Below are 54,763 nucleotides of genomic sequence, written 5' to 3'. Positions count from 1 at the left end.
GGGCGACATCAACACGAAATCGGGTGTTGACCTTCCAGTCACTGGAAAGCGCAGAAGTGCTCCAACAGCACTCGCCAAGGAGCCGACGATGAACGTCCACGCGACAGGAAGCGCCGAGATCGCTTCCAACCTGACACCGAAACTCGCCACTGTCTCGCTACCGGTCGTCGGGATGACCTGTGCGTCCTGCGTCGGGCGAGCCGAGAAGGCCTTGAACCGCGTTGAAGGCGTGGGAATGGCGACGGTCAATCTCGCCACCGAGCGTGCCGATGTAACCTTGGTCCAGCCCGTCGATCCGGCCAGTCTGGTCCGGGCGATCGAAGACGCAGGCTACGAGGTTCCAGGCCGCGCGATCACGCTCGCCATCAATGGCATGACCTGCGCGTCCTGTGTGGCGCGTGTGGAAAAGGCGCTGCTCGCAGTTCCGGGCGTCGCATCCGCGACCGTAAATCTGGCGACCGAACGTGCTTCGCTTTCGACTTCCGGAACTGTCACGGATCGCGATCTCGTCGCTGCAGTCGCCTCTGCGGGGTATGAGGCGCGGACGGTAAGCGAAAACGATGATGACGAGGCGCATGCGTCCCGCAAGCAGGCGGAGCAAGCTGCCCTGGGTCGCGACGTCGCCATCGCGGCCATCCTGACGCTGCCGGTGTTCGTGTTGGAGATGGGCTCGCACCTGATCCCGGCGGCTCGTGACCTCATCATGACCACCGTCGGCATGCGGGAGAGCTGGCATCTGCAGTTCGTTCTGACGACAGTGGTGCTGTTCTGGCCAGGCCTGCGGTTTTACCGGATCGGCCTGCCGGCGCTCAGCAAGGGCGCGCCAGACATGAATTCGCTCGTCGCCGTCGGCACGCTGGCCGCCTGGACCTACTCGGTTGTGGCGACATTCGCGCCGCAGCTTTTGCCGGCTGGAACGGTGAACGTCTATTTCGAGGCGGCCGCCGTCATTGTCACGCTGATCCTTCTCGGTCGCTACCTGGAGGCTCGGGCCAAGGGCAGGACCTCGGAAGCGATCAAGCGCCTGGTCGGTCTCCAGCCGAAGACGGCCCGCGTCCGCCGCGGTGACCGGGTTGTCGAGGTGGCGCTTGGCGACGTCGTGACAGGCGACCTTGTCGATGTCCGACCCGGGGAGCGGATCGCCGTGGACGGCGAGGTCGTCGAGGGCGCGTCCTTCGTCGACGAAGCCATGATCACCGGAGAGCCGGTGCCGGTCGAGAAGCGGGCTGGCGCGACCGTGGTGGGTGGAACCGTCAACCAGACCGGCGCACTCACCTTCCGCGCAACCGCGGTCGGCGCCGACACGATGCTCGCGCAGATCATCCGTATGGTCGAGGAGGCTCAGGGCTCCAAGCTTCCCATCCAGGCGCTCGTTGATCGCGTGACGCTGTGGTTCGTGCCTGCCGTCATGGCGGCGGCCGCGCTCGCTTTCCTTGTCTGGGCGATCTTCGGCCCGGAGCCTGCGATCACCTTCGCGCTCGTCAATGCGGTTGCCGTGCTGATCATCGCGTGCCCTTGCGCGATGGGCCTCGCGACACCCACGTCGATCATGGTCGGAACCGGGCGCGGCGCGGAGTTGGGCGTGCTGTTCCGCAAGGGCGAAGCGCTGCAGTCGCTCAAGGACGCCCGCGTGGTCGCGCTCGACAAGACCGGAACATTGACCGAAGGCAAGCCCACTCTGACCGACCTTGAGACGACCGGTGGTCATGCCCGCAACAACGTTCTGGCACTGGTCGCCTCCGTCGAGGTGAAATCGGAGCATCCGATCGCGCGCGCCATCGTCGAAGCCGCCGAGGCAGACGGGTTGAAGCTGTCCGATCTGACCCGGTTCGAGAGCGTGACGGGTTATGGCGTCAGCGCCGATGTCGGCGGACGCCGCGTCGAGGTCGGTGCCGACCGGTTCATGGAGAAGCTCGGGCTCGATGTCGGTGCATTCGCGACAATCGCCGCGCGACTGGCCGACGAGGGCAAGTCGCCGCTCTATGCCGCTGTCGAGGGCGAGCTCGTCGCAATCATCGCCGTCGCCGATCCCATGAAGCCGTCCACGCCGGAGGCCATCCGGGCCCTGCACGATCTCGGATTGAAGGTGGTGATGATCACCGGCGACAACCGGCGGACGGCGGACCCCATCGCACGACAGCTCGGGATCGACGAGGTCGTGGCCGAGGTGCTGCCGGACGGCAAGGTGGAGGCCGTCACGGCGCTGAAGCGCCAGCATGGCGGGCTCGCCTATGTCGGGGACGGCATCAACGACGCGCCCGCATTGGCCGAGGCGGATGTTGGCATCGCCATCGGTACCGGAACGGACATCGCCATCGAGGCCGCCGATGTCGTCCTCATGTCGGGCAGCCTCAAGGGAGTTCCCAATGCGATCGCGCTGTCAAAGGCGACGATCCGGAACATCCGGCAGAACCTGTTCTGGGCCTTCGCCTACAACACCGCGCTCATCCCGGCTGCAGCCGGGGCGCTCTATCCCGCCTTCGGATGGCTCCTGTCTCCGGTCCTGGCGGCGGGTGCCATGGCGATGTCGAGCGTGTTCGTGTTGGGCAATGCACTGAGGCTGAAGCGCTTCCGTGCTCCGATGGCTGCCGTCAGCCGATGATGAGGAACTGAGAAATACTGCCGCATGGAAATAGCCCGGTGCGTGAGGTAAAGCTTCGGGGACAGATGCCATGAAGCACCGGGAAAATCGCAGGGCCCGGAAACCGAGCGCGAGGCTTACGAGGTGTTCCTGATCCGGCGTGACGGATCGACCGAAGTTTTCTCCAGCTATGACGCAGCCTGAGTTCCGAGCAGCCATTCGATAGCCGTCAGGGGCGAGTGCAAGCGCGCGCCTGATCCCGCATGACCGTAGTCGGCGATCATCTCGGCGACGACCGACCCGCTCTGGAAGCAGCTCGAGTTCCTCCGCTGCCCGCGTCTGGACCTCCCCGGCTGTACTCGGCGACCGGCGGGCACGGCCCAGCCAGCATTCCGTCAGAACTTACCGTCGCGCAGCCGGTCAGCAAACTTGCCCGCGATCGCGAGGGCGGCGAGCCGCCGCTTCCCGCATCCGGCGTTGGACAGGCCGCCAGAAGCCGCCCCGCCTGCACCGCCCCCCAGACACCAGAGCGCGCTCACAATGTGGCCAGCGCGTTGGCGCCGCTAAAGAGAGGTAGGTCCGTGGCTCTGGAGCGCGGCGGCTAGCAAATCGACCGCCAGCGCATTGACGGCCGATGCGCAGTCCAACCCAAACCGGGAACATCGGCCGCGCAAGCTTTGCCCAGATCAGGAGGCGCCTTGGCGCATATGCACTATCATCCTGGCATCGTTCTTGCGAGGTGGCTCTTGGCCGAGCACAAGGTTTAACTCAGTAACCGGAGCCCTCTCTGCTGCCGCCCCGCTTATGGCCCGTCGTTCAAAAAAGCTCTGCCAGCCGCCGAGCAGCGGCGAACGGACGTGACCTCTCGCCGGAAGCTATGGAAGACGGCCCAACCATCATTGCTCCTGAAGGCTCGACCTTCTACCTGCAGGCCTATGGCACGGACATGAACCTCACCGAGATGCTTCGCCAAGCTCAAGCCGCTGCGGCAGAACCCGGCCCGGACAGTCGACGCCCTCGTCAAAGCCATCGGCCGTCTCCTCGACCGTTTCACCTTCAACGCATGCGCTAACTTCTTTAACGCAGCAAGATAACAACGCTCAATGTGAAGACGCTCTAAGCTGGAACTCTAAGGTCGAATTCCACAATGAGACCATCGTGGTCACTCAACGGGCCTCGTTCAGTTTCTGCGGCAATACCAATCGTCTTGGCTGCAACGAACGGGCGTGTGGAGGCAATATGACAAACGCTCGGTCGGCTCAGCCCGGAAACAACGCCCGATGTGTGGACGGTGAGATCGGCTAGTGCCGTCTCGAGCAGCGATACCGCCTCGGCTGGCGCTCGTCGATTGGGAACGGCCTGGTTGAAGTCCCCGAGCATGATGAGCGGCAAGGAACTGGCCGAAGGTGGTGCCAATGCCTTCAGATAGGCAATGTGGTCCTCCCACGGTCGCCGATCACGCCGACCGGTGCTTACATGCGCCGCATACCATGGCACACAGACACCGATAACGCGCACAGCCCCTAAACTGGTAGCGGTTGTGGCGGCGACGAAACGGCCTCCCGGCATGCCGCGACTAGCGGTGCGTTCTATATCTCGCCATCCATTGCGACTCCACAACGTGACTTTGGAGCGGCCGGGCACAATCGGGTATCCATAGTTGGTCTCGCTGCGGGCTACATGCCATTCGCCCTCCAGAAGCTCGCCTTGACATTCTGGGATGCAGACGATCTCGGCGCCGGAAGCCAGGATGCGCTGCGAAATGGCTTTCCCTTGCCAGCTTCGTGAGCTGTGCCAGGCAGCATTCCAGCAGGCAACTATCATCGAGCTGCACCCTCTCGTCTTCTACCGCAGGACTGTCGGTGGGAGAGTATGATGGCGGCTCGAGTCTGCTGCAAGTCAACGAAGTCGGTCGTGAGGGCATTTCACATGCCAAGGCGTGATTACTGCAACTATCCCTGACGGTCTAGTGGTCCCCTTTCCGCTTGGTAACCTGCGCCAAGCCGATGCAGGAGTCCATTATTGTCTGCCCTAATCTCAGGCTGGTCCAAGGGAGGCTGCATCCCATTGTGGCGATGGACGTACCGCTTTTCGGCGGGAAGCCTGCTCACAGCCGGAGGCTTTACCGCCTCGCAGGCGGGTCGATCATTCATTCCTTGCCGCCTGTCGATGCCACCGATGCCGAAAAGCCGCGTTGGAAGCCGGTGAGGATGACCATCGGGATCAGCGAGATGAACAATGCCGCCGCGAAAATTAGCGCGTAATTGACGTCGTACTGCGTCGAAAACTGCGCGATGGCAACGGCAGCGACCTTATAGTCGGGGGCAGGCGCGATGAGCAGCGGCCAGAGATAGGCCTGCCATTGGAAGACGAACAGAATGAGCGCGGCGCTGATGAGTGCCGGAACGGAAAGCGGCAGGTAGATCCGCCAGAAGACGCCGAACCAGCCCATACCGTCGATCATGGCCGCCTCGCGGAGCTCTTTTGGTATGCCGAGGAAGAACTGGCGGAGGAGGAAAACGGCGAGGCCGTTACCGATGCCCGGAAGGACGAGCCCGGTATAGGTGTTCTGCAGGTTGAGGTTGCGCATCGTCTGATACAGCGGCACCGCAATCGCATCGAACGGAATGAGGAAGCTCACGACCATTACGATGAAAACGATATTGCGGCCGGGGAAGTCGATTATTGCCAAGGCAAAAGCGGCCGCGGAGCATATCGCCAAACCGACGAGTATCGTGACGGTGGTCACTATGATCGAGTTCATTATTGCCAGGCGGAACGGTCCACTCCACAACTCGACGACGTGCTCGAGCGTGAAATTGAGCGGGAGTAGCGTGCCCCAGCTCAGTGGTGAGAGATAGCGGAAGATGTCGTTCTCGGGGCGCAGGGCGCTGACGGCCACCCACCAGAGGGGAAGAGCGAAAAGGATCGCGCAGAGGACCGTCAGGCTGGTGCGGACCATGGTAGCGTTGTTGTTCATATGCCCTTGTCCTCCGGGGAACGCATCATGCGGAACTGGACGAGCACCACTGCCAGCACGGCGGTGACCAGAACGACCGTCGCCGCCATCGCGCTGCTGCGGTCACCGGATACGAAAGCGCGGGTATAGATCTCGTTCATGATCAGGTTCGTCGAGCCCTGCGGGCCGCCGCTGGTCAGAATCTGCACTGGAGCAAAGACCAAGAAGTTCGCCACAGTGTTGGCGACAAGAACAAACGTGAGCGGGCGCCGCAACTGCGGAAGCGTTACGTACCAGAACTGCTGAAAGCGGTTTGCGCCATCGATGCGAACCGCCTCGTAGAGCGACTTCGGAATGTCCTGCAGTCCTGCCAGGATGAACGTCATCCAGTACCCGACGCCGATCCAACTCACGATGACAATGATCGATCCCATAGCTTGCTCGGCCGACGTCAGAAAGCGCATCGGTTCAAGGCCCATCGCAATCAAGACGGCATTCACAGGACCATCAGGACGGAAGGCTACTCCCCAAACAACAGCCGAGACGCTCTGTGGGATTGCGACGGGCAAGAGGATGATCGCTCGCCACAACCCCACGAACGGGATTGCTGCGTTGACCAGCAACGCCAGAGCCAGCGCAATCACGATCTGTAGTGGCGCAACCACTACAAGGAAAACCAGGGTCACCTGCAGGCTGCGCAGAAAGACTGGATCACTGAAAATGTACGCATAGTTCTCGAGGCTATAGGTCGTTTCGCCCGGCGCCAGGAGCGACTCGTGCAGGGCAGAGGTCGCGGGCCAGATCCGCAGAAAGATTACGGCGATGATGGCCGGCGCCAGAAAGGCCGCTGCCACCAGCAACTTGTTCCGCTGTTGCATTATGAGCTCCAAGGCCGATCGGAGCCGGGCCTCGTAGGCCCAGCTCCCCTGCTATAGCTAAGCCTATCGAATACGCGCGAGCTGGGACCGCAACTGGTCCTCGGCCGCCTGTAGGGTCGGCTCGACCTCGGCTCCGTTCCGGAGATCGGAGAACACCCGGTTCATCACCGTCTCGAAGGCAACGAAACCAACTGTGCGAGGACGGCCGACTGCGGTGTTCTGGAGCTCATGGGTGATGATATCGATCGCAGGGCCGACTTTGGGCGTAAGCTCGGCGATCTTTTCGCGCCACTGCTCATAGGCCTCTGCATTGACCGGTGGCAATGGGTTGGATTCCGTCGTCGCGAGCGCACCTTCGGGCGTGAGCGTGGCGAATTCGACAAAACGTCGCGCTGCCTCCGGGTTGGCGGCATGCGGGCTGATCGCGAGCGCCCAGGAACCTGTAGCCGTGACAGGTTCTCCACCTTCAAAATAGGGAACGTAGGTCACGCCGTAGTTCAATCCCTCGGCCTCTTCGAAGCGCCCGAAGGTCCATGGACCTCCATAGAAGAACGCCACCTGCCCGTTGATGAAGAGATCATTGGTCTGGTTCGGGCTGACGCCGCGTGGGGCAATTCCGTCCTCATAGAGATCGCGATACCAGGCGGAAGTTTGAACCCAACCCTCGTTTGTCAGGTCTGGCTGCAGCAGCCCCTCACCCGTGAGACCGGGGCCTGCTCCGGCGGACTCATAGAGCGCCTGGAGCTGATAATATCGATCCACCTGCTGGAAGGTGAATCCCCACTCGGCACCAGCATCCTGCGCCTGCTTTGCGAGATCGAGCAGTTCTTCCCAGGTCAGACGGTCGTCCGGCGAAGTCGGGGTGGGCTCGGCAATGCCGGCCTGCTCCAGAAGGTCGCGGTTGTAAAAGAGCAGCTGCGTCGAGGTCCACATAGGGAAGGCGTGGATCTTACCTTCCCAGCTCACCTGCTCCTGATCCACGGGATTGGGAACCGCTGCCTCGATACGCTCGCGATTGGCTTCTTCGTCGGGGAGGTAGCCTCGCGATGCGAAGGCTGGGACGCGGGGTGTATCGGCTGCGAAGACGTCGATACTCGAATCCCCCTGTCCGACCCGGGACTCAATCGCCGCGTTCAGATCTTCGAACGGAACCTGCTGATAGCGAATGTCGATGTCGGGATTTGCAGCTTCAAAGGCCTCAATTACCGGGGCGTAAACGAAGTCTGCAGCCTCAGCCAAAAAATTGACGACAGTTTGGGCTTGTGCAGTTGTTGTTACCGCCATTGGCATTGCCAAAGCCAACGCAATGACTGACGCGCTGCGTCTGAATGTCTTCAGGTACACGGTTCTCTCCTCCGAGTTCTCCTCTCGCGCATTTCTGCACGCGCTTGCAGCCTACGACCCATATTTTGGCTCGTCAATCGACTTAGGGCCTCCAGTAGACTCGCGCTCTACAAGTGTGGGCGGAATGAGTACCCGCCTTCTCATCCTGCCCCGCTCTACGACGGCAGCCTCGATTTCCTCCACGGCAGAGCGAACCATCCCCGGTATGTTCTGGTCTACCGAGGTCAGGCGGTAGGTAGCCCACGCCGCGGCGTCGGAATTGTCGAAGCCTGCAACCATCAAGTCCCCAGGGACATCAAGGCCGAAATCCTTTCGTGCGACGTCCACTGTCGCGAGCGCCATAAGATCGTTCGCGCAGAAAATGGCATCAGGGCGAACGCTGGAGGAGAGCAATTCCCGAGCAGCGCGGACGCCCCCGTCATGGGAGTAGTTGCCGACTGCGCTTGAATGCAGTGTCGCGCCAAGCTCAGAGAGTCCCGCACGAAAGCCGCGCTCGCGATCCCGACTGCTGGAGGTGTCCGGTTCCCCGGCCATGTAGGCAATCCGTCGACGACCCTTCTTGACGAACAGCTTGCCGATTGCAGCTGAGGCGAGCTCGTTGTCGCAAGTCACAGAAACGATATTGTCTACTTCGAGATAGCGGTTGATCGCTATTACCGGAGTATCCCCTCGGGCGCAGCGTACCGACATTTTCGAGGACAGGCTGGTGTTGGTTAGAACCAGGGCATCCACACGATAGGAGAGCAGCTGGGAGATACGTTCGTCATTGCTGGTTTCATCGGCAATGAATGTCACTGCAGCCATGCCCGCTCTTTGAATTTCTTCAATCAGGCGCTGCAGGAGAGTTGCGTAGAATGGGTTGTCGAGGTGGGTGGTAATTACTCCGACAAGGAACGTGCGGCTGGTGGTCAAGCTGCGCGCAAGCATGTCCGGGCGATAGCCAAGAAGGTCCGCTGCGCGCTCAACCTTGGCGCGCGTGTCTCTGGAGACATAAGCTCCTGGTGTAAAGGCGCGCGACACGGCTGAGCGGGAGACGCCTGCGAGACGGGCTACATCGTTGGCGGTGATCCTTCCGCTCCCACTCTGCTCAGTCATGCCCTATCTCCACACTTGACGCATTAATCCTCCCCCCTAATACTGCACTCGTGTGCAGAAAGTGAAGGCGGGCTAAACCGCACTCGCCGCCGCAAGGCAGTAGCGGCCTTCTGCAGAGGTAGGAAGGGTGGAAAATGGCCAGTGTCGAACTTTTGAACGTGCGCAAGTCTTACGGGCCAGTCGCCGTTATCCATGACCTTGATCTAACTGTCGCGGACGGCGAGTTTCTTGCGCTCGTCGGGCCGTCGGGCTGCGGAAAATCCACTCTATTGCGCATGATTGCCGGGTTGGAAGACATCACCGGCGGCGAAGTGCGGATCGACGACAAAACGGTCAATACGGTCGATCCTAAAGGGCGCAATGTTGCGATGGTGTTCCAGAACTATGCGCTCTACCCACACATGACGGTGCGTGACAATATTTCGCTCAATCTGCGCCTGTCTCGCCTCCCGCGCGCGGAGATCGAAGCTCGGGTCCGAACCGCAGCGGAGCTTCTGGACATCGGCAGTCTGCTTGATCGACGCCCTTCGCAGCTCTCGGGTGGACAACGGCAGCGTGTTGCCATGGGCCGAGCCATTGTGCGTAACCCTGCGGTGTTTCTTTTCGATGAGCCGCTTTCGAACCTCGACGCCAAGCTTCGCGTGCAGATGCGTACTGAGATCAAGGCTTTTCATACCAAGGTGGCGACGACATCCATCTATGTCACGCACGACCAGATCGAGGCCATGACGCTCGCCGATCGCATCGTTGTTATGAATGCCGGGCGCATCGAGCAGGTGGGCACGCCGATCGAACTCTATCAGTCGCCCAGCAATATTTTCGTCGCCGGGTTCATCGGTTCGCCCGCAATGAACATCCTGCAGGGCGAGTTACTGTCAACGGATGGAGGACTTGCGGTAAGCGCGATCGGCAGCCAACTCACTACTCTCGCTGCTGCCGCCGGCGCTGCAGGGCAGCATGTGAAGGTCGGCATCCGACCAGAACATCTCACTCTTGCTGGCCCGGGCGAAGTCAATCGAGTGAGTGCCACAATCGCGCATGTGGAGCCGACCGGCGCCCAGACTCACCTTCTGGTCGATGCGGCAGGACAGATGCTGACCGTGGTCCTGAACGATATTGCGAGTGTTAAGCGTGGGGACGCTGTCGAACTCTCTGTACGACCTGACCGAATCTACCTGTTCGACGACGCGACTGGCCAAAGGCTGGGCGCGCTCTGACGGTGATGTGGAAGCTAATTTCCCGGCACGCTTCGCTGCCGGCAGTTCTTCAAGGAGGAGAGACCCATGGCACTTAGCGCCGCAGACCGTCTGAGAATGCTTGAGCCGCCGACCGGCAAGGTACGCGTGGTGATGGATACCGACACATTCAACGAGATCGATGATCAGTTCGCGATCGTACAGATGATGCTGTCGAGCGACCGGCTAGACGTCGAGGCGATCTATGCCGCGCCCTTCCACAACAAGCGCTCAGACGGCCCGGGCGACGGCATGGAGCGCAGCTATGACGAGATCCTGCAGTTGCTCTCGCGCATGGACATTGCTCATGAAGGGCTCGTACACCGCGGCGTGACCGAATATGTGGGTCCCTCAAAGCAGGCGCGGCCTGCTGCGGCCGTGGATGACCTTATCGAGCGCGCCCGCAACTCATCAATCGAGGATCCGCTCTACGTCATAGCGATCGGTGCCATTTCGAACGTTGCCTCGGCGTTGATCAAGGCTCCCGAGATTGCCGACACGATGGTGGTAGTATGGCTCGGGGGGCACGCGCTGGAATGGCCGCACGCGGTCGAATTCAACCTGAAGCAGGATGTCGGTGGGGCACAAGTCCTGTTCGACAGCGGCGTGCCGCTCGTTCTGGTGCCCTGCATGGGTGTGACGTCACACCTTCACAGCACCGTGCCGGAGATTGAAAAATATGTCGAGGTGCACGGGGAGATCGGCAAGTTTTTGGCCATGCGCTACAAGGGATACTCCGAAGATCACGTCGGGTGGTCCAAGCAAATCTGGGATATGGCAGCCGTTGGCTGGCTTCTTGATGCGGACTGGACTCCAAGCGTTATCGTCGCCACTCCGATCCTGACCGATCAGATCACCTGGAGCGTGGACGCTTCGCGCCATTCCATGCGCTACGTGACCTACGTGGACCGGGACCCGATCATAAAGGATTTCTTCCACAAGCTGGCCGCTTTTGCCTCTTGAAGCGCCCTACTCGCGGTGATCGTCCTCGCCGCGAGTTTCCATCTTTGAGTACACTGGCGCCGGGTCCTAGGCAGGCTAGCCGCTGCCCGGTAATCTCCGTAATGGTGGGTATCGCGACCGGCGCCGAGATGCCCCTGTGCCTCCCGGACGCCGCCTCCAACATCGCGCTTTCGCCACGAGTTCACCTCCTTGAGGTGTGGGCTGGTGTGCGGCAGGTAACGTTCAAACCAGGGCCTCAGGCAGAAGCAGGGGTATGGGGACAAGGTCACAGTTCAGCAAAGGGGTTGCGGTCCTGCGGAAGGGGATCCCACGGCCGCCGGCCCAGCGTCGTCATGGCGGAGACGCGGCTGCGCGAGGATGGGGACAGCCCAAGCTCGGTCATGAACTTGTGCATGAGCTCGAGGTTCTTGTTGGCAATCGCGAGCCAGGGGTTGGGCTGGACGTAGCCGGCGGGCGTCCTCAGCAGCGCCGGGGTGGTCTTGAGCTGCCTTTCCGCCTCGGCCCAGCGGCCATAGGCCTGGCAATAGGCGGCAAGGGCGCTCCGGTCGAGTTCGCTCAGCACGCCCAGCCCGTGAAGCTGCCGGGCCAGCCGCTTCCATTCCGCTTTCGCCGTCGGCGAGAGATGGGCCGGACAGGTGGGGATCCCCGGCTGAGGCCTTGGCTCACGATGATTGAGCGGCCGGTGTCCGGGATTGCCCTCGATCAGCTTCAGCGCCGTGGGCTTTGGCTTGCGACCGCGCATGGCTCAGAAGGCCTGCAGGCGCTCGAACAGGCGGCGCAGCATGTAGGAGCGGGCCAGCGAGCCCAGCATGAAGAACGCGGCAATCGCGCTGTCCTCGGCAAGGGTGGTCTCGATGCCGAAGAGCGGATAGGCAAGCTGCTGGATCAGCAGCGCCAGGACGTACCCGACCAGGAGATTGACGACCGCCTCCAGCATCGAGCGGGCGCGGCTCTGAGCGACGCGCTTCGTCATGATGCCGCCCCCTGCCCGTCCGCGGCGACAAGGCTCGCGAACGCCATGCCATCCTCCCGGGTGGCGGTGCCGCCGGTCTGCTCCTGCCAGCGCCGGATGATGACGTCGCAATAGGCCGGGTCCAGCTCCACCAATGCCGCCAACCGCCCCGTTGCCTCGGCAGCCATCAGGGTCGTGCCCGAGCCGCCGAAGGGATCGAGGATCCTGTCCCGGGTCTTGGAGGAGTTGCGGATCGCCCGCTCCACCAGGGCGATCGGCTTCATCGTCGGGTGCAGGTCGTTGCGCACCGGCTTTGCCAACGACCACACATCCCCCTGGTCTCGTGCACCGCACCAGTAATGGTCGGTGCCCCTGGGCCAGCCATAGAGGATGGGCTCGTACTGGCGCTGATAGTCGGTGCGGCCAAGCGTGAAGCTGGTCTTGGACCAGATGACGAAGGTCGACCAGTGCCCCCCTGCCCCCTCGAAGGCGTGCTTGAGCGTGCCGATCTCGGAGGAGCTCATGCAGATGTAGATGGCGCCCTTGGTCACCTCCAGCATGGCCCCGCAGGCGGCTCCGAGGAACCGGGCAAACGCCGATCCCAGGGCGTCATTGGCAATCGGCCGGTGGCCATCGGGGGTGTAATCCACGTTGTAGGGCGGGTCGGTGAAGACCATGTCCGCCAGCCCGCCACCCAGCGCCTGGACGAGGTCCTCCCGCCGCNGTAGATGGCGCCCTTGGTCACCTCCAGCATGGCCCCGCAGGCGGCTCCGAGGAACCGGGCAAACGCCGATCCCAGGGCGTCATTGGCAATCGGCCGGTGGCCATCGGGGGTGTAATCCACGTTGTAGGGCGGGTCGGTGAAGACCATGTCCGCCAGCCCGCCACCCAGCGCCTGGACGAGGTCCTCCCGCCGCGTGGCATCGCCGCAGAGGAGCCGGTGTTCGCCGAGGCACCACAGATCCCCCGATCGCGTCACGGGACGGGCTGGCGGCGCCGGAGCTTCATCGGGGAAGGCGTCGCCCTCGTCCTGAGAGTTGAGCGCGAGCAGGCGGTCGATCTCGATGGCATCGAACCCGGCCAGCTCAAGATCGATCCCCATGGCGCCGAGATCGGCGACTTCGGCAGCCAGCATGGCATCGTCCCAGCCGGCATTGAGCGCGAGCTGGTTGTCGGCGAGCACGTAGGCGCGCCGCTGCGCCGGGTTCATCGCCGCAAGCTCGATGACCGGGACGCTCGTCATCTCGAGCTTGCGTGCGGCCAGCAGCCGGCCATGACCGGCGATGACACCGTTGTCGCCATCGACGAGGATGGGGTTGGTCCAGCCGAACTCCCGGATCGAAGCCGCAATCTGTGCGACCTGACGATCGGTGTGGGTGCGGGCGTTGCGGGCGTAGGGGATGAGGCTGGCGACGTCGCGATAGCNGTTCATCGCCGCAAGCTCGATGACCGGGACGCTCGTCATCTCGAGCTTGCGTGCGGCCAGCAGCCGGCCATGACCGGCGATGACACCGTTGTCGCCATCGACGAGGATGGGGTTGGTCCAGCCGAACTCCCGGATCGAAGCCGCAATCTGTGCGACCTGACGATCGGTGTGGGTGCGGGCGTTGCGGGCGTAGGGGATGAGGCTGGCGACGTCGCGATAGCTGATGGCCAGGTCTCTGAGCACTGCGGAGTTGGTCGCATGATCGGGCCCTTCAGGATGCTCGCCAGCGATTGCCAGGGCTTTGGATTGTTTGAGTTCTGCTGCCTGCGCCACTGCCGGTGACCCCCATGCCAATTTCGCGGGTGTTAAAGATGGACGGCCCCACCGGTCAGGGATCGGATCGTCAGAGACTTTCCACCTCCCCCCCCCCCCGCCTTCAGGCCATGGTCCATTCTACGCCGGCAGCTATGGCTATGGGAATCCTGACATTTTCCGACATTCATACGCTTGAGTGCGCAACTGCCGACACGTACTGGACCGGCCGCAAACTCCTTTGCCTTCTGCCGGAATGACGCAGCTTGGCTCAACCGGATCGATGTTGTCCTCAAGTCATGTCAGGGCGCCGCCGAGCCGCCCCCGACGCGCCCTGCAGCGGATGCAACAGATGCTACGTGAGAATCGGTTTGTTGCTCACGCGCGCGCGTAGCAGCTTATGGTTTTCTCGCGTCACATCTGTTGCATCTGTCGCCGGGACGGCCTCCTCGCCTTTGACAGTTCCGGTTCTCCCGGGTTCAACTGAATCGGGTTCCGACGGGAGGGGCGACACCCATGGGTCACAACACGCTTGGCGTCCTACCGCGGACCAGGCATTGGCGAGAGGTTGTCCGGCTTCTTGATGCCGGTGCTGCCGACAGCGATGTCGTTGGTGCCAGCGCGCGCGCGGCCGAAAAAGAAATGCTGGCTGCGGCAAACGATCCGGTGTTCGTCGAGGTCGTGCGTCTACTCCTCAACATTCCGGTGGCGGCGCGATCCGACGACTTCGGACAAGCGCTTCGAGACGTCGGCCTGGCCGTGGGCGACAGGCCGGAGCTTCTTGATCTGGTGATGGCGGTTGAAGAACGGCTCGATGCGGTGCGGCGCGAAACGCGAGTGCGGTCCGATTTCGGTGAGATCGCTGCCCGGGCGCTTACCCGAACACTTTCTGTCTCGATTGGCGATGCGCTGCCGGCCCTGTTCGGGTCCACCCCCGACGATGTCCAGGCAGTGGTTCGGAAGATGTCCTGGGCGAAGGGCATATCCGGGTTCACCAGAGAATATTTCGGGACGCTGGTTTCCGGAACGCTGTCCTACTGGCTCGACCGGACTCTTGCGCTTCAGACGGGCCACGACCGACGCTTTCCGACCGCTGCGGCGCGCAATGCTTTTGACGCTGAACTCGGCCGATATTCGGCCGAAGCGACCCGCATCATCAAGGAGTTCTCCAGCGGCTGGTATGGCAAGACGCTGAACCGCGAGGGAGGATTCGGAGCGAAGGAAGCAGCGACGTTCGGCGCGGTCGCCCTGAAGAAGACGGTGTCCGACCTCCGCACGAGGAGCACCGCAGATGAGTGAAGCCCTTGTGCAGGTCGACGGTCGCGATCGCCCCTTGGCCATCCGCATCAACGGCCGGCACCCTACCTTCAGGTTGGCAACTGACGCCCTGGAGACGAAAGTCATTCGTGAACTCGATCCCGTCATTCTCGACCTGATGGAGATCGCCTCGACAGTCTTTGCGGCAGATGGCGCTGTTCCCCGGGGGGGACCCACGCGGCCCAATTTGGGCCAGGACTGGTATCGGCAGTTCGATTTCGAAATACCGGTCCGGCATCCTGAGCTCTGGCAACGCGATGACGTGGTGGCGGCACTGCGCGATGCGGTAGAGACCCTGACCGAGGACAGCGTCAGCTTCCGGTTCATCCAGGCAGCGCCCGACGTGATGCGGCAGCAATACCTCGATTACGACCCGACAGGTGTGGCCTTCGAGGCCGATGAGGTAATCCTCTTTTCGGGCGGGCTTGATTCCTTTGCCGGCGCCCTTGAGCTTCTTGCCACGACGTCGTCGCGAGTGGTTCTCGTCACTCATCGCTCAGCCCAGAAGGCAATCCCGCGCCAGATCGAGCTTGGTCAGTACCTGGTCGATCAGTTCCCTCATCGCGTGCTGCATGTTCATGTCCTTGCACGACGTGTCGATCAGGAGGCGCGAGACTCGACACAGCGGTCCCGCACCCTCCTCTTCTCTGCTTTGGGTCAGGCGGTCGCGTGCGCGTTCGGAGCTGAGCGTGTGAGCTTTTTTGAGAATGGCATCGTCAGCCATAATCTGCCGTTGAGCCCGCAGATCGTTGGCACCATGGCGACAAGGACGACGCATCCCCTTGCGCTCACAAACATCAATCGTCTCATGCAGCTGGCCCTGCCTGCCGCCGTGCCTATCTCCAACAGGTTCCAGTGGCTGACCAAGACCGAGGTGGTCTCCAAGATCGACGAGAACGGGGGTGCCAGCCAGATTGCACGATCTGTCAGCTGCACGAGCATTCGCGAGCAGAACACCCTCCACACCCATTGCGGGGCTTGCACACAATGCTTCGACCGCCGGTTCGCGATCCTGAAAGCGAACCTCGCGGATTACGATCCCGAAGAAACCTACGCCACGGACGTGCTGTTCGGCGAACGGGGCAATGACCGCTCAATGACGATGGCGGTCGAGTGGACACGGCACACCCTTGGGCTGGGCGATCTTGAAGAGCAGGGATTCATGGAGCGCTTCGGCCATGAGGTCAGCCGGATATTGCGCGGACATCCGGATCTGCCCCCCAGAGCCGCGCTCGATCTTTCCCTCAGGCTGCATCAGCGCCAGGGAAAGGTTGTGCGGGACGTGCTCGAGACTGTGCTTCGGGAGCGTTCGGCCGAGCTCGTGGCTCAGCGTCTGCCCGCGACGTGCCTCGTGCGGCTTCACCTTGGGTCCGGAGAGGAGCTGGTGGGAAGGGTGCCGCGCTATGCGCCCGACGAAGAGAGAAGAGCATCGTCCACCGGGATGGAAGCCGTTGAAGAGGTCGACGAAGAAGTGGACGCGGATGCCCCGCTGCGGTTGCAATTCTTCATGCAGGGGCAGCGTCACGTCGTGGAGGTGGCGGGCCTGACGACCGTGATGGGGGCGCCAGCTCGGGTCCCGCACGCCCTGAGGTCCGTGTACGACGAAGACAAACGCAACGGCGTCCGCCCGGAGGACCATCGCTACAGCATCGGAACGACACTTCCCCACCTGGCCGACATGGACAAGAGCACGATCCGAAAACTGGTCGCACGCTGTCGCAAGCAGCTTGCAGAAGGTTACACGGAGCTGCACGGGGTGCCGCCCCCGGCACACCTGCTCATCCAGACCCGGCCCTCGAGCGGATACCGCCTCGACCCCACCATCGTCGTCGTCGAGCCGAATCGGCCAGTCTGAGGCAGGCCGATCAACAGGGCGCGGAAACCCGGGCCCGCGCCCCTCGTGTCACGTCAAGTCTGGGGATGTCACGTCGGCACCCCTTGATCTCGGCGATTCTCGGGGTTCCTAAGCCCTCCGTGTCACGTCTGACGCGCCGCCGTGTCACGCGAACAGCCGCCACAGCCGACGTCGGGGGCTTAGGCTTTGGGCATGGCAAACGACCTGCACGACCACCTAAACTCAGCCGATCCCGGGCGCTTGATCCGCGAACGCGAACTGGCCAAGCGCTGGGCAATATCCCCGCGAACGCTGCAGCGCTGGCGCGGCAAAAATTCCGGGCCGGCCTACATCCTGATTGGCGGGACGGTCCGCTACCGCATGGCCGATGTCCTTGTCTTCGAGCAGGAGATGCGACGCGGTGGTGCGCAATGAACGCGTCTGCGACTTCCACCTCCGGCCAACTGATCGAGTTGCAGCCCATCCGCGCCCACTGCGAGGTTCTGTTCGGCGGCCTTCAGGGCCTTGTTCCAGTCCGGCTTCTCGCCGAAGCCGGAACGCCCGACCAGAAACCACGCCTCGAATTCGTGGAGACCTCGGTGATCGCTGATCGCCTATTCCGGCTCTTTCCCGAAGCGGACCAGCAGCAGCGTGGCGTCTTCGTCGTCCCCGGGACCGTCACCTCCCCCGGGTCAGCCAAAGCAAGAGACATCAAGCAGACCCGCGTCGTGCTGGTCGATCTCGACAACGGCGACATCCTTGCACAACGCGCCCACCTCGTTCAGCACCTGGGCCTGCCATCACTTGAAGTCGCCTCAGGCGGGACTACTGCGGAGGGTCAGGACAAGCTGCACCTCTATTGGCGGCTGGCCGAACCGGCGATCGATGAGAACGTCCTGCATGTGGCCGCCCTGCGCGGTGTGCTTGCCGACAAGGTGGCAGGCGATCCGTCATTCCGCAGCGCCCATCAGCCGATACGAGTCGCCGGCACCATCCACGGCAAGAGCGGTCGGCGCGCCAGCGTACGGATTCTCGCCCAAGGCCCGCGGCATTACGAACTGGGTCAGCTGGCCGCGGCCATCGCGAACATGCCGGTCATGCCAGGAGTTCCGCGCCTGAAGAGCGAAAGGCGGCGAGGCGCGGCCGGACTTTCCCCTCGGCAGCTAGCCACGAAGAGGATAGCCGCCGGTGGCCAGGATAGCGAGACGCGCTTCACCACCTTGTCCAAGGTGATCGGACACTGGCTGCGCAACGCGCGTCACGGGGTGTGCACCATGGAGGCGGCGTGGACCGCCGTCGAGGACCATAACGCCGCCATGATCGTTCCACCGTGGGACACGGATCGTCTCCAGCGAGAGTTCGAGGCGTTGCTAACCAAGGACATCGCCGAGAAGGGCCCGATGCCTGCTTCGTCTGCGCAGGAGGAGTTGGGCGGCGATCCCTCACCGCCCGCGCCCGCGCTCAGCGACGATGCCATTGCTGCAGATTTCGCCGCTCGCCACAGCCAGCACTGGAAACACGTCCCCGCCTGGGGGACCTGGTATCAGTGGCGCGGCAATGTCTGGGAGCGCGACGAAACCGGCATGGTGCGCGAGCTGGTGCGCCAGGTCTGTCGGGCAGCGGCGCGACAGGCAAGTAACCCCGCCGAAGGCCGGCACGTCGCCAGCGACAAGAAGATGTCGGCCGTGCTGCGCATTGCGGCCGCCGATCCGCGTATCGCTGTATCCTCATCAAGATGGGATGCGCATCCGATGTTGCTGAACACCCCGGCGGGTGTAGTCGACCTCAAGACAGGCCAGGTCAGTTCTCACGACCCCGGTCTGCAGATTAGCCAGATGACGACGGCATCGCCTGGCAGTGAATGTCCGCGCTGGACCTTGTTCCTGCAGGAAATCAGCAATGGTGACGTTGACCTGCAAGCCTACCTCGCACGATTGGCTGGCTATTGCCTCACGGGATCGACGAGAGAACAGGCGTTCGCTTTTCTCCATGGCCATGGCGCCAACGGCAAGTCCGTCCTTCTGCAGACATTGGCGTCGGTCATGGGCAGCTATGCCGCCACCGCCACCCTCGACACATTCATGGCATCTCGTGGCGAGCGGCACCTGACCGAACTCGCCGGGCTGCGTGCGGCAAGGCTCGTCCTAGTGCCCGAAACCGAGGCGGGGCGGAGTTGGGCCGAGGCCCGCATCAAGGCTATCACCGGAGGCGAAAAACTACGCGCGAACTTCATGCGCCAGGACCACTTCGAGTTCACCCCGCAGTTCAAACTACTCGTCGCCGGCAATCACCGACCCGCGCTCAATGCGGTCGGCGAGGCGATGCGGCGCCGCCTCCACCTCGTTCCGTTTTCGGCAACGATCCCCCCCGAGCGGCGCGACCCGCGGCTCTCGGAGAAACTCCTTGCCGAACGCGACGGAATCCTGGGCTGGATGCTAGAGGGGTGTGCTGCCTGGCAGCGCGAGGGTCTTGCTCCACCGCCCTGCGTCAGAGCCGCTGCAGAGGAGTACTTCCAGGCAGAGGATCTGGTCGGGCAGTGGATCCATGAGTTCTGCATCTGCGACACTGATCGCAAGGCGCTGGCCGCACAGCTTTTCGAATCCTGGAAGTCATGGGCTGAAGCTAGGGGCTTCCCGCCCGGGTCACAGAAATCTCTCGGGGAAGCACTTCGCGCCCGGGGGTTCACGCCAACCAGCGTCCGCCGCGCGCGGGGATGGTCAGGCATAGGTCTCCGAACCGCTCCGCTGACGGCGGAGGCGCGAACATGAACCCGCTGCATCCCCGCCACCTGAAGCCTCATGAGCGGCGTGCCGAACTCTGCGCGATCCTCGCCCGCGGCTTGCTCCGGCTACGGCACGCCCAGTCAAGCGAACACTTGCCGCATGATGGAGATAGTTCGCTACGCTACCTGCCCGACCAGAGCGGTCATGCAACTCCAACTCATCGGAGAATGGCATGACGACCCCCGAGCCAATCCCCGCGCGCCTGGCCGCGCTCAAGACTGCTGCCACGGCTGACCTGAAGCAGCAGTGGCGCGATCTGTTCGACAGCGAGCCGCCGCCGTTCAACCGGCGCTACCTCGAAAGCCGCCTCGCCTATCGCATCCAGGAACTGGCTTATGGCGGACTGAAGCCAGAGACGATCCGAAAGCTCGAACGGCTCGGCGAGGAACTGGATGGCGGCGACAGGACGAAGCGCGGCCTCCGAATGGATCGTGACCGCCCCATCACCGGCACACGGTTGCTGCGGGAATGGCAGGGGGTCGAACAGATCGTCACGGTCACCGCAGACGGCTTCGAATGGCAGGGCCGGCCCTACAGATCGCTCTCGGCGATCGCCCGCGCTATCACCGGCACGCGGTGGAACGGCTGGACCTTCTTCGGGCTCAGGAACCACAGGGGGCGGACATGACGAAGCTCCCGGAGAAGTCGAAACTCGTCCGCAAGCTGCGGTGCGCGGTCTACACCCGCAAATCCTCGGAGGACGGGCTGGAGCAGGAGTTCAACTCGCTCCACGCCCAACGCGAGGCCTGCGAGGCCTATATCGCCAGCCAGCGCTCCGAGGGCTGGGTGCTGGTCCGGGACCATTATGACGACGGCGGCATCTCGGGCGGGACGCTGGAACGCCCCGGGCTGAAGCGACTGCTCGAGGACATCGAGGACGGGCTCGTTGACGTTGTCGTCGTCTACAAGATCGACCGCCTCAGCCGCTCCCTCGCCGACTTCGCCAAGCTGGTGGAGGTGTTCGACCGGAACAGCGTGACCTTCGTCTCGGTGACGCAATCGTTCAACACCACCACCTCGATGGGCCGACTGACGCTGAACATCCTGCTCTCGTTCGCCCAGTTCGAACGCGAGGTGACCGCCGAGCGCATCCGCGACAAAGTCGCCGCCTCTCGCAAGAAGGGCATGTGGATGGGCGGGGTGCCGCCATACGGATACCGGGTCGAGAACCGCAAGCTGGTGGTCAACGAGGAAGCCGCCGCGCATGTTCGCTGGATCTTCGCCCGGTTCCTCGAGATCGGATCCTGCACGGAACTGGCGCGGGAGGTGGGGACGCGCGGCATCCGCACGCCGCGCGGCAACCGGATCGACAAGAAGTACCTCTACCGCATGCTGAGCAACCGCGCCTATATCGGCGAGGCGGTCCACAAGGGCGAGAGCTATCCCGGCGAACACGACGCGATCATCGACCGCGAGGTTTGGGACAAGGTCCACGCCATCCTCCAGGAGAGCCCGCGCAAGCGCGCCGCCCGCACCCGAGCCGACACGCCCGCGCTGCTGAAGGGGCTGCTCTTCGGACCCGATGGCGCGGCGTTCTCCCCGACCCACACCCGCAAGGGCGGCAGGCTCTACCGCTACTATGTCAGCCAGACCGTGCTCAAGCATGGCGCCGGGTCTTGCCCGGTGGGTCGCGTGCCCGCCGGCGAGATCGAGGCCGCAGTCATCGACCAGCTGCGCGCCGTGTTCCGCCAGCCGGAGATCGTGGCCGGGACGTGGAAGGCAGCACGTATCCAGGACGAGGAGATCACAGAGGCCGACGCACGGACAGCCCTGCAGCAGCTCGAACCGCTATGGGATGAACTCTTCCCCGCCGAGCAGGCGCGGATCGTTCAGCTGCTGGTCGAACGCGTCGACATCGGCATCGATGGCCTGAGCGTCCGACTGCGCATGAATGGTCTCGACGGCCTCGCGCGCGAGATGCAGGCAGACGCGCTGGAGAAAGCCGCATGAGCCGGACGCAACACGATCCCGATACCGTCACCGTCCACGTCCCGTTCCGCATCGTGAAGCGCGGCGGGCGCAAGCAGATGCAGCTGCCTGAGGGCGCATCTCGACCACGCAAGGCCAACAGCACGCTGATCAAGGCCCTGGCGCGAGCCTTCCGCTGGAAACGGATGCTGGAGACGGGCGAGTTCGCCACCATCGCCGAGCTGGCCGAGCGCGAGGGCATCGCGTCCTCCTACATGACCCGTGTCCTGCGCCTCACCCTGCTCGCGCCAGCAACCATCGAGGCGGTCCTCGACGGGAGGCAAGCGGCCGATCTGACGCTGGGGCGGCTGTTGGAGCCGTTTCCCGAGATCTGGTGGGAGCAGCCCGGCTACGGGGCGGCCGGAGCTCGACCTGATGACCACAGCAGCTGATCGCCCTGAGCCCTCGCCACCACGATCACGTCTGCGGGGAGCAGGCAATGACCTCGCTACGGCGGCCTCGCGCCCCGTCCCGGTCATTGACCTGGTAACCGCAGCGGACCAAAAGCGGACATTGGCGAGGCAGGGCGTGTAGGCACCTTTGCGCCCCCATTCTAGCCGTTTGAAGACTCTGTAAGGGCACCTAGGAGCGGACATTGCCGCCTGCCGAGCAAACAACTGGATAGAGGTGGACAGGACCGGCACGTCTGGCAACGCATAGGAACCTAGCGCTCATCCGGGCCTTACCACCATCACGTCGCAGTCCACCTTGCTCATGATCTCCTCTGCCGTACTGCCCAGGATCGCGCTCAGCAATCCGGTTCGCCCTTCCGAGCCCACCACTACGAGATCTACCCTCCAGTCGGAAACATAGTGGCCCAGGTTGCGGGCGACCTGTCCCATTTCGGCGATGACATTGATCTCATCGGCAGCCTCTCCGAGAACGGACTTTACCCACTTCTGTGCGTTCGCTGTTTCGCTGGCGCGAAGATCGCGTTCCACATTGTCGAGATTGTCCAGTTTATCGGCATAGGGCACGTCGAAGCCGTAAAAGATGCTGACATTGGCCTGTCTGAAAGCGCCCGCAGCAAACATCATCGCGTGACGGGACACGTCCGTCAGGTCACTGGCGACGACTATATTCCGATAGGGACCCGCGACGCGACGCTTCACGGCGAGGACTGGGGCTTGGGAATGCTTGGCGATTTCAGTGACCATACGGCCGATCTTGTCAGCCCCGTAGGTTTCGTCATGAGCAATGCCGGTAATGATCAGATCGGAGCCGGCCTGCTGAGCGGATTCCGTTACCAGTGTATACGGAGCGCTGTTTTTGACGACCAGAGAGCCACGGACATTCGACCAGCCGGGAAACTCGGTTTCGAGCTTCCGTCGGGCGATTGCAACAGGATCTGGCGACCGCCGCCACGTCGGACCTTGCACCCAGAAGGCGTATTGAGTGTCCTCGACCGCGTGGACCAGTTGCACCTCCGCATCCCATTGCTGGGCCAAAGCAATGGTGCGATCGAACGCACGGTCACTGCGCGCGCTGAGATCGGTTGCAAGGGTGATCTTTCGCGGTAGGGAGAACTCGGTCATCAAGCAATCCTTGGTCGTTGAATGGCGGCGCGTCGTCCGCCGTGGGGAAGCCCTGCCCCCCACGGCAGTGTTCCGTTAGTCGGCGCGGTCCTGCAGCTCCTCCGGAACAGTTTCCAGCGTCAGCGGCACCGTGTGAGCGGCGTAGCTGGCAAACGTTTCCCGTTCCAGGCTTTCGGTCAGGAGCCGCCTGTGGTAAGGGGCGTCGAAGATGCCCATCCATTCATCGATGCTGTTGTCCTGCTGGAGGAAGTAGCGGTCCCCCCCATGACATGAGAGGCAGTCCCGGAGATAGAGTTCCTTACCGTCGGCTGGTAGGCCGGCAAGCATCGATGCCACGTCGGAACCGGCCGGCTCGGCGGGCAGGTTGAGAGAAAGATAATCGGCCAGCGCTGCCAATGCTTCGGAGGGTTCAATGCCCTGGAGTTCGGCCTGCCAGGCCTGGGCATCGAGGTCTTTTGCGACCACCGCCTCGAGAGTGGCTGTGTCGCCCTCGACCCACTGGGCAAGGTTTTCCTTGGGTCCAGGCGGAAGCGCCGCCGCCGGGTTTGCCTGGGCTGGCGCAATAACAAGCATCACCGACACAACGAGTGCTGAGAAGCGGCCAAATCCAAACCACCGGTGCGTGGCGTGTCCGTTGCAGGTCATCGGGTATCCTCCATCTTGGCTGGGCGAGTGCGCTGTCGTTTCATTCCAAGCGTGCCATGCTAATCGTATATTGGGCCTAAAGGATTGACCTGTGTCAAATCTTCGAGATACCCACGATACTAATGTGAGGGTCAAATCCGGCGATTGCGACGAATGGGAGATGGATGAAAGTCAGGGTAAGAGGCGGGTTCAACCCCTGGTTCGGTCCGGCGCCTTCATATGACGGCGAAACCGGGCTCGTGCCCCGGACCATCGCCATCCTGGGAGATGACACGCCGGGCATCCGAGCGGTTTTCGAGCAGGAGGAAGGTGCAATGGTCGCGGCCGGTGACCCGCTGTTCACCGACCGTCGCCGGCCCGAACTGCGTCATGTCGCCCCGGCCGCGGGCATCATCACCGAGATAAGCCGTGGACCGCGCCGGAGTTTGGACCGGCTGGTCATCACCCTGGACATCGACAGCAAGGCTCCTCGAACCTTCATGGTCCCCGACCGGCTGGACCGGAATGCACTGGTCGCGCTGATGATCGAGGCGGGACTGTGGATCGGTCTTAGGACCCGTCCTTTCGGACGCATTCCCGCGCCTGCGGACCAGCCTGAGGCGCTGTTCATCACCGCCATCGACACCCGCCCGTTGGCGCCCGATCCATCCGCCGTGATCACGCCACGCCGCCTCTGGTTCGGGCGCGGTCTGTCCGCCCTGCGCCTCCTGACGTCGGGCAAGACCTATCTCTGTCATGGTGAGGGGGCGGTGATGCCATCGGTGGATGGCGTGGTTCCGGCACGCTTTGCCGGCCCCCACCCGGCGGGACTTGCTGGCACGCATATTCATCATCTCCACCCCGTCGGTGCGCGGGGCACCGTATGGCATCTCGGCTACGAGGAGGTGATCGCGCTGGGGCACCTGCTTGAAACCGGCATCATCTGGCAGCGCCGGGTGGTCGGCCTGGCAGGCGACGGGGTCAGGCAAGCGGTACTGCTCGAAACCGTGCCCGGCGCCGATCTGCATGAGCTATTTTCCGGCCGCCTGGTGGAGGCGCCGGTTCGGCTGCTGTCGGGCTCCCCCGTCGATGGGCGGGTCGGGCGCTATCTGGCGCGCGGCCACCAGCAGGCTTCAGCCTTGCGCCATGCGCCGGTGCCCGAGCGCTCGACAGGGCTCCGTCACGCTGCCGACTGGCTCATGCGGGGAAGCGGCGCCGTGATCCCCAATCGATTGCAGGAAAGCGCGGCGCCACCCTTCCTCCTTCCAGTGCCGTTTCTGCGCGCCATCAGCGTCGGCGACACCGAAACCGCCCGCCGGCTGGGGGCACTGGAACTGATCGAGGAAGACCTGGCACTGCTGGCTTACGCAGACGGCGGCAAGGCCGATTTCGGTCGCATGCTCCGCAATGTCCTCGATGCCCTGGAGGCGGAGCGATGATGCCGTCGCGCCTGACGCCGCTTGCCACCCATCCGCTGCTGCGCGGGCAATTGCCCGTGCTGGCGGGGCTGGCGCTCCCCCTGTTGTGGAGTGTCTGGGGGGACGGCCCCGCTGTGTTGGGCAGGGTCGCACTGGTCGGCGCCATCGTGCTGGCCTGGCAGGTGGTGTTCACCCGCATTCGCCGTCAGGGATTTGGCCTCGAAGGCATCTCTGCTGCCATCATCATCGCCCTGCTGGTACCGGCAACGGCGCCGGTGTGGCAACTGGTTCTCGGCACGACGTTCGGCGTGGTCATAGGCCTCCTAGTGTTTGGTGGCTATGGCCGCAACATCCTCCATCCTGCCGTCGTGACCCTGGCCTTTTTGATGTTCTCCTTTGCCGGCGAGGGCTATCGGGAGGCTTCGGCATTGCCGATCTGGACGCTGGTGCCGGCGCTCTTGCTCCTGACCGTATCGGGCCAGGCCAACTGGCGCGTTCTGGCCGGCGCGCTTCTGGGGCTGCTGGGGCTCGGCTGGCTGCAGGCAGTTCCCGAAGCGACCGATCTCGCGCAAACCGGTCTCTTCTGGCTGGTGCTGCTGTTTCTCGTGGCCGATCCCGTCGCCTCCGCAGCGACCGATTGGAGCCGGCCTTTCCATGGACTGCTGTTCGGGGTTCTTGCGACCCTCTTCCTCCAGACCGGCACGGCGATCAGCACGCTGGTATTCGCTGCCCTGATGGCGGCGATCTTTGCGCCCCTGCTCGACGCCATGGCGATCGCCGTCAACGCCAGGATAAGGGAGCGTCGTCATGGCTGAGGCTCACCGACCCAATCCCTGGCGGCAATTCCTCGACCGACCCAATACAGACCGCACAAAAACGGTGGGCATCGCCCTGCTCGTCGCCGTGGTCTGCGGCTTGTCGGTGTCGATCGCGGCCGTGGCCCTGCGCCCCCTGATCGCGGCCAATGTCGTGGCCGAGCGGCAGGCGCTGATGAGCGCCATGCTGGCCGGTCTCCCCGGGATCGGGGAAATCCTCGAGGAGGCCGGAGCCGATGCTGCGGAAATCGCCATCGTCGATCTCGGTAGCGGCACCTTGGCGGATACCATCGACCCAGCCGACTTCGACCAGGCAGCCATCGCGGCGGACCCCGCGACCAGCACCGCCCTCGATCGTGCCGAAGATCTGGCAGGCATCGGCCGGCGCGAGAACCTCGCGCAGGTCTACATGGTGCGGCGCGACGGCGAACTGGCGCTGGTCGTGCTGCCCATCTACGGCAATGGCTACCAGTCCACCATCCGCGCCTATCTGGCGCTGGAGGCTGACCTGCAGACCGTGGCCGCCTTCACGGTCTACGAGCAGGGCGAAACCCCCGGTCTTGGCGCCCGCATCGCCGAACCCGCCTGGCAGGCCCAATGGGCCGGAAAAACCGCCTCCCGCGATGGCGAAGTGGTGATCGAAGTGGTTCGTGACGGGGCCGAGGGCCCCCATGAGGTAGATGGCATTTCCGGCGCCTCCGTCACCGGCTACGCGGTGACAGACATGATCCATTTCTGGCTCGGCCCGATGGGCTTCGGGCCTTGGCTCGACCGCCTGCGGCAGGGAGAACTGTGATGCTCAAAAGCCTCCAGGTGATCACCGACCCGCTGCTCGACAAAAATCCGGTATCCGTCCACATTCTGGGCATCTGCTCTGCCCTGGCCGTCACCACTTCGGTTGCAACGGCGCTGACCCTGTCACTGGCGCTGATCGTGGTGCTGACCGTGGCGGCCGGCCTCATCAGCCTTATCCGCCACCACATTCCAACTTCGATCCGGCTTATCGTACAGATCACCATCATCGCCTCGCTGGTGATCGTCGCCGATCAGTTGTTGCAGGCTTTCGCCTATGAAATGAGCCAGCGCCTTTCGGTCTTCGTATCGCTGATCGCCACCAATTGCATCGTCCTCGGGCGCACCGAGGCCTTCGCCCTGCATAACCGTCCCATGCCCTCCATGCTCGACGCCCTGGGCAATGGTGCCGGCTATGCCCTGGTGCTGCTGGTCGTCGCTTCTATCCGCGAGCTCTTCGGGGCCGGTACGCTTCTGGGATATGGCGTCTTGCCGCTCGTCGCCGACGGCGGCTGGTACCAGCCCATGCGGCTCATGCTGCTGGCGCCCAGCGCGTTCATCATCCTCGGCCTGCTGGTCTGGGCGGTGCGCAGTCTTCGCCCCGTCCAGCAGGAGACTCGCGAATTCGTCCCCTATGAGCCCGAACGGCAGGTGCAGCCATGATCGAGCTGTTCCAGCGGGCGATATTCGAGGAAAACCTGGCGCTCTCCTTCTTCCTGGGCATGTGCACCTATCTTGCCGTGTCCAAACGGCTTGACACCGCCCTTGGCGTTGGGGTGGCGCTGATCCTCGTCCAGTCCATCAGCGTGCCGCTCAATCATCTGTTGCACGCCCATCTGCTCAGCGCCGGGGCCCTCACCTGGCTGGGCCTGCCCGATGTCGATCTCGGCTTCATGCGCCTGCTCACCTTCATCGGCATCGTGGCCGGTCTGGTGCAGGTGATCGAGATGCTGCTCGACCGCTACATGCCGGGCCTTTACCGGTCGCTCGGCATCTATCTGCCGCTCCTCGCCATCAACTGCGCCATCATCGGGGGAAGCCTGTTCATGGTCGAGCGGCAATATGACCTGGCCGAAAGCGCCGTTTATGGCGTGGGCACCGGCATCGGCTGGGCATTGGCCATCGTCACCCTCGCCGCCATCCGCGAACGGCTGCGCTATGCCGATATTCCCAAGGGCCTTGAAGGGCTAGGAATGGCATTCATCGTCACCGGGCTCATATCAATGGCCTTTTCGGCCTTTGTCGGGGTGCGGGTGATATGATCGACATCCTGCTCGGGCTCCTTTTCCTTTCCCTGCTGCTGGTCGCGCTGGCACTCGTATTGCATAGCGCCCGGCAAATCCTGCTGCCGGCGCGCCCGGTGACCATTACCGTCAATGGCGGGCGGAGCGTCCCTGGCGCGGCCAATCTCAAGCTGCTCGATATCCTCAATGCCAATGGCATCGCCGTGCCCTCCGCATGCGCAGGTGCCGGAACCTGCGGCCTTTGCCGGGTCAGCGGCCTCGAGGGCGCCGGTGCACCGCTCCCCACCGAAGCCGCCCGCCTTTCGCCCGCCGAACTGCGCGGCGGCACGCGTCTCGCCTGCCAGATCGTCGTGCGTCATGACATGGGCGTCACGGTGGACGAAGCCATGCTCGATGTGTCGACCATGGTCTGCAAGGTGCACTCGGTGCGCGCCCTCACCCCGCTTATCCGCGAAATCGTCCTCACGGTTCCGGATGATGCCAACTTTGATTTTACCGCCGGGGGGTTCGTGCAGGTCACGGCGCCGCCTTACGAACTGCCGTTTACCGAACTCGATATCCCCCAGGACCACCGGGCCCAATGGACCAGCATGGGGCTGGACGATCTCGTCGCCCGGAGCGCCGAGCCCGTATCCCGCGCCTATTCCGTCGCCAGCCGTCCGGCCGATAGAGGCTTGATCGTCCTCAATATCCGTCTCGCTACGCCGCCCCCGGCACTGCCCAATGCACCACCCGGAGCCGTTTCCTCCTGGCTGTTCGGTCGCCAGCCGGGCGACCTGGTCGAACTTGCCGGCCCCTATGGTCATTTCGGCGCGCAGGACACGCAAAAGGAAATGGTCTTCATCGGTGGCGGCGTCGGCATGGCGCCGCTGCGCGCCATCATTGCCGACCAGCTCGAACGGCTGGGCACCACCCGCAAGATCAGTTTCTGGTATGGCGCGCGCTCCCGCGCCGAACTGTTCTATGTCGAGGAATTCGACGATCTGGCGCGCCATTTCCCCAATTTTACCTGGACGCCAGCCCTGTCCGACCCCGCCTCGGGTGACCACTGGCAGGGGGCTACGGGCTTTGTTCACGACGTGGTCTATGATGCCTATCTCAAGAACCATGCAGCGCCCGAAGACTGCGAATATTACCTTTGCGGCCCTCCGCTTATGATCCAGGCCGTCTATGCCATGCTCGACGATTGCGGCGTCGAGCGTGACGCCATCTTCAACGACGATTTCGGGATCTGACCATGACGATCACGCGACGGCAGGTTTTATCCGGTCTGGCAGGTTTGGGCGTGCTGGCGGCAGTGCAGGCCAGCGGGGAGGAGACCATCCGCCTTTCGGGACGCGCCTTCGGCACCGGATGGTCGATTCTTCTGCCGGGCGGCATCGATGAGCGGCTTCCTGGCGAGATCGTGGACATCCTCGATCGCGTCGACCGCGCCATGAGCCCCTTTCGGGCCGACAGCGAGATTTCCGCTTTTAATTGCGCTGCTGCCGGCGCCTTTGCGGCGGGGCCCGATCTTGCCAGGGTCTGCGCGGAAGCCCTGCGCATCGCAGCGCTGAGCGATGGCGCCTTCGATCCGACAGTGGGCCCCCTCGTCGGCCGCTACGGCTTCGGCCCGATCAGGGGCGGGCGCGTGGGTGATTACACAGCGCTGTCCTGCTCCAGCCTCACCCTTGGCAAGGCGGATGCTGCGCTCTCGATGGACCTTTGCGGCATCGCCAAGGGCTACGCATTGGACCTCGTCGCCGCTCATCTCCGTCACGCCGGACATCGCCATTTCCTGATCGATATCGGCGGGGAACTCCTGGCGTCGGGCCAGCAAACGGGCAGGAATGGCTGGCTGGTGGGCATTTCCGATCCGCTCGACGGCGGCATCCACACCCAGTTCGCCGCGTCTGATCTTGCCATCGCCACTTCGGGCGACGCCATCAATGCCTATGAGACCGCCGGACGGCGCTACAGTCACCTCATCGACCCCCGGTCGGATCAACCGGTGCACACCAGGCTCGCCTCGGTATCTGTGGTCGATCGCTCGGCCATGACCGCGGATGGGCTCGCCACCGCCCTTTTCGTCCTTGGACCCGATAGGGGCCCCGCATTTGCAGAACGGCACGGACTGGCGGCGCTGTTCCTCCTGCGCAATTCCGAAGGCGGCGTCGAAGCCGTCTCCAGTCGCGCTTTCACCGCGCTCGTTCACGCATAGGACCCCGTCATGCAGACCATGATCGCCGCTACACTGCTTGCCGTCCTCGCCGTTGCCGCCCTCGGCCTGGGCCTGGTCTTTGGGCGTCCGGCGCTCAGGGGCTCCTGCGGCGGCATTGTCTGCGGCGGCGCCTGCCATGCCTGCCCCAACCGAGAAGAGGATCGGGCATGACCGAATTGGCCTTGCCGCGCGTTGGCGATGTCATGAAGACCGATCTCGTGACCCTCGCGCCTGGAATTGAAATCGTGCGCGCCATTTCCATTCTGATGGAGACCGGAGTTTCCGGCGCATCCGTTCTCGATGCGGAAGGCGAACTGGTCGGCGTCCTGTCCAAGCGCGACTGCCTCAAGGCCGCGCTCAGCGCCTCCTATTATCGCCAGTGGGGCGGGACGGTCGCAGACTACATGACTCCCGATCCCCAGACCATGGAAGCGGACCTCGACCTCGTCAGCGCCTGCGAGGTCATGATCGCAAGTTCATTTAGACGCTTCCCGGTGCTGCGTAGCGGGCGTTTCGTGGGCCAGGTCAGCCGGACCGATGTGCTGCATTCACTGAGCAGCCAGTGGCGGTAGACGGTCATGCTGAAAGGATTGCGCTGCCCATAGCCGGACTTGAAATGCATTACCTAGTCGTTCTTGGCCGAAGAATGCCCAAATGACCAGCAACCCGATGGGGCTAATACTCCCTCCGCAAGTACGGTGGAGACGGCGACTAGCGACCCCGCTCGTCTGAGAAGGTCGAACGATAGGTTTTTTATTCAGAGTCAGCTGCAGACGAAACGTTTTTCTGCCAGCGGCCTGGCGCATGGCGAGGCGGATGCGGGCTCCGTTCATAATAGCTGTGGCAACAGTTTTTTCATCAGCGGCTCTCCATCTACCGCGCCCCACACTGTCCGGTACCAGAGCCCAAATGACGACTAATCCACTAAGACGAGAACGCCCGCCGAGCGGGTAGTGAGGGATAGCCGGCCCAAATGGGCCAGTAGCGCGCAAGTATGCTGGTGGCTGCTTTCCAATGTCTGTTGTCAGGAGCGGACAGACCGCTTTCGGCCCCGATTGCGCCGTTACTGCGGTAACCGGATCCCTGACTGGACGGCTGGCATGGGGTGGTTTTCGGACGGTCAGCAATTCGGCGGCGAACTTGGGAAACCAGCTGTTCGATCCGTAATGCGCTTCGACGCATGCTTAGCACGGCAGCCGGCTCTGCCCGCAGTCACCAAACTCCTGACCGTCGTCTACCGACCTGGACGGGTTCCGGTGCCCTGGAGTGCCTGGATCAACTGCTCTGGTGTCTCCGCCGAGCGGAAAGCGTCCACCACATTTCCATCGCGCAGTTCCCTGACGATGTCGCCAATTCGCGCCACATCCTGAGGGGGGCCATCGGGAGAGAGGAAAGCGATAACGATGTCGACGTCCACATTGTCAGGTGTCGGAAATTTGCACTTCTGCTTCAGCACCGCCACCGCTGCAGCAGGTCGCTTCAAAGCAGCCATTTTGCCGTGGGGAAGCGCGATGCCTTTGCCGATGGCCGTGGAGCCAAGCTTTTCCCGTTCAAGCAGTGGTTCGGCATAGCCAGGCGGTTCCCCTCCCAAATCGGCTGCAAAACATTCCGCCAGCAGGTTGATGACTTCGCGACGCTTGCAGTCCGGTACGTCGATCAGAACGCGGCCAAGAGACAGCAGCTCAGACAGGGCCATTGGTATCACCGTTGTTCATATTGGCGCCTCCATACAACGTTCGAAAATGAAAAGCGATCAGCCGATCCAACCCGTGAATTGGACTCATCGCTCGCGCGTTGATAGGTTTTGCATTCGTTCCCCTTGGCCGCAGCATGCTCGATACCGCTGCGGCCTCTTTTTGCGCTAGTCCCGGGCATCTTCAGACCCGGGCGCGGCGATGACATCGCACTGCGCGCCAGCCAGAACCTCGCCCACAGTGCTGCCCATTAGAAATCTTGCGAAGCTTCCACGTCGGCTTGAGCCAAGAACGATCAGATCGGCCGCGATCGATGCGGCTTCCTCAAGCACTGCTGCCGCAGGAGGGGCCTTGCTTGTTCTTGCGCGGACTTTTCCTGACAGGCCGCACCGATCGATGAACACATTCAGATCGTCTATCGCCTTGGCTTCTGCTGCGACGGAAATCCGTTCAACCTCTTTCGCATCGACACCCGCATAGGTGACCATCGTTTCGTTGAGCGGGCTGTAGGCATGGAGCACGGTCAGATGATCGACAGGGATAAGGTCCAAGCGTTCGATGTGCCCCATCGCCTCCACGCATGATCCGGAAAGGTCAGATGCCATAAGCCCGCTGGCGTATTCCTTTGAACCAGACCTCGCAACGAGCACAGGACATCTCGTTACTGCGACAACCGCTTCTGGTGCCGTAGCGATCAGGGTTCCCATTGCCCACCCGATCGATGGTGCCATGACGACGAGATCAGGGGCGATTTGCTTTACAGCTTCGAGAATGGCTTCGCTGGAATATGCGGCTCCACTTATCACCTCGACCGGGGCCGAGGGGCCGCGCTCTGCGATGCGGCGTTCAATGCTATCCTTGATTGAGGGGCGCTCGGCATCCGACAGCTGGCGATCGTCCATCGTTTTGACGACGATGAGGCGACCCTTCCAGCGTCTGGCCAGTGCCGCTGCCCTGTCGACGGCGTTCCAGTCATCACCTTCCAATGAAGCAATGGCCAGAATGGAGAGAGCTTCTCGCTCGTTGAGGCCCCTTTGCATTGTCATGTCACATCGCCTGTGCATCGGAAATGGGTGTGCGTATTCATCCGCTGCCAGTCCTCTTCTTGATCCAGTTCCAGATCTCTCCGCCGCTCAGGAAAAGGGGGATGTGAGGTTGTGATTCCATCTGATCGACGGCCAGGCCAACCTCCTTGATCTCGCCCTGCGTGCCGATGTCGCGAACGACGAGATCGACACTGCCACAATTGACCCTGTCGCCAACCTCGGCGGTACCGCCAAGGCGCTGTTTCATGAAGTCGGCGATCGAATGGTCCAGATGCTGTTCCGGCACCGCCCGCAGACCATAGGCATCGACCAGAGCCGAGACGGGCTTGGCCGGATCGAGGCTGAACTTTCCGAAAAAGTCTGCATCGTCTTGCGTCAGTTTCTTGGGGCTGGCGAACAGGCGGTCGAGAAGGCGCACATATTGCGGAGCGATGAACATATACACGAGGTCGCCCTCCTGCAGGCGGCCTGCAAACTGATAGCGCATCGAGCGGCCTTCCCGCACAACAAGCGAAGGTCTTGCCCATCGCGGAAGCCGCTCGCCCTGCAGCACGGGACTATCTTTGACCACGCGGTAGACGATCAGTTCGTGGTCAGCCCTGCCTGGCAGGTCGAGGCCCACGCGCTCGACCGGGCCGATCCTCGCAGGCACGATGAGCCCGAGCCACCTCGCCATCGGGCGGATCGTCCAGCCTTGCAGCAAGAGCGAGGTAAGAACGATGATATAGGCGGCGTTGAAGAGCTGCTGGCCGTTCTCCAAGCCTCCGGCGAGTGGGATGATGCCCAGCAGGATGGAGACCGCTCCGCGCAGGCCCACCCATGAGATGAAGGCGGTCTCGTTGCGCTGGTAGCCGAAGGGCAGAAGGCACAGCCATATCGCCAGTGGTCGGCATATGAAAGTCAGCCCGATAGCCACGGCGATCGCCGGCAGCGCGATGTCGAGGAACTCTGACGGCGTGGCAAAAAGGCCTAATGTCAGAAACATCGCGATCTGCGCGATCCAGGTAAGTCCTTCGAGAAAGCGCCGCAACCCGACATGGCCGGTGATCCGCATGTTGCCGGCTACCAGCCCCGCCACAAAGACGGCTAGGAAGCCGCTGCCGCCCAGCATCCCGACAAGACCGAAGAGACAAATCGCCGCCGAAACGACGCCGATGGGATAAAGCGCTCCCTCCAGCGTGATGCGCTTCGCCGCGGCCACGATGATGTAGCCGCCCGCTATGCCCATGAGAATGCCCAGCCCCATCTGGACGACAAAGCCATAGAGCAGGTCCTGCCAGAGAGCGCCAGGCGCCTCCTGTGAAAGAATAAGTTCAAGCAGCATGACGGTCAGAAAGATGGCCATGGGATCGTTCGAGCCGGATTCCACTTCCAGCGTCGAGCGAACATTGTCGCGGATCGTGATGCCGCCCACGCGCAGCAGGAAGAAGACGGCTGCGGCATCCGTTGAGCCGACGATGGCACCGAGCAGGAAGGACTCCAGCCAGGGCAGGCCGAAGACGTAATGTGCAACCACGCCCACAAGTCCGGCGGTCATCGCCACCCCCAGCGTGGCGAGGGTGATGGCGGGGGCAGCCGCCTGGCGGAACGAGCGCAGCTTCGTGTCGAAACCCGAATCGAAAAGAATGATGGCCAGGGCCAGGCTGCCGATGAAATAGGCTGACTCGGCATCGTCATAGGAGATGCCAAGCCCACCCTCACCCGCGAGCAGGCCGATGCCGAGAAAAACTAGGAGCAAGGGCGCACCGAACCTGAACGCCAACGCGCTGGTCATGACTGACACAAGGACGAGGCCTGCTGCTATCAGGAAGGCGGGGAAAATCAGGTCAAGCATCGGTAGCGGTGTGGCCTCCTCCGATCAAGCTAGTCGGCCGGGAAGTTGCCCAAGCCGTTCAAATTCACGAGCTCCTAACGTGAACCAGGACCACGAGAGTTCGTCAGGTGTTCGCTTCTTGATGCTTTAACGGGTCGGCAAGCGCAAGACAGGCGCACAGCTTTGGCTTCGCCAATTGCCTTTCGAACGGCTGGTTTCGGGTCACGGTAATCTAGGCTGGAAAAGGCCGCAATTGCGTCGGCAGCTGAATGGCGGCTTTCTTCGGCTTTCAGCCAGAACCGGCCAGTCCGCTTTCGGCCCCGGTCGCGCCGTTGCGTTAGTAATCTAGATCTTCTGACCGATGGGATTTCCGAACCTTTATGACCATATCGTTGCGCATTGTAAGCAAGCGGTTCATGCATCCTGGCTCTGCAGCAAGCGCTATCTCATGCCCGGGTCCAGTTGAAACAGCCGATGGGCAGTAGGGAGTTACTTACCAGCAGAGCCCCATGGCGATAGAAGTCCGATGAATTTCCGCCTGAGGCCATGTCCACCGCCCACATCTGCCCCGACGCATCGGAGCCAATAATTCTGCCGTTCGCTGCGCGAATGGCGGCAACGACCTGCTGTTCGGTAATGTCGGGCCGGAACAGGACCACCACCTGCGATTGGTCAGGTGGCGGCAGAGCAGAAAGCGGCCCGGCGATGAGCGTGGCAGCCACAAGGCTGTGGGGCGAACTCATCACGTGACGCCTGCTGTCCGACCCACCCCGGCGCACCAACCAGCCGATGAACGTGGGCACAAGGCCGAACACTCCGAACCAGAGCAAATCCCAGAACAGCGGATTGTCTACGTCCATGCGGATGCGGTGAATGCCGAGGATCCAATGCGACAAGATGCTATCGACGATGTGCCAGGCCCCAAATCCAATCAGGGCATTGGCAAACAGGCGGCGGTCCGCGCCCGCAGCCGGAAATTCCTGTCGCGATCGCCAGAGTAGCCAAATGCCAATCCCGGCGACGACGTACATTAACCCGTGAAAGATGCCGTCCCATAGAATAAGAACGCGAATATCCTGCCGCGCCTGCTCGACCCCACTTAGCAGGTGATGCCACTGCAAAATCTGATGCAAAAGGATGCCATCGAAGAAGCCGCCGATGCCGAAGCCAAGAGTGAGGCCCGCCCACTCGAACTGGCCTGAAAATTGGCTTCCTCTCCGTGTCACTGTCGCATCGGTCATGGATCGCCCTCGTGGTGCCTGAAGGACAAATATGCGACGGAGCCTCCAGGTTCCGGCAGCAGGCAAGTGGCGATCATTCCCTAATGTGAGCTACACGAGCCGGTTCGAGAGGGGCCTCGTGAGAGCGGCGCGAGAGCTGCGAACGAAGCTTCGCGACGCATCGGCCGCAATTCTGCGCAGGCACTGGTGCACCCTCCCTGCCCGATCCAGCATCCCTGATGATGTCGTTGGTCGGACGCGCTGCGAGCGATGGCTTGGTGGCCGCTGTCTAGAGCCCAGGATCGACAAACATGATCGATTACCGGAAGTCGGTTCTCTCAAATATCCTCCTGAAAACCAAACAGACCGATGTCAGCCCCTTGCGACCGCTCTTCTGTTTGCATGGGCTGCCGGGTATGAGGCCGCCGTAAAGCATGAGTTCGACGCAAGCGCCATGGCAGGCCGGATGGAACCCTAAGCCAACCAGCTGTCGCCAGTCGGAAAACTATAGGACGATCAGAAACTTGGGGGCTGAACACCAAATGATGGCAGTCATCAGGTCCGGAGAGTAAAGGCACGGAGAGACCGCTTACGGCCCTCCTGGCGGCAGGTGAGGTGCTCAGCCTGATCCGCATAACCCTCGAAAACAACGAGAAAATCCGGCCGGAGCCGGATCGGGAGAACGCTTTCGCGATGGCAAGTGGCGGAGGGGATGGGCCTGAACTCCAACCTTCTTTTGTGGATGCCGCTCGGTTTGCAAGGAATTTCTGATCTTCTGGACATGTGATCGAGTGCGGTCTTTTGTCAGGCCTGTTCGTGCGGCTGACTGACGCCGCTGGCCGGGATGGTGATGCGCGGAGCGGGGCCACATCTCCAACAGCGAGCTCGAGGCTCGGAGAAGGTTTCTGGTTTGCCCGACCCGGATCATGTCGATCATTTGCCCATGCAGATCATGTCTTCCTCACAACTCGGTGGCCCGAGAGCCCATTCGGTGCCCGATCAGGCGCCGATTAGCACCGGGCCGCGATAGCTTTCTCCGCGCGTCAGCATCGCCCAGATGCCGCGCGCCATCTTGTTTGCCAGCGCGACCGCGACGACCGGGATCGGTTTGCGCTCCAGCATCCGCGCCAGCCACGAGCCCTTCGGCGCCCCGCGGCGCGAGGCCCAGCGGATCACGGCGGTCGCCCCTATCACCAGCAACCGCCGGATGTCGCGTTGCCCCATCTTCGAGGTCTTCCCCAGCTTCTGCTTGCCGCCGGTGGAATGTTGCCGCGGCACCAGGCCGAGCCAGGCGGCAAAGTCCCGGCCACGGCGGAACTGCTCCATCGGCGGCGCGAAGGTCTCGACCGCGAGTGCGGTGATCGGCCCGACACCCGGCATCGTCTGCAGCTGGCGCGGCATTTCAGCTTCGTTCGACATGGCCGCGATCCGCGATTTCAAGGCGTTGATCCGGTCGGTCAGGCGGGCGATCTGCTCGAGAAGCATCCGGCAGATGTCCCGCGCGAGTTCCGGCACGTCGGTGTCGGGATCGTCGACGACCTTGGCGAGGCGCTGCAGGTAGCCGATTCCTTCGGGGGCGACATGTCCGAACTCGTAGAGATGCGAGCGCAGCGCGTTCACGGCTTCGGTGCGCTGTTTCACGAGCTGCTCGCGTGTGCGAAACGCGACGGCGCGCGCCTGCTGGTCGGCGGACTTCGGCTCCACGAAACGCATGGTTGGGCGCAGCGCCGCCTCGACGATCGCCTCGGCATCGGCGGCGTCGTTCTTCTGCCGCTTGATGAACGGCTTGACGTAGTGCGGCGCGATCAGCCGGACCTCGTGCCCGTGCCGCGCCATCTCCTGCGCCCAATGGTGCGCGCTGGCGCAGGCCTCCATCGCCACGAGGCACGGCGGCTGGTCCGCCATGAACCGCGCGAATTGCGCCCGCGACAGCCTCTTGCGGAACAGGACCGATCCGTCTGATGCCGCCCCGTGAACCTGGAACACGTTCTTTGCCAGATCGACGCCGATGATGCTAGTTTCTCCCATGGATGCCCTCTCCTACAGCTTGTGCTTCGACACCACGAGCTTGGCACATCGCGATGCCGTCAGGGGAGAGCGGCATCCACCCCATCTCCACCCTCTGGCGGTATTCTGGCCTCGGGGCATGGTCGCTAGAATGGCAGCACGAGCGGCACCAGCGCCACACTCGCGGCCATGCAGATGACAGCGAAAGGTACGCCAATCCGCAGGAAATCTGCGAAGCGATAGTTGCCTGGCCCCACAACCAGCGTGTTCACCGGCGAGGAGACGGGGGTCATGAAGGCCGCCGATGCCGCGAGCGCTACGGTCATGGCGAAGGGATAGGGAGAGGCGTCAAGGGCGCTGGCGACGGCGAGCGCCACCGGGGCCATCAGGACAGCCGTTGCCGTGTTGGAGATGAAGAGCCCCAACAGCCCGGTGACCGCGAAAATCGCCGTCAGGACCAGCCGGGGCGAGGCTCCGTCGAGCGCGCCGAGCAGCGCCTGCGCTGCGATCTCGACCCCGCCGGTGCGTTGCAGCGCGAGCGAGAAGGGCAGCATCCCGACGATCAGGATCAGGCTCTGCCAGTGGATCGAGCGATAGGCGCCGGCCATGTCGATGCAGCGGAACAGGCCCAGCAGCAGGCAGCCGAGCAGCGCCGCCTGCACGTTCGGCACGATCCCCCAGACCATCAGCACCACCACCAGCGCCAGAACGCCCACGGCCAGCGGAGCTCGGTGGCGGGCGGGCACGGCCTCGTCGGATTCGGCGGGAAGGTCCAGCAGCACCAGATCGCGGCGTTCGTCCGCCAGCTTGCGGATCGCGCGCCAGGGGCCGACGGTCAGCAACGTGTCGCCGGGGCGCAGCGGCTCGTCGATCACGCTGTCGGCCACGGGTTTCGTGCCGTGCTTCATTCCGATCACCGAGAGGTCATAGGCACTGCGGAACCGGGCCTGCGTGACCGTCTTGCCGATCAGGCGCGACGTCGACGGCACGATGATCTGCGCCATTCCGATTTCCTGCGCCGTGTCGGTGAACCACTGGCCGGAGACCGGGAGTGCGATCAGATCGTGCGCCTGTGCGAAGGCGTCGAGATCGTAGACCGATGTACCGTTCGTGCGCCTGTCGATCAGAAGGATGTCGCCCGCCTCAAGCGCTGTCTCGGCGCGGGGCTGGATCAGCTTGCGGCGGAACCGGCTGCCGCGCTCGATGGCGACGATGTTGATGCCCGCGCTGGCGCGCAGGTCCAGGGTATCCAGCCGCTTGCCGGCAAGGTCGGACCCCGCGCGCAGTTGCAGACGGTGCTCTCGGTCGGCAAGGCCGTAATCCGCGACCCAGCCCGTCAGGGCGGCGCGCTCGGGCAATTCAGGCGCCGGACCCGGCGCAAGGAAGCGGCGCGCGACCAGCATGTACAGGATGGCCAGCACCAGGATCGGCACGCCGAAGGGGGTGAAGGCGAAGAAGCCGAAGCCATCGTGCCCCTGCCGCATCAGTTCGGAATGCACCACCAGATTGGGCGCGGTGGCGACCAGCGTCATCATCCCGCTGATGAGCGCGGCCATCGACAGCGGCATCATCAGCCGCCCCGCCGGAATGCGCGCGTTGCGGGCGATGCGCAGCACGATCGGGATGAAGATCGCCACCACCCCGGTCGAGGACATGAACGAGCCCACACCTGCCACGATCACCATCAGAAGGAAGATCAGTTTCGCCTCGCTGGCGCCGGCACGCGCCGTCAGCCAGTCGCCCAGGCGCTGCGCCACGCCGGTGCGTACCAGCGCCTCGCCGATCACGAAGAGGGCCGCGATCAGCACGATGTTCGGATCCGACAGGCCCACCAGCGCCTCGGACATGGTGATCACGCCCGTCATCGGCAGCGCGACCATCATGATCACCGCCACCACATCCATGCGCGGGCGGTTGAGCGCGAACATGACCACCGCCGCGCCCAGCAGGGCCAGCACCATCGCGAGCGGGGACATCGGCTACACTCCGCGCAGTGGCGCGGTCCGGTTCGGGATATGTGTGATGGCGCAGATCATGCCTGGGGCGGAACTGCGAGCACGTCGATCTCGACGCTGCCCATCAGCTCCTGCGCCACGCTGCCCAGGAACAGGCGCCTGATCCCCGAGAGTCCGCGCGTGCCGATCACCAGAAGATCGGGCTTTGCCTGTTCCACCAGACCGGAGATGGCATCGGCGCCGACGCCCTCGATGATGCGAGCGTTGTAGTTCAGCTCACCAAGGTCGAGGCCCTGAATGAACTGGCCAAGTTCTCGACGCGTGGACTGGAACTCGCGCTCGGCTTCCTGATGAACGCGCTCGGCGGGGATGCCGGCATGGATCATCATCTGCCGCGTGATCGGCGCGTAGCCGTGCACGAAGGTGACATCGGCAGTGTCCAGGAGGCCGAGCGCCTGCGCCTTGCGGGCCGCATGGCCGAGGTTTCGGACATGTCCGTTGCGATGAACACCCTGCGCCAGCGCTCGCCGGTCTTCGAATTGGCCATCAGGACCGGTCGCCCCGCCGTGCGGGTGACGCGCTCGATCGTCGTGCCGACAAACACGTCGCGCAGGAACTGCCTCCGATGCGCCCCCATCACGATCAGATCGGCCTCGCGGACGCGTGCCTCTTCCCCGATGACGTGGAAGGCGTGGCCCGTGGTCACCGCGACATCGCAGACCGCTGGCTTGCCGAAGCCCGTGACCTGATCCGTCAGGTAATCCTCGGCACTTCGGATCTCCTGGCGCATCCGGTCTTCGAGCAGGTCATCCTCGACCACATGCAGGACGCAAAGCGCCGCACCGGAACCCTCGGCAAGCTGCACCACGCGCTGGACGGCGGGTTTCGAGCGGGACGAGAGGTCTGAGGCGACGAGGATCGATTTCAGCATGTGCGTGCGGGCTTCTGGTCAATTATCGGGCTTCTTGGCAGTATTGCATTGAAACAAACTCGAGAAAACCCGAAAGCGCCCGGAACGCATGCACGCACTGCAACCTCTTGCCCTGGCCCTGCTCGCAACCCTGCGTGACATGGCGCCGATCCTTGTGACGATCGCGCTGTTTCAGGGGCTGGTGCTAGGGGTTTGGCCCGATGACCCGGCGGGCCTGCTGGCGGGGTTGGTTGCAATCCTGATCGGCCTCACGCTGCTGGTGCGCGGCCTGGAGTTGAGCCTGTTTCCCATCGGCGAGGCGCTGGCCGATGCCATGGCGCGGCGCGGCCATCCCGCATGGCTGATGGGATTTGCCTTCGCCCTCGGCTTCGGCAGCACCGTGGCCGAGCCTGCATTGGCAGCCGTTGCTGCGCAGGCGGCGAGTGCCATGATCGCCGATCCCGATATCCCGGCCACCGATACCCAGCTGGCGGCTCTTACCGTGCAGATACGCTACGGCGTGGCGTTCGGGCTGGGGCTTGCGCTGATGCTGGGGGTCTGGCGCATCCTCAAGGGCTGGCCGCTGATCTGGCTGGTGCTACCGGGCTACGGCGTGATCGCCCTGATTGCAGCGCTCACAGATGCCCCTTTCGTTGCCGTGGCGCTGGACCTGGGCACCGCCGCAACCTCGGCCATCAACATCCCGCTGATGCTGGCACTCGGGATCGGGCTGGCCTCGGTCCTGCGCAGCCGCAACGCGCTGGTCGATGGCTTCGGCATGGTGGTCATGGCTAGTCTGACACCGATGCTGCTGTTCCTCGCCGCCGCCTTCCTTTTGGTTCCGGGTGGCTGACATGCTGGACCTGATCCTGCGCGAAGCGGCCCGAACATTTCTTGACCTGGCGCCCATCGTGCTGATCCTCGGCCTTTTCTCGGCGCGCTTTCTGACCCGCGATCGGGCGCTGATGCGCCGGGTCCTGATCGGCGGGCTGCATCTGGCGGTGGGGTTGACGCTGTTCCGGATCGGGCTTGACGGGGCGCTCCTGCCGCTTGCGGGCGATCTGGCGCGCGGCCTCGCGGCGGCCCTGCTCGCCGATCCGCACTGGCCGCAGGTGCTGGCGGTCACTGGCTTTGCCGTCGCCATAGGTGCGACTGCTGCATTGATCGAACCGACTCTGGTTGCGACGGCGGACCGGGTGCGCGACCTGACCGGCGGCACAGTCCGGCCGATTGTGCTGCGTATCGCGGTGGCCCTTGGGTTCGGGCTGGGGCTGGGGCTGGCCGGGCTTCGGCTGGTCTGGGGGCTGCCGCTCGCGATGGTTCTGGTTCCCGTGGTCGCCCTGCTGGTGCTGCTCGCGGCCTTCGCGCCCCGGGCCCTAGTGCCCCTGGCGCTCGACAGCGGCGCGGTCGCGACCTCGGTCGTCACGGTGCCGATCATCGCGGCCTATGGCGTGGTGGTGGCCGATACCCTGCCCGGGCGCAGCGGGCTGGCCGACGGGTTCGGAATGATCGTGCTGGCCATGATCTGCTCGGGGATCTCCGTGCTGACCGCGGCGATCATGACCGAACGCATGCGACGCAGGGCACCTGGCGCCCGTGATGACGAAAGGGGGAAATCATGAAGTTCAAACTGATCGTTGCCTTCCTGCCCGACGATCACCTCGCCGAGGTGCTGAAGGCAGCGCGCGCCGCCGGAGCGACGGGCTCCACCGTCATCACCTCGGCGCGCGGCGAGGGGCTTGAGCCGGAGCGCAAGTTTCTCGGGCTCGAGGTCGCATCGCACCGCAACCTTGCCTTCTGGCTGGTGGACGAGAGCGTGGCTGCGGATGTGCTGGCGCGGATCTCCAGCGTCGGTCGATTCGAGGCGGAACGCGGCGCCGGGATCGCCTGTCAGATCGACGTCGAGGAGGCGGTTGGATTGATGCGCCAGATCAAGGCGTTGGAAGGCCGGGATCACGCAGGAAAGGATTGACCTGCAGGCCCAAACAACGCATTCGGGGCGGGGCTTCCCCACCTCGTTTCTCGGAAGGCCGCGCATGCGGTCAATGGTCCTGTCATGGATGTCATCTCGCTCGTCGGCATCGTTGCCGCGCTGTTCATCGTCATTTCCCTGAGCGAGCCCCTGGCCGACCGTACCCGGCTGCCTTACACGGTTAGAGACCCGAAGAGACGCCAGCCAATAAACTCTCATTACTCCTGATTGTTTGGAGCTGATTTCGAGCCATCCATGCGTTCAGGCTCGACCTTCCGCTCGGGATCAGCGTACTGATCGAGGAGAATGCGTTCAGCGGCACCGTCGAGGTCGTCATATTGACCGTCTCGCATCGTCCAGAGAAAGACCACAAGTCCAACGGCTCCCATCGCCAGAGAGAGCACGATCAGCATCCCCATACTAGACATGGGCCATCGCCTTTCCGGCCGTTGGCGCGGCTTCGTTTTGCGCTGTCCCGCCGTCGAGCCGCAAGGCGTTGGCCACGACGAGGATCGAAGACGCCGACATGGCGACCGCCGCGATCAGCGGGGTGATGAACCCGAACATGGCCAGAGGCACGGCAATAACGTTGTAGAGAATCGCCAAGACGATGTTCTGGCGCACGAGCACACCGGCGCGGCGGGCGATGTCGATGCCGCGTCCGACGGCTGAAAGATCCTCGCGGAGAAAGACGAAGTCCGCCGCGTTGCGGCCGACATCGGCTGCGTTCGCCGGAGCCATGGAGACGTCCGCGCCCGCGAGGGCAGGTGCGTCGTTGAGGCCGTCGCCGACCATGAGGACAGTATGGCCATCGTTGCGCAGCGCTTCCAGCCGGCGAACCTTGCCGGCAGGCTGCGCCGCATAAGCGATCCGGTCAATGCCGAGAACGCCGGCTACCGCAGATACGCGCGCCGGGGCATCGCCTGAAACGATCTCAAGGGAAAAACCATTCTCCTTGAGGGCATTCACCGTTTGCCGCGCTCCAGGACGGGCGATCTCGTCGAACGAGAAGGTAGCCATCAATCGCCCGTCATGTGACAGAACCACCTGGGCATCGCTTTCCGAAGGCTTGCTCAGGGCCCAGTCGGGTCGGCCAAGCCGCCACGATTCCCCGTCTATGCGTGCCGAGAGACCGAGGCCGGGATGTTCGGCGACTTCAAGGGCCCCGAAATCCTTGGTGGTCGCGCTTTTTGCCAGTGCGCGTGAGAGCGGATGGGACGAGTGGGCGGCGATCCGCGCAGCGAGATCGAGCATGCCTGGCGCGCGCTCCTGCGTCCCGGTCAGTCGAGGCTTCCCGTCCGTCAACGTTCCCGTCTTGTCGAACACGATGGTATCGACTTTCTCCAGACGTTCGAGCGCACTGCCTTCGCGCATCATGATGCCGGATTCAAAAAGCCGGCGTGCAGCCATAACCTGCACGATGGGCACTGCAAGCCCAAGCGCGCAGGGACAGGTAACGATGAGGACCGCGATGGCGATCGTGACGGCCTGATGGAGATCGGCGCCGATCCAGAGCCAGGCGAGGAAGGTGATGAGCGCAGCCAGATGCACGACGGGGGCATAGAGGTCCGAAACGCGGTCGGCGATGCGGCGATAGCTTGCCCGCCCGGTTTCCGCAGCTTCCATCATGCGGATCATCTCGGCCAAAAACGAACGATCGGCGTTCGCATGCGCGACAACTGTCAGCGGGCCTGTGAGATTCATCGTGCCCGCTTCGAGATGGGTTCCGGGCGCAGCCGGCTGCGGCAGGCTCTCGCCGTTGACCATGGACCGGTCGACGTCCGAGTGGCCGACTTCCACCGTGGCGTCGACGGGAATCCGCGCACCGGCCGGTATCATGAGCCGCATGCCCGGCTCGATTTCGGCGAGCGGTACGAAATCTTGCATACCCTTGGCATCGATACGAAGCGCGCCCAAGGGCATGAGCCTGGCGAGCCCCTGCACAGCGACACGGGCGCGGGCGCGCATCATATGATCGAGCGTGCGGCCGGCAAGCAGGAAGAAGACCAGGGTGATGACGGCGTCGAAATAGGCGTGCGGTCCGCTGGTCGCTGTGTCGTAGAGACTGAGGGCAAATGCCAGCGCGACGCCGACGACGATCGGAACGTCCATATTCATGCGGCCGTGACGGAGTGCCGACCAAGCAGAGCGATAAAAGATCTGGCCCGAATAAAGCAGCGCCGGGAACGCGATCAGCGCGGAAAGGGCATGGAAGACGTCGCGGGCCTGTCCCTCGGCGCCCGACCAGACGGACACCGACAGGATCATGACGTTCATCGAGGCAAAGCCCGCTACGGCCGTTGCCCGGATGAGGTGGGAAAGGGTGTCGTCCTTCCTGTCCTCGAAGGTGAAGGGCGTGGCTTCGTAGCCCATTGCGCCAAGCGTTTCGATGAGCCGGGGTGCCGTAGCCGCTTTCCATTGCACCGATACGCGCTTGGTCGAAAGGTTGACCCGCGCGCGAACGACCTCAGGCAAGGCGCTGAGGCCGCGCTCGATCCGTGCGATGCAGCCGGCGCAATGGATCGTGGGAACGGAGAGGTCTGTCTGCCGGAGACCTTCGCCGATGTCGCGGCTGACCAGACCCAATTCGGCGCCTGCAAAATCGATCTTATCTTCCCCTGTACGCGCGCCTTCGATCGTGCTGACGGCCACTCCATGAGCCATTTCAGACTCTCCGTTCGACACCCGAAAGATCGCCGGCCACCTTCCGCACCGCGCCATAGGCGTGCCATGTCGCGTGCCCGATCAACGGGAAGAGGATCACGAGGGCGAGGAGCCCGGTTGCCACCGATACGATGAAGGCGAGGAGCAGGATCGCGCCCCACGCGATCATGGCGGGGAGATTGCGCCAGGCCAATCTCGTGCTCGTTCCCATGGCTGTGAAAGCGTCGATATCCCTGTCGAGCAGCATGGGGATGGAAAACGCGCTCACGGCAAAAGCAAGCGCCGCGAACAACGCGCCAATGACGCTGCCAGTTGCGATCATCGCGAGGCCTACAGGTGTGAGGAGGAGAACCTGGACGACCTCCCAGAAGTCGTCAGGCATGGCACGCCAGCCGAAGAACAATGCGTAAGTGATGAATGCAGCGCGCATCCACAGGACCCCCAGCAACGCCAGGATCGCGCCGATGAAGAAAATCTGCTGGCCGGCACGAAAGCCCACCCAGACCATGTCACGCAGTCGGGGCTTTTCTCCCATTTCGAGCAAGCGGCTTTTTTCGTAAAGACCGACCGCGATGACGGGGCCGACGATCATGAAGGCGGCCAGCGCGGGGAACAGAACATTGCCCCAGCCGCCCAAAATGATCAGCACGAGCGCAACCGCCGATACGGCAAGGACTGCCGCTCCATAGGCCAGGCTGAGCCCGGGACGGTTCGCGAAATCACGCCAGCCAGCCGCGACCCATCCCAAGGGGGCATTGGCGGAAAGGGTTCCGATTGCCACGGATGCGGTGGCCTCGGCATGTTTCGCGGTGGGAGCGGAGCTCATGGCAGCGTCTTTCTCGGCGAGATCAGTTTCAGCATGAAGATCGAGCGGCGCGATAGGCCGAGCCGGCTTCGTCGGGGGCCTTGAGGTGCGAGACGCAGTCGGGGGTCGACGTGATCGCAACATAGAGAAGATGCACGTTAGCGCCGAGAAACAGAGCCAGTAAAATCATGATCCATAGCCAGCTTCGCCGGCTCAAACGGCCCTGATGCTTGATAACCTCACTCGACATCGAGCGCCTCCAGGCGTTCAGCAGGGGACAGTGACCCGACGTAGAGGGCGAGGATCCGGCGCTGCACGAGGCTGAGGCGATCCTCCCATTGAGGCATGTGGCCGGCGCGTCCATTGGAAATGGTTTGGAACAGATCCGTGCGATCGCTGCCATAAAGCCAATGCGCATCGAGGAGATCGGGTGCCCCGAGCTCGCGGTTGCCGCGCGCGTCCTCACCATGGCAAGCGGCGCAATTCATCGCATATAGTTCGTACCCGTCCTCCACGCCCTGTGCGTCGAGTTCACCCAGATCATCGATGCCTTCCGCATTGGAACGGATATAGGAAACAACCGCGGCAATCTCGGTGCGATCGAGCATGCCGTCACCAAAGGCCGGCATTTGTGCGAAGCGGCCTTCAGGGTGTGAGGAGTTGATGCCGACGCGCAGCGTCTCCTCTACCGTTTCGGGATCGCCGCCCCACAACCATCTGCCTGAGGTTAGGTCAGGATAGCCTACGCGACCCGATCCGTCCAATCCGTGGCAGGCCGCGCAATTGTCACCGAAGAGCGTATTCCCCGATTCCTTGACGATCTGCATTAATTCGGGACGAGCTTCGATCTCGTCATAGGGGAGGGTTGCGATCTCGCGTTCCCAATCCTCTCTTTGTATCGCTCCCCGGATCAATGCATTCTCGACCGAGGTCTGCTGGTCGATACCAAGCAGGCCGCGCGTATAGGTGACGCCGAGCGGCCATGCCGGCATCAATATCCAGTAGACGGTCGAAAAGAGCGCCGTCACGATCAGGAAGAAGATGACGACGCGCGGAACCGGCGTGTCCAGTTCCTTGATCCCGTTCCAGTCATGGCCTGTTGTCTGCTTGCCCGTGACGGGGTCGTCTTCCTTTACCGCCATGGCTTGTCGTCCTTGTCGAGAATGCTGTTCTTGGCGCGGTCGAAGCGTTTCCTGTTCCTGGGCCAGAATGTGTAGATGAGAACGCCGATCGCCATGGCGATCAGATAAAAGAGGCCCCAACTCTTGGCGAAGCCGACAAGGGTTTCGTGGTCGATCCCCATCACTCGACCTCCGCGCTTGCCTGCTCGTGAGCAGCGTCCGTGAGGCGGCCCAGAATCTGGAGATAGGCGACGAGCGCGTCCATTTCGGTCAACGTGTTGCGGTCGCCAGCGAACGCGCGCACGTTGGTGGCCGCGCCATAGCGTTCGACCATCGCATCGGCCATGGCGCTGTCGGGAAAGGCCTGGGCGAAGGCATCGCGCGGCGCATTGGCGACCATCTCGTCGGTATAGGGCACGCCAAGGGTCTGCATCGCGGCCAGATGATGGGAGAGATCGTCGGTCCTGAGCTGGTTGCGCGCCAGCCAGCCATAGCCCGGCATGTTGGATTCCGGCACCACGTCGCGCGGATTGATCAGGTGCGCGACATGCCATTCGTCGGAATATTTGCCGCCAACGCGCGCCAGATCGGGACCGGTGCGCTTTGACCCCCACAGCATCGGATAGTCGTATTGCGACTCGACCGCCAGCGAATAAGGACCGTAGCGCTCGACCTCGTCGCGCAGCGTGCGGATCATCTGGCTGTGGCAGGCGTAGCAGCCCTCACGGACATAGATGTTGCGGCCGGCAAGTTCGAGCGGCGTATAGACCCGCATGTCCTCTACCGTCTCCACGGTCTCGTCGATGGTGAAGAGCGGCGCGATCTCCACCAGACCGCCGATCGAGGCGACGCCGACGATGGCCAGAACGAAGCCGATCGAGGAGCGTTCGAGTTTCCTGTGAAATTCCGGCATCATCACTCTCCCGGCGCCAGCGGTCGGCCCACGGGAACATCGCCGGCCGCTGCGCGCGGCGCGGTAGTGCCGCGGATGGTCATGTAGATGTTGTAGGTTCCAACGACGGCCCCGATGAAGAAGAGCAGCCCGCCGAGTGTGCGCGCGATGTAGTAGGGATGCATCGCCACGAGTGATTCCAGGAAGGAATAGGTCAGCGTGCCGCTGTCGTTGTAGGTTCGCCACATCAGGCCCTGGATGATGCCCGAGTTCCACATCGCGAAGACATAGATCAGCGTGCCGATCAGCGCACACCAGAAATGCACCTCGACAAGCGTATTGGAATACATCCGCTCGCGGCCCCATAGCGAGGGCACGAACGTATAGATCGATCCGAAGGTGATCATCGCGACCCAGCCGAGCGCCCCGGCATGGACGTGGCCGATCGTCCAGTCGGTATAGTGCGACAGCGAGTTGACCGCGCGGATCGCGAGGAACGAGCCTTCGAAGGTCGTGATGCCGTAAAAGACCGCGGCGATCATCATGAAGCGCAGCGTGGCGTCGTCGCGCACCTTGTGCCAGGCTCCGTTCAGCGTCAGGAGCGCGTTGCCGGCCGACGCCCAAGAGGGTACCAGCAGCATCACCGAGAAGGTCATACCCAATGTCTGCACCCAGTGCGGCAGCGCTGTATAATGTAGGTGGTGCGAGCCTGCCCACATATACATGAAGGTGATGCCCCAAAACGAGATGATCGACAGGCGGTAGGAAAAGATCGGCCGCTCGGCGCGCTTGGGCAGGTAGTAATAGAGCATGCCAAGGAAGCCGGCCGTCAGGAAGAAGGCCACCGCGTTGTGGCCGTACCACCATTGCGTCATCGCATCCTGCACGCCGGAATAGATCGTGTAGGATTTGGCGCTGCCCCACGAGATCGGCACGGCGAGGCCATTGACGATGTGGAGGATCGCCACAACCACGATGAAGGCGAGAAAGTACCAGTTGGCGACGTATATGTGCGGCTCCTTGCGCCGCGCCAGCGTGCGCAGGTAGAGCACGAAATAGGTGACCCATACGATCACGAGCCACAGGTCGGCGTACCACTCGGGCTCGGCATATTCCTTCGACTGGGTAATGCCCAGGAAATAGCCGGTGACGGCGAGCAGGCAGAAGAGGTTGTAGCCTATGAGCACGAACCACGGCGTCACCTGCCCTGCGAGGCGCGCGCGCGACGTGCGCTGGAGGACGTGGAAGGAAGTGGCAATCAGCGCGTTGCCGCCGAAGCCGAAGATGACGCCCGTCGTATGCGCGGGCCTGAGGCGCCCGAAGCTCGCCCATGCCTGATCGGTGAAGGTGAGTTCCGGCCATGCCAGGAGCGCGGCGACCCACACGCCGACGAACATGCCGAAGACGGCCCAGATCATGGTCAGGATCACACCCACACGGATCGGGTCGTCGTAATACTCGTCTTCCCGGTCGAGCGTGGGCTCGGGAGCGTCGAGCGCCCGGATGACGGGGAGCGCGACCATCGCCGAGAAGAGGACGATCAGCAGGCCGTGATATCCGAGCAGGTCGTTGCGTCCCGCAAGCCCGAGTGCGGCCCCGGCGAGGCCGACGACCCCCAGGATGATCAGCGCGTTGTGGCGCTCGTTCCGTGTAAGTTGAGCGATCATTTTGCGCCTCCGGCAATACCCTCGGGCTGGGAATGGAGGGGTGAGAGAGCAAGCGACGCGGCAAGGCCGGACACCAGCAGACCAATTACCTTGACTGCCTCCATCACGACGTAAGCCGTATGGTGATGCGACGGCGGCTGGGGCGAACCGGCGATGACCGCTTCGATGCGAGCGTCAAGAATGGGCAGAAGCCAAATCGCCTGCCCCGCGACGACCGTGATCGTGACGATGGCCGCCACGCGGATGGCAAGAGTGGCGCGGGTCAGGAAAACAGCCGCGATAAGCACGACGGCCATGGCCCACTCGACCTTGGAGAACAATCCGAAGGTCACGCGGCCGACATCGAGAGCCACGGGTAGCGAAAGCGTCGGCGCGGCGAATTTGATCGGCGTGGCAAGAAAGGAAACGCCGATGAGCATCCCCAGCCAGAGTGTCGCGACGATGAGGGCGGGAAGGGCATGGGCCGCCTGTTGCTCTCGGCGCAGGGCAGCCGGCCTTCCGCTCTCCAGCGGGCGGTTTTCGCGGGAGCCGTCATACGATGGTGCGTGCGTTCTCGTCCCCGGTGTCATGCGGCGCCCTCCGGAAGATCGAGATGAAAACGCTCGCCCCTGCCGAGGATTGCCCCGCGGTTGGCGGCAATACCCATCTCGAGGCTTTCGGCGATGCGTTCGGCCCGTTCGATGACATGGGCAGCGCCCTGCCGACTGCATGTTTCGAAAGCGGTTTGCCTGAAAAGCTCCAGCCAGCGGTCGAAATGACGGGCATCGACCGGCAGCGGCAGATGTTTTTGCATCGGCTGTCCGTGATAGCGGCCGGTCAGCAACGCCACCGACGACCAGAACTCGATCATTTTCTCAAGGTGCGGCGTCCAGTCGTCGATGCGCTCTGCGAATACCGGACCAAGCAACGGATCCATCCGGACCTTGTCGTAAAAATTCCGGACAAGCGATTCGATGACATCCTCGTCGAGGCCCGTTTTCGCGCAGATTTCCTTGGAAAGGGCTTGGCGCCGATCAAAACTGGTCATGGCGGCTCTCAAAATTGGTATTTTAAATACCTATTTAGTCGAGTTGGCTCATATGCACAATTGCTGATAGGTCTCAGCGACAATGCGTCTCACATTCTTCACAGATTTCGGGCTACGCGCCCTCATGCGGATGGCTCGCGAGCCCGATCGCGTCTTCACGACCGAAGAGATCGCGAGCGAAATGATGATCTCCCGCAATCATTTGACCAAGGTCGTGCGCCAACTGGTCACAGCGGGGATTCTCACCAGTCAAAGAGGTGCCGGGGGCGGTATCCGTCTGGCTCGCCCGGCGGAAACGATCACCATCGGAGAGGTGGTCCGGCTTCTTGAAAACAGGCAGGCACTCGTCGAGTGCTTTCGGGAGGACGGTGGAGCGTGCGTCCTGACGCCGAACTGTCGACTCAAGGGAAAGCTGGCAGGCGCGCGCGAGATGTTTCTTCAGGAACTCGACCGCACCACGCTGGAGGAGTGCGCCCTGCCCTATCGGCTGGGAAAGACGTGTCCGTCGTCAGATGATTTGGCGCAATTTGGTGCGTTGAATAGAGGAGCGTTGGCCTCGTCTGTGGGTTAATGTTATGCGGCGAGATTGCGGTGTTGCAAGCGCCGATGCTCGATGGTCTGTCGTTTGATCCTTTCTCGTTGTTTGATGATGGTTTGTGCCCTTCCGAAGTAGGCATCGGCCGGGGTCACGTTGTCGAGGCTCTCGTGGTAACGCCGATCATTGTAATGTTCGATGAAAGCGGCGATCTGGGCCTCGAGATCGCCGGGCAGGAAGTAGTTTTCCAGTAGCACGCGGTTCTTGAGCGTCTGGTGCCAGCGCTCGATCTTGCCCTGGGTCTGGGGGTGACAGGGCGCGCCGCGCACGTGGCTCATCCGGTTGGCCTGGATGTAATCGGCCAGCTCCCCGGCGATGTAGCTGGGGCCATTATCGCTAAGCAGCCGAGGCTTGTGGTGAACATTGGCTTGGTCGCACCCTGAGGCTGCCAGAGCCATGTCCAGCGTGTCGGTAACGTCCTGGGCCCGCATCGTTGAGCACAGCTTCCAGGCGATGATGTAGCGGGAATAATCGTCGAGCACGGTGGAGAGATACATCCAGCCCCAGCCGATGATCTTGAAATAGGTAAAATCGGTCTGCCACATCTGGTTGGGCCGGGTGGTTTTGGTATGGAACGCATCGGCGGCCTTGATCACCACATAGGCCGGGCTGGTGATCAGGTCGTGGGCCTTCAAGAGCCGGTAAACACTGGCTTCAGATACGAAGTAGCCCTTCTCGTCAGTGAACCGAACCGCCAGTTCCCGAGGCGACAGTTCAGAGTGCTCAAGCGCCATCTCTATGATCTGATCATGGACACTGCGTCGAGCCGACGAATGACGGTCATCGGCAGGATGACGTCCCGGTATTTGCCGCTGATCCACCCCCATTGAACGGGTCCACCTTGAAGTATGGTTTTGACCATAAAGGAGGACCACGATGGCAAACAAGCGACACAAGCCCGACGAGATTGTCACGAAGCTTCGGCAGGTTGAAGTTCTGCGCGGCCAAGGCCTGGCGATGGCGGATGCGGTTCGCCAGATCGGCGTTTCCGAGCTGACGTATTACAGGTGGCGCAAGCAGTATGGCGGCATGAGCCGTGACCAGCTTCGGCAGTTGAAGGAGCTCCAGAAGGAGAACGAACGGCTTCGCAAGGCGGTGGCCGATCTGACCCTGGACAAGCTGATCCTGACGGAGGCTGCGCGGGGAAACTTCTGAGCCCCTCGCGCCGCCGTGCCTGCATCGACCATGTTCGCTCGGTTTTGCCGAAGCGCGTGTCGGAGCGCCGGATATGCCGCGTGCTGGGGCAGCATCGCTCCACGCAGCGCCGCATTCCTCGCGGCCGGGACGACGAGCAGCAACTTACCGAAGACATTGTCGCATTGGCCCGCCGGTAGGCCTGGCAATAGGCGGCAAGGGCGCTCCGGTCGAGTTCGCTCAGCACGCCCAGCCCGTGAAGCTGCCGGGCCAGCCGTTTCCATTCCGCTTTCGCCGTTGGGGAGAGGTGCGACGGACAGGTAGGGACCCCCGGCTGAGGCCTTGGCTCACGATGATTGAGCGGCCGGTGTCCGGGATTGCCCTCGATCACTTTGAGCGCCGTGGGCTTGGGCTTGCGACCGCGCATGGCTCAGAAGGCCTGCAGGCGCTCGAACAGGCGGCGCAGCAGGTAGGAGCGCGCCAGCGAGCCCAGCATGAAGAGCGCGGCAATCGCGCTGTCCTCGGCAAGGGTGGTGTCGATGCCGAAGAGCGGGTAGGCAAGCTGCTGGATCAGCAGCGCCAGGNCCGGTGTCCGGGATTGCCCTCGATCACTTTGAGCGCCGTGGGCTTGGGCTTGCGACCGCGCATGGCTCAGAAGGCCTGCAGGCGCTCGAACAGGCGGCGCAGCAGGTAGGAGCGCGCCAGCGAGCCCAGCATGAAGAGCGCGGCAATCGCGCTGTCCTCGGCAAGGGTGGTGTCGATGCCGAAGAGCGGGTAGGCAAGCTGCTGGATCAGCAGCGCCAGGACGTACCCGACCAGGAGGTTGGCGACCGCCTCCAGCATCGAGCGGGCGCGGCTCTGAGCGATGCGCTTCGTCATGATGCGGCCCCCTGCCCGTCCGCGGCGACAAGGCTCGCGAACGCCATCCCATCCTCCCGGGTGGCCGTGCCGCCGGTCTGGTCCTGCCAGCGCCGGATGATGACGTCGCAATAGGCCGGGTCCAGCTCCACCAATGCCGCCACCCGCCCCGTTGCCTCGGCAGCCATCAGGGTCGTGCCCGAGCCGCCAAAGGGATCGAGGATCCTGTCCCGGGTCTTGGAGGAGTTGCGGATCGCCCGCTCCACCAAGGCGATCGGCTTCATCGTCGGGTGCAGGTCGTTGCGCACCGGCTTTGCCAGCGGCCACACATCCCCCTGGNCCAGCTCCACCAATGCCGCCACCCGCCCCGTTGCCTCGGCAGCCATCAGGGTCGTGCCCGAGCCGCCAAAGGGATCGAGGATCCTGTCCCGGGTCTTGGAGGAGTTGCGGATCGCCCGCTCCACCAAGGCGATCGGCTTCATCGTCGGGTGCAGGTCGTTGCGCACCGGCTTTGCCAGCGGCCACACATCCCCCTGGTCCCTCGCCCCGCACCAGTAATGGTCGGTGCCCCTGGGCCAGCCATAGAGGATGGGCTCGTACTGGCGCTGATAGTCGGAGCGGCCAAGCGTGAAGCTGGTCTTGGACCAGATGACGAAGGTCGACCAGTGCCCCCCTGCCCCCTCGAAGGCNTCGGCTTCATCGTCGGGTGCAGGTCGTTGCGCACCGGCTTTGCCAGCGGCCACACATCCCCCTGGTCCCTCGCCCCGCACCAGTAATGGTCGGTGCCCCTGGGCCAGCCATAGAGGATGGGCTCGTACTGGCGCTGATAGTCGGAGCGGCCAAGCGTGAAGCTGGTCTTGGACCAGATGACGAAGGTCGACCAGTGCCCCCCTGCCCCCTCGAAGGCCTGCTTGAGCGTGCCGATCTCGGAGGAGCTCATGCAGATGTAGATGGCGCCCTTGGTCACCTCCAGCATGGCCCCGCAGGCGGCTCCGAGGAACCGGGCAAACGCCGATCCCAGGGCGTCATTGGCAATCGGCCGGTGGCCATCGGGGGTGTAATCCACGTTGTAGGGCGGGTCGGTGAAGACCATGTCCGCCAGCCCGCC

The 54,763-nt window shown here is 63.2% G+C and carries 55 protein-coding genes and 2 pseudogenes; 24 read left to right on the top strand and 33 right to left on the bottom strand.

The window, feature by feature from the left end; translation table 11 throughout:
- The first annotated feature begins 88 nt into the window (after positions 1–88).
- A complete protein-coding gene (locus tag EMQ25_RS04585) occupies positions 89–2,602 on the top strand; it encodes a heavy metal translocating P-type ATPase (protein ID WP_127187398.1) in 2,514 nt (837 codons plus the stop codon).
- Between the two features lie 1,095 nt (positions 2,603–3,697).
- Here the strand turns inward: EMQ25_RS04585 and EMQ25_RS04575 are convergent.
- The 5 genes from EMQ25_RS04575 to EMQ25_RS04555 form a co-directional block, all read right to left on the bottom strand.
- Positions 3,698–4,405 (bottom strand): endonuclease/exonuclease/phosphatase family protein, encoded by a 708-nt coding sequence (locus EMQ25_RS04575; RefSeq protein WP_127187397.1) that lies wholly within the window; start codon positions 4,403–4,405, stop codon positions 3,698–3,700.
- Between the two features lie 325 nt (positions 4,406–4,730).
- Positions 4,731–5,561 carry a carbohydrate ABC transporter permease gene (locus tag EMQ25_RS04570; protein ID WP_127187396.1) on the bottom strand — a complete coding sequence of 277 codons (831 nt, stop codon included), beginning with the start codon at positions 5,559–5,561 and terminating at the stop codon, positions 4,731–4,733.
- Positions 5,558–6,418 (bottom strand): carbohydrate ABC transporter permease, encoded by an 861-nt coding sequence (locus EMQ25_RS04565; RefSeq protein ID WP_127187395.1) that lies wholly within the window; start codon positions 6,416–6,418, stop codon positions 5,558–5,560. Before EMQ25_RS04565 ends, EMQ25_RS04570 begins: the two co-directional genes overlap by 4 nt.
- Before the next feature lie 63 nt (positions 6,419–6,481).
- On the bottom strand, positions 6,482–7,762 hold the full coding sequence (locus tag EMQ25_RS04560) for a sugar ABC transporter substrate-binding protein (RefSeq protein WP_127187394.1): 1,281 nt from the start codon (positions 7,760–7,762) through the stop codon (positions 6,482–6,484).
- Between the two features lie 51 nt (positions 7,763–7,813).
- A complete protein-coding gene (locus EMQ25_RS04555; RefSeq protein WP_127187393.1) occupies positions 7,814–8,857 on the bottom strand; it encodes a LacI family DNA-binding transcriptional regulator in 1,044 nt (347 codons plus the stop codon).
- Between the two features lie 134 nt (positions 8,858–8,991).
- Here EMQ25_RS04555 and EMQ25_RS04550 point away from each other — a divergent pair, with 134 nt between their 5' ends.
- Positions 8,992–10,074: an ABC transporter ATP-binding protein gene (locus EMQ25_RS04550; protein WP_127187392.1), complete on the top strand. Its 1,083-nt coding sequence runs from the start codon at positions 8,992–8,994 to the stop codon at positions 10,072–10,074.
- 66 nt (positions 10,075–10,140) lie between these two features.
- Positions 10,141–11,055 carry a nucleoside hydrolase gene (locus tag EMQ25_RS04545; RefSeq protein ID WP_127187391.1) on the top strand — a complete coding sequence of 305 codons (915 nt, stop codon included), beginning with the start codon at positions 10,141–10,143 and terminating at the stop codon, positions 11,053–11,055.
- A gap of 265 nt (positions 11,056–11,320) precedes the next feature.
- Here the strand turns inward: EMQ25_RS04545 and EMQ25_RS04540 are convergent, their stop codons facing one another.
- From EMQ25_RS04540 to EMQ25_RS18335, 4 genes are read right to left on the bottom strand one after another with little or no spacing between them, the layout of a single operon-like run.
- Positions 11,321–11,797, bottom strand: a complete 477-nt coding sequence (locus EMQ25_RS04540; RefSeq protein WP_127187390.1) for a phage terminase small subunit P27 family — start codon at positions 11,795–11,797, stop codon at positions 11,321–11,323.
- 3 nt (positions 11,798–11,800) lie between these two features.
- Positions 11,801–12,028: a DUF7220 family protein gene (locus EMQ25_RS04535; RefSeq protein ID WP_127187389.1), complete on the bottom strand. Its 228-nt coding sequence runs from the start codon at positions 12,026–12,028 to the stop codon at positions 11,801–11,803.
- Positions 12,025–12,657: a DNA-methyltransferase gene (locus EMQ25_RS04530; protein WP_244606522.1), complete on the bottom strand. Its 633-nt coding sequence runs from the start codon at positions 12,655–12,657 to the stop codon at positions 12,025–12,027. The genes EMQ25_RS04535 and EMQ25_RS04530 overlap by 4 nt, the downstream gene beginning before the upstream one ends.
- A complete protein-coding gene (locus tag EMQ25_RS18335) occupies positions 12,555–13,676 on the bottom strand; it encodes a ParB N-terminal domain-containing protein (protein ID WP_244606487.1) in 1,122 nt (373 codons plus the stop codon). The genes EMQ25_RS04530 and EMQ25_RS18335 overlap by 103 nt, the downstream gene beginning before the upstream one ends.
- A 585-nt stretch (positions 13,677–14,261) precedes the next feature.
- On the opposite strand from EMQ25_RS18335, the gene EMQ25_RS04520 reads away from it, so the two are divergent.
- The 7 genes from EMQ25_RS04520 to EMQ25_RS04485 all read left to right on the top strand — a co-directional run bounded on the left by EMQ25_RS04520 (position 14,262) and on the right by EMQ25_RS04485 (position 22,039).
- A complete protein-coding gene (locus tag EMQ25_RS04520) occupies positions 14,262–15,044 on the top strand; it encodes a hypothetical protein (RefSeq protein ID WP_127187387.1) in 783 nt (260 codons plus the stop codon).
- Positions 15,037–16,917: an adenine nucleotide alpha hydrolase family protein gene (locus EMQ25_RS04515; RefSeq protein ID WP_127187386.1), complete on the top strand. Its 1,881-nt coding sequence runs from the start codon at positions 15,037–15,039 to the stop codon at positions 16,915–16,917. The genes EMQ25_RS04520 and EMQ25_RS04515 overlap by 8 nt, the downstream gene beginning before the upstream one ends.
- 192 nt (positions 16,918–17,109) lie before the next feature.
- Positions 17,110–17,331 (top strand): MerR family transcriptional regulator, encoded by a 222-nt coding sequence (locus EMQ25_RS04510; RefSeq protein WP_127187385.1) that lies wholly within the window; start codon positions 17,110–17,112, stop codon positions 17,329–17,331.
- Positions 17,328–19,664: a phage/plasmid primase, P4 family gene (locus EMQ25_RS04505; RefSeq protein WP_127187384.1), complete on the top strand. Its 2,337-nt coding sequence runs from the start codon at positions 17,328–17,330 to the stop codon at positions 19,662–19,664. Before EMQ25_RS04510 ends, EMQ25_RS04505 begins: the two co-directional genes overlap by 4 nt.
- A gap of 187 nt (positions 19,665–19,851) precedes the next feature.
- Positions 19,852–20,307, top strand: coding sequence for a DUF2924 domain-containing protein (locus EMQ25_RS04495; protein WP_127187382.1), 456 nt, complete (start codon positions 19,852–19,854; stop codon positions 20,305–20,307).
- Entirely contained in the window at positions 20,304–21,629 is a 1,326-nt protein-coding gene (locus EMQ25_RS04490) for a recombinase family protein (RefSeq protein WP_127187381.1), read from the top strand. The genes EMQ25_RS04495 and EMQ25_RS04490 overlap by 4 nt, the downstream gene beginning before the upstream one ends.
- Positions 21,626–22,039, top strand: a complete 414-nt coding sequence (locus EMQ25_RS04485; RefSeq protein ID WP_127187380.1) for a hypothetical protein — start codon at positions 21,626–21,628, stop codon at positions 22,037–22,039. The genes EMQ25_RS04490 and EMQ25_RS04485 overlap by 4 nt, the downstream gene beginning before the upstream one ends.
- A 279-nt stretch (positions 22,040–22,318) precedes the next feature.
- Here EMQ25_RS04485 and EMQ25_RS04480 read toward each other — a convergent pair whose 3' ends face one another.
- Both EMQ25_RS04480 and EMQ25_RS04475 read right to left on the bottom strand, forming a co-directional pair.
- Positions 22,319–23,182 (bottom strand): universal stress protein, encoded by an 864-nt coding sequence (locus EMQ25_RS04480; protein WP_127187379.1) that lies wholly within the window; start codon positions 23,180–23,182, stop codon positions 22,319–22,321.
- Positions 23,183–23,257: 75 nt separating this feature from the next.
- Positions 23,258–23,827, bottom strand: coding sequence for a c-type cytochrome (locus tag EMQ25_RS04475; RefSeq protein ID WP_127187378.1), 570 nt, complete (start codon positions 23,825–23,827; stop codon positions 23,258–23,260).
- Between the two features lie 164 nt (positions 23,828–23,991).
- On the opposite strand from EMQ25_RS04475, the gene EMQ25_RS04470 reads away from it, so the two are divergent.
- The 9 genes from EMQ25_RS04470 to EMQ25_RS04435 are packed head-to-tail and all read left to right on the top strand — an operon-like array spanning position 23,992 to position 30,847.
- Positions 23,992–25,245: an NADH:ubiquinone reductase (Na(+)-transporting) subunit A gene (locus tag EMQ25_RS04470; protein WP_127187377.1), complete on the top strand. Its 1,254-nt coding sequence runs from the start codon at positions 23,992–23,994 to the stop codon at positions 25,243–25,245.
- A complete protein-coding gene (locus tag EMQ25_RS04465; protein WP_127187376.1) occupies positions 25,242–26,039 on the top strand; it encodes an RnfABCDGE type electron transport complex subunit D in 798 nt (265 codons plus the stop codon). The genes EMQ25_RS04470 and EMQ25_RS04465 overlap by 4 nt, the downstream gene beginning before the upstream one ends.
- Positions 26,032–26,835, top strand: coding sequence for an NADH:ubiquinone reductase (Na(+)-transporting) subunit C (gene nqrC, locus EMQ25_RS04460; RefSeq protein ID WP_127187375.1), 804 nt, complete (start codon positions 26,032–26,034; stop codon positions 26,833–26,835). The genes EMQ25_RS04465 and nqrC overlap by 8 nt, the downstream gene beginning before the upstream one ends.
- A complete protein-coding gene (locus EMQ25_RS04455) occupies positions 26,835–27,494 on the top strand; it encodes an NADH:ubiquinone reductase (Na(+)-transporting) subunit D (RefSeq protein ID WP_127187374.1) in 660 nt (219 codons plus the stop codon). The genes nqrC and EMQ25_RS04455 overlap by 1 nt, the downstream gene beginning before the upstream one ends.
- Entirely contained in the window at positions 27,491–28,093 is a 603-nt protein-coding gene (gene nqrE, locus EMQ25_RS04450; protein ID WP_127187373.1) for an NADH:ubiquinone reductase (Na(+)-transporting) subunit E, read from the top strand. Before EMQ25_RS04455 ends, nqrE begins: the two co-directional genes overlap by 4 nt.
- Positions 28,090–29,310, top strand: coding sequence for an NADH:ubiquinone reductase (Na(+)-transporting) subunit F (gene nqrF, locus EMQ25_RS04445; protein WP_127187372.1), 1,221 nt, complete (start codon positions 28,090–28,092; stop codon positions 29,308–29,310). Before nqrE ends, nqrF begins: the two co-directional genes overlap by 4 nt.
- A 2-nt stretch (positions 29,311–29,312) precedes the next feature.
- Positions 29,313–30,275 carry an FAD:protein FMN transferase gene (locus tag EMQ25_RS04440; RefSeq protein WP_127187371.1) on the top strand — a complete coding sequence of 321 codons (963 nt, stop codon included), beginning with the start codon at positions 29,313–29,315 and terminating at the stop codon, positions 30,273–30,275.
- 9 nt (positions 30,276–30,284) lie between these two features.
- Positions 30,285–30,446 (top strand): hypothetical protein, encoded by a 162-nt coding sequence (locus EMQ25_RS18170; RefSeq protein ID WP_192895633.1) that lies wholly within the window; start codon positions 30,285–30,287, stop codon positions 30,444–30,446.
- The gene (locus EMQ25_RS04435) at positions 30,443–30,847 is read left to right on the top strand and encodes a CBS domain-containing protein (RefSeq protein ID WP_192895632.1); all 405 of its coding nucleotides are present in this window, start codon (positions 30,443–30,445) and stop codon (positions 30,845–30,847) included. Before EMQ25_RS18170 ends, EMQ25_RS04435 begins: the two co-directional genes overlap by 4 nt.
- 662 nt (positions 30,848–31,509) lie before the next feature.
- Here EMQ25_RS04435 and EMQ25_RS04430 read toward each other — a convergent pair.
- The 8 genes from EMQ25_RS04430 to EMQ25_RS04395 form a co-directional block, all read right to left on the bottom strand.
- On the bottom strand, positions 31,510–31,971 hold the full coding sequence (locus tag EMQ25_RS04430) for a PTS sugar transporter subunit IIA (protein WP_127187370.1): 462 nt from the start codon (positions 31,969–31,971) through the stop codon (positions 31,510–31,512).
- Positions 31,972–32,136: 165 nt separating this feature from the next.
- Positions 32,137–33,015, bottom strand: coding sequence for a universal stress protein (locus EMQ25_RS04425; protein WP_158625951.1), 879 nt, complete (start codon positions 33,013–33,015; stop codon positions 32,137–32,139).
- A 37-nt stretch (positions 33,016–33,052) separates the two neighbouring features.
- On the bottom strand, positions 33,053–34,849 hold the full coding sequence (locus tag EMQ25_RS04420) for a potassium/proton antiporter (RefSeq protein WP_192895631.1): 1,797 nt from the start codon (positions 34,847–34,849) through the stop codon (positions 33,053–33,055).
- 425 nt (positions 34,850–35,274) lie between these two features.
- Positions 35,275–36,069 carry a DUF2243 domain-containing protein gene (locus EMQ25_RS04415; RefSeq protein WP_127187368.1) on the bottom strand — a complete coding sequence of 265 codons (795 nt, stop codon included), beginning with the start codon at positions 36,067–36,069 and terminating at the stop codon, positions 35,275–35,277.
- 978 nt (positions 36,070–37,047) lie between these two features.
- A complete protein-coding gene (locus EMQ25_RS04410) occupies positions 37,048–38,076 on the bottom strand; it encodes an IS110 family RNA-guided transposase (protein WP_127187367.1) in 1,029 nt (342 codons plus the stop codon).
- Between the two features lie 125 nt (positions 38,077–38,201).
- Entirely contained in the window at positions 38,202–40,031 is a 1,830-nt protein-coding gene (locus EMQ25_RS04405) for an SLC13 family permease (protein ID WP_127187366.1), read from the bottom strand.
- A gap of 56 nt (positions 40,032–40,087) precedes the next feature.
- Positions 40,088–40,429: a universal stress protein gene (locus EMQ25_RS04400; RefSeq protein ID WP_244606486.1), complete on the bottom strand. Its 342-nt coding sequence runs from the start codon at positions 40,427–40,429 to the stop codon at positions 40,088–40,090.
- Complete coding sequence (locus EMQ25_RS04395; RefSeq protein WP_127187364.1) at positions 40,396–40,941, bottom strand: universal stress protein; 546 nt, start codon at positions 40,939–40,941, stop codon at positions 40,396–40,398. The genes EMQ25_RS04400 and EMQ25_RS04395 overlap by 34 nt, the downstream gene beginning before the upstream one ends.
- An 88-nt stretch (positions 40,942–41,029) precedes the next feature.
- Here EMQ25_RS04395 and EMQ25_RS04390 point away from each other — a divergent pair, with 88 nt between their 5' ends.
- Genes EMQ25_RS04390 through EMQ25_RS04380 form a run of 3 tightly spaced genes read left to right on the top strand, consistent with a single transcriptional unit; the run spans position 41,030 to position 42,892 of the window.
- A complete protein-coding gene (locus tag EMQ25_RS04390; protein ID WP_127187363.1) occupies positions 41,030–41,773 on the top strand; it encodes a DUF1538 domain-containing protein in 744 nt (247 codons plus the stop codon).
- Between the two features lies 1 nt (position 41,774).
- Entirely contained in the window at positions 41,775–42,542 is a 768-nt protein-coding gene (locus EMQ25_RS04385) for a DUF1538 family protein (RefSeq protein ID WP_127187362.1), read from the top strand.
- Positions 42,539–42,892 (top strand): P-II family nitrogen regulator, encoded by a 354-nt coding sequence (locus EMQ25_RS04380; RefSeq protein WP_127187361.1) that lies wholly within the window; start codon positions 42,539–42,541, stop codon positions 42,890–42,892. Before EMQ25_RS04385 ends, EMQ25_RS04380 begins: the two co-directional genes overlap by 4 nt.
- A gap of 218 nt (positions 42,893–43,110) precedes the next feature.
- Here the strand turns inward: EMQ25_RS04380 and ccoS are convergent, their stop codons facing one another.
- The 9 genes from ccoS to EMQ25_RS04330 all read right to left on the bottom strand — a co-directional run bounded on the left by ccoS (position 43,111) and on the right by EMQ25_RS04330 (position 51,068).
- Entirely contained in the window at positions 43,111–43,305 is a 195-nt protein-coding gene (gene ccoS / locus EMQ25_RS04375; RefSeq protein WP_244606485.1) for a cbb3-type cytochrome oxidase assembly protein CcoS, read from the bottom strand.
- A gap of 7 nt (positions 43,306–43,312) precedes the next feature.
- Positions 43,313–45,556, bottom strand: coding sequence for a heavy metal translocating P-type ATPase (locus tag EMQ25_RS04370; protein ID WP_127187359.1), 2,244 nt, complete (start codon positions 45,554–45,556; stop codon positions 43,313–43,315).
- A 1-nt stretch (position 45,557) separates the two neighbouring features.
- A complete protein-coding gene (locus EMQ25_RS04365) occupies positions 45,558–46,505 on the bottom strand; it encodes a DUF2189 domain-containing protein (RefSeq protein ID WP_244606484.1) in 948 nt (315 codons plus the stop codon).
- A gap of 95 nt (positions 46,506–46,600) precedes the next feature.
- Positions 46,601–47,503 (bottom strand): cytochrome-c oxidase, cbb3-type subunit III, encoded by a 903-nt coding sequence (gene ccoP / locus EMQ25_RS04355; protein ID WP_127187356.1) that lies wholly within the window; start codon positions 47,501–47,503, stop codon positions 46,601–46,603.
- A complete protein-coding gene (locus tag EMQ25_RS04350) occupies positions 47,494–47,664 on the bottom strand; it encodes a cbb3-type cytochrome c oxidase subunit 3 (protein WP_127187355.1) in 171 nt (56 codons plus the stop codon). The genes ccoP and EMQ25_RS04350 overlap by 10 nt, the downstream gene beginning before the upstream one ends.
- Positions 47,664–48,398, bottom strand: a complete 735-nt coding sequence (gene ccoO / locus EMQ25_RS04345; protein ID WP_425290225.1) for a cytochrome-c oxidase, cbb3-type subunit II — start codon at positions 48,396–48,398, stop codon at positions 47,664–47,666. Before ccoO ends, EMQ25_RS04350 begins: the two co-directional genes overlap by 1 nt.
- Positions 48,398–50,041, bottom strand: a complete 1,644-nt coding sequence (gene ccoN / locus EMQ25_RS04340; RefSeq protein WP_192895629.1) for a cytochrome-c oxidase, cbb3-type subunit I — start codon at positions 50,039–50,041, stop codon at positions 48,398–48,400. Before ccoN ends, ccoO begins: the two co-directional genes overlap by 1 nt.
- Positions 50,038–50,610 (bottom strand): hypothetical protein, encoded by a 573-nt coding sequence (locus EMQ25_RS04335; protein WP_192895628.1) that lies wholly within the window; start codon positions 50,608–50,610, stop codon positions 50,038–50,040. Before EMQ25_RS04335 ends, ccoN begins: the two co-directional genes overlap by 4 nt.
- Positions 50,607–51,068 carry a group III truncated hemoglobin gene (locus EMQ25_RS04330; RefSeq protein ID WP_192895627.1) on the bottom strand — a complete coding sequence of 154 codons (462 nt, stop codon included), beginning with the start codon at positions 51,066–51,068 and terminating at the stop codon, positions 50,607–50,609. Before EMQ25_RS04330 ends, EMQ25_RS04335 begins: the two co-directional genes overlap by 4 nt.
- Positions 51,069–51,150: 82 nt before the next feature.
- Here EMQ25_RS04330 and EMQ25_RS04325 point away from each other — a divergent pair, with 82 nt between their 5' ends.
- Positions 51,151–51,639, top strand: a complete 489-nt coding sequence (locus tag EMQ25_RS04325) for an RrF2 family transcriptional regulator (RefSeq protein WP_127187352.1) — start codon at positions 51,151–51,153, stop codon at positions 51,637–51,639.
- A 2-nt stretch (positions 51,640–51,641) separates the two neighbouring features.
- Here the strand turns inward: EMQ25_RS04325 and EMQ25_RS04320 are convergent, their stop codons facing one another.
- The gene (locus tag EMQ25_RS04320; protein ID WP_244606483.1) at positions 51,642–52,490 is read right to left on the bottom strand and encodes an IS3 family transposase; all 849 of its coding nucleotides are present in this window, start codon (positions 52,488–52,490) and stop codon (positions 51,642–51,644) included.
- 49 nt (positions 52,491–52,539) lie between these two features.
- Here EMQ25_RS04320 and EMQ25_RS04315 point away from each other — a divergent pair.
- Positions 52,540–52,994: pseudogene (locus tag EMQ25_RS04315) on the top strand (transposase); the annotation flags it as partial.
- Between the two features lie 38 nt (positions 52,995–53,032).
- Here the strand turns inward: EMQ25_RS04315 and EMQ25_RS18530 are convergent.
- The 4 genes and pseudogenes from EMQ25_RS18530 to EMQ25_RS18325 form a co-directional block, all read right to left on the bottom strand.
- Positions 53,033–53,224, bottom strand: a pseudogene (locus tag EMQ25_RS18530) (P27 family phage terminase small subunit); the annotation flags it as partial.
- Between the two features lie 3 nt (positions 53,225–53,227).
- Positions 53,228–53,368: a DUF7220 family protein gene (locus tag EMQ25_RS18525; protein WP_425290231.1), complete on the bottom strand. Its 141-nt coding sequence runs from the start codon at positions 53,366–53,368 to the stop codon at positions 53,228–53,230.
- Positions 53,369–53,448: 80 nt separating this feature from the next.
- Positions 53,449–53,676 carry a DUF7220 family protein gene (locus tag EMQ25_RS04300; protein ID WP_210210779.1) on the bottom strand — a complete coding sequence of 76 codons (228 nt, stop codon included), beginning with the start codon at positions 53,674–53,676 and terminating at the stop codon, positions 53,449–53,451.
- Entirely contained in the window at positions 53,673–54,182 is a 510-nt protein-coding gene (locus EMQ25_RS18325; RefSeq protein ID WP_425290230.1) for a DNA-methyltransferase, read from the bottom strand. Before EMQ25_RS18325 ends, EMQ25_RS04300 begins: the two co-directional genes overlap by 4 nt.
- Positions 54,183–54,763: the final 581 nt, after the last annotated feature.

Origin of the sequence: Arsenicitalea aurantiaca, from assembly GCF_003994485.1 — a bacterium.
In the GTDB taxonomy this organism is placed as follows: Bacteria; Pseudomonadota; Alphaproteobacteria; order Rhizobiales; family Devosiaceae; genus Arsenicitalea; species Arsenicitalea aurantiaca.
Note: the sequence above shows the minus strand (reverse complement) of the source record. Positions and strands in the feature narration are given on the sequence as shown.

Bases quoted from the DNA above. Each gene is read 5' to 3' on its own strand.
- EMQ25_RS04585 (WP_127187398.1), top strand. From the start codon at position 89: ATGAACGTCCACGCGACAGGAAGCGCCGAGATCGCTTCCAACCTGACA.
- EMQ25_RS04575 (WP_127187397.1), bottom strand. From the start codon at position 4,405: ATGATAGTTGCCTGCTGGAATGCTGCCTGGCACAGCTCACGAAGCTGG.
- EMQ25_RS04570 (WP_127187396.1), bottom strand. From the start codon at position 5,561: ATGAACAACAACGCTACCATGGTCCGCACCAGCCTGACGGTCCTCTGC.
- EMQ25_RS04565 (WP_127187395.1), bottom strand. From the start codon at position 6,418: ATGCAACAGCGGAACAAGTTGCTGGTGGCAGCGGCCTTTCTGGCGCCG.
- EMQ25_RS04555 (WP_127187393.1), bottom strand. From the start codon at position 8,857: ATGACTGAGCAGAGTGGGAGCGGAAGGATCACCGCCAACGATGTAGCC.
- EMQ25_RS04550 (WP_127187392.1), top strand. From the start codon at position 8,992: ATGGCCAGTGTCGAACTTTTGAACGTGCGCAAGTCTTACGGGCCAGTC.
- EMQ25_RS04545 (WP_127187391.1), top strand. From the start codon at position 10,141: ATGGCACTTAGCGCCGCAGACCGTCTGAGAATGCTTGAGCCGCCGACC.
- EMQ25_RS04540 (WP_127187390.1), bottom strand. From the start codon at position 11,797: ATGCGCGGTCGCAAGCCAAAGCCCACGGCGCTGAAGCTGATCGAGGGC.
- EMQ25_RS04535 (WP_127187389.1), bottom strand. From the start codon at position 12,028: ATGACGAAGCGCGTCGCTCAGAGCCGCGCCCGCTCGATGCTGGAGGCG.
- EMQ25_RS04520 (WP_127187387.1), top strand. From the start codon at position 14,262: ATGGGTCACAACACGCTTGGCGTCCTACCGCGGACCAGGCATTGGCGA.
- EMQ25_RS04515 (WP_127187386.1), top strand. From the start codon at position 15,037: ATGAGTGAAGCCCTTGTGCAGGTCGACGGTCGCGATCGCCCCTTGGCC.
- EMQ25_RS04510 (WP_127187385.1), top strand. From the start codon at position 17,110: ATGGCAAACGACCTGCACGACCACCTAAACTCAGCCGATCCCGGGCGC.
- EMQ25_RS04505 (WP_127187384.1), top strand. From the start codon at position 17,328: ATGAACGCGTCTGCGACTTCCACCTCCGGCCAACTGATCGAGTTGCAG.
- EMQ25_RS04495 (WP_127187382.1), top strand. From the start codon at position 19,852: ATGACGACCCCCGAGCCAATCCCCGCGCGCCTGGCCGCGCTCAAGACT.
- EMQ25_RS04490 (WP_127187381.1), top strand. From the start codon at position 20,304: ATGACGAAGCTCCCGGAGAAGTCGAAACTCGTCCGCAAGCTGCGGTGC.
- EMQ25_RS04485 (WP_127187380.1), top strand. From the start codon at position 21,626: ATGAGCCGGACGCAACACGATCCCGATACCGTCACCGTCCACGTCCCG.
- EMQ25_RS04480 (WP_127187379.1), bottom strand. From the start codon at position 23,182: ATGACCGAGTTCTCCCTACCGCGAAAGATCACCCTTGCAACCGATCTC.
- EMQ25_RS04475 (WP_127187378.1), bottom strand. From the start codon at position 23,827: ATGACCTGCAACGGACACGCCACGCACCGGTGGTTTGGATTTGGCCGC.
- EMQ25_RS04470 (WP_127187377.1), top strand. From the start codon at position 23,992: ATGAAAGTCAGGGTAAGAGGCGGGTTCAACCCCTGGTTCGGTCCGGCG.
- EMQ25_RS04465 (WP_127187376.1), top strand. From the start codon at position 25,242: ATGATGCCGTCGCGCCTGACGCCGCTTGCCACCCATCCGCTGCTGCGC.
- nqrC (WP_127187375.1), top strand. From the start codon at position 26,032: ATGGCTGAGGCTCACCGACCCAATCCCTGGCGGCAATTCCTCGACCGA.
- EMQ25_RS04455 (WP_127187374.1), top strand. From the start codon at position 26,835: ATGCTCAAAAGCCTCCAGGTGATCACCGACCCGCTGCTCGACAAAAAT.
- nqrE (WP_127187373.1), top strand. From the start codon at position 27,491: ATGATCGAGCTGTTCCAGCGGGCGATATTCGAGGAAAACCTGGCGCTC.
- nqrF (WP_127187372.1), top strand. From the start codon at position 28,090: ATGATCGACATCCTGCTCGGGCTCCTTTTCCTTTCCCTGCTGCTGGTC.
- EMQ25_RS04440 (WP_127187371.1), top strand. From the start codon at position 29,313: ATGACGATCACGCGACGGCAGGTTTTATCCGGTCTGGCAGGTTTGGGC.
- EMQ25_RS18170 (WP_192895633.1), top strand. From the start codon at position 30,285: ATGCAGACCATGATCGCCGCTACACTGCTTGCCGTCCTCGCCGTTGCC.
- EMQ25_RS04435 (WP_192895632.1), top strand. From the start codon at position 30,443: ATGACCGAATTGGCCTTGCCGCGCGTTGGCGATGTCATGAAGACCGAT.
- EMQ25_RS04430 (WP_127187370.1), bottom strand. From the start codon at position 31,971: ATGGCCCTGTCTGAGCTGCTGTCTCTTGGCCGCGTTCTGATCGACGTA.
- EMQ25_RS04425 (WP_158625951.1), bottom strand. From the start codon at position 33,015: ATGACAATGCAAAGGGGCCTCAACGAGCGAGAAGCTCTCTCCATTCTG.
- EMQ25_RS04420 (WP_192895631.1), bottom strand. From the start codon at position 34,849: ATGCTTGACCTGATTTTCCCCGCCTTCCTGATAGCAGCAGGCCTCGTC.
- EMQ25_RS04415 (WP_127187368.1), bottom strand. From the start codon at position 36,069: ATGACCGATGCGACAGTGACACGGAGAGGAAGCCAATTTTCAGGCCAG.
- EMQ25_RS04410 (WP_127187367.1), bottom strand. From the start codon at position 38,076: ATGGGAGAAACTAGCATCATCGGCGTCGATCTGGCAAAGAACGTGTTC.
- EMQ25_RS04405 (WP_127187366.1), bottom strand. From the start codon at position 40,031: ATGTCCCCGCTCGCGATGGTGCTGGCCCTGCTGGGCGCGGCGGTGGTC.
- EMQ25_RS04395 (WP_127187364.1), bottom strand. From the start codon at position 40,941: ATGCTGAAATCGATCCTCGTCGCCTCAGACCTCTCGTCCCGCTCGAAA.
- EMQ25_RS04390 (WP_127187363.1), top strand. From the start codon at position 41,030: ATGCACGCACTGCAACCTCTTGCCCTGGCCCTGCTCGCAACCCTGCGT.
- EMQ25_RS04385 (WP_127187362.1), top strand. From the start codon at position 41,775: ATGCTGGACCTGATCCTGCGCGAAGCGGCCCGAACATTTCTTGACCTG.
- EMQ25_RS04380 (WP_127187361.1), top strand. From the start codon at position 42,539: ATGAAGTTCAAACTGATCGTTGCCTTCCTGCCCGACGATCACCTCGCC.
- ccoS (WP_244606485.1), bottom strand. From the start codon at position 43,305: ATGCTGATCGTGCTCTCTCTGGCGATGGGAGCCGTTGGACTTGTGGTC.
- EMQ25_RS04370 (WP_127187359.1), bottom strand. From the start codon at position 45,556: ATGGCTCATGGAGTGGCCGTCAGCACGATCGAAGGCGCGCGTACAGGG.
- EMQ25_RS04365 (WP_244606484.1), bottom strand. From the start codon at position 46,505: ATGTTGCGATCACGTCGACCCCCGACTGCGTCTCGCACCTCAAGGCCC.
- ccoP (WP_127187356.1), bottom strand. From the start codon at position 47,503: ATGGCGGTAAAGGAAGACGACCCCGTCACGGGCAAGCAGACAACAGGC.
- EMQ25_RS04350 (WP_127187355.1), bottom strand. From the start codon at position 47,664: ATGGGGATCGACCACGAAACCCTTGTCGGCTTCGCCAAGAGTTGGGGC.
- ccoO (WP_425290225.1), bottom strand. From the start codon at position 48,398: ATGATGCCGGAATTTCACAGGAAACTCGAACGCTCCTCGATCGGCTTC.
- ccoN (WP_192895629.1), bottom strand. From the start codon at position 50,041: ATGATCGCTCAACTTACACGGAACGAGCGCCACAACGCGCTGATCATC.
- EMQ25_RS04335 (WP_192895628.1), bottom strand. From the start codon at position 50,610: ATGACACCGGGGACGAGAACGCACGCACCATCGTATGACGGCTCCCGC.
- EMQ25_RS04330 (WP_192895627.1), bottom strand. From the start codon at position 51,068: ATGACCAGTTTTGATCGGCGCCAAGCCCTTTCCAAGGAAATCTGCGCG.
- EMQ25_RS04325 (WP_127187352.1), top strand. From the start codon at position 51,151: ATGCGTCTCACATTCTTCACAGATTTCGGGCTACGCGCCCTCATGCGG.
- EMQ25_RS04320 (WP_244606483.1), bottom strand. From the start codon at position 52,490: ATGGGGGTGGATCAGCGGCAAATACCGGGACGTCATCCTGCCGATGAC.
- EMQ25_RS04300 (WP_210210779.1), bottom strand. From the start codon at position 53,676: ATGACGAAGCGCATCGCTCAGAGCCGCGCCCGCTCGATGCTGGAGGCG.